Raw genomic sequence first — 57,671 nt, 5'->3', positions numbered from 1 at the left:
TTTTCTAAGGTGTTTCCCACGCTTTTCCTGTTCCAGATGAGCTTGGTGAAATGCATCGTCATCAATAATTTGTGGGTAAATTTCTGTACCTAAGTAAATTTCATTCATCAAAATGTGTTTCATTACTGAGTGTTGTTTGTTGATACCAGATTGTTTTCCTGCTTCTTTCAGCCCCAGACCATCAAGATACAATCTAAAGAAATCTTGTACTTGATTTGACCGTAACTCATCTGCAATTATTGCCCCATTCTTTATGGTATAGCCGTATGGCATCGTATTATTCATTCTGGTAACCTCTCTTTCAAAATCAACCCGCATTTTAACTTAAAGCCTACTTCTTGTCGGTTGTAAACAATGACTTGATCTGCAAACCTTGAGAACAATGATTCTTCCCATTCCGTCAGCATATTACTTCGTTTCGTAAATCGATAGAGTTCTTCTAATTCAATTCTCTGTGTAGACTTTCCATTAGCTGAATTGATTATCTTTTGTTGCTCCTCTTGAAGATTTTTCAATTCCAATTGAAGTTTATTTTGCTCTTCAAATGACGTTTTTGTTGATACAATTCCAGATGCATTTAGACTTGCCAACACTTCCAACTTTTCATCAATTTCTGATGCTTTGTTAGACATCTCATCCAATGCTCGTTCTAATTCGGCAGCGTTAGACTGTTGTTTAAGCAATGGCTCTAACACTACTTTATGGGCAAATATCAACTTATTTAACATCGTGAGATAGGCAATTTTTAACTTTTCATCCGTAATGGGAAGGGCATCGCAAGAGTTTTTATCTTTCAAATGCCCCTTACAGCCCCATTGAACTTTCCTAGTGTTCCCTTTCCAATATGTTTGAATTCGTTTGTAAGTATTCCCACACTTGTCGCAAAGCACCTTCTTTGAAAAGGCATAACGATTCGTGTTTTTACCATCTTTCGTATTTCCTTTTGAAGTTGCCCTGATTCGAATAATTTCTTGTACTCGTTCAGATTCTTCCATCGATACAATAGCAGGATGATTGTTATCAATACGATACATTGGAAGCTCACCATTATTTTTTCGTTTCTTAAACTGCTCATCGTTAAAGTAACGTTGAAAAATCATCGTTCCTGTATAAACAATATTATGTAAAATAATGCTCACTCCCGATGCCTGCCACTTAACTCCTCTTTTAGTTGTAATATTTGCCACATTCATTTTCGATGCAATTTGATGCATTGAAAGCCCATTGAGTGTCCATTGAAAGATTTGCTCTACCACTTTTGCTTCATCAGGGACTAAGTGAAAATCAATCCCTTTTCGACAATAGCCATATGGTGGAACACCTTTATAGTTTCCTTTTGCCATACGTTTGCGATTTGCCCACTTCATGTTCTCTGAATGTGAGTAAGATTCGCTTTCAGCTAAACTCGATAGAATTGAAAGTAATAATTCGCTTTCCATATCACTGGTATTGATGTTTTCTTTCTCAAAAATCATAGTGACACCGATTTCAGTTAATTTACGAACCAAATTCAAGCAATCAACCGTATTTCGTGAAAACCTAGAAATAGATTTCGTAAGTATCAAATCTATTTTTCCATGTTCCGCATCATTGATTAGACGATGCAAACCATCGCGTTTATCCGTTTTTGTTCCGGATATCCCCTCATCGTAATAGACACCAACGTACTCCCATTGATCGTTTTTCTGAATGTAGTTCTCGTAATGAGTAATCTGAGTTTTTAAGCTCGATAATTGTTCATCACTCGCTGTTGATACACGAGCATAGGCTGCCACCTTTAATTTAGGAGTCTCTGGCAACTTTGGTCGTTCTAATTTGTGTATCGTTTTCATCAACTCACCGCCTTTCTATTAGGTGACATATTAGCTCTAAAGTGCCGTTATATCAACGATTCACGCCATTATCCGAGATAAAAATGGTTTGAAAGTTTCCCTGTTTTTCTGTTCAATTTTTGTATATTCTTCCTCGGTGATTTTGCCTTCTACAAGCAAGCTCAGAAGGATTTGTTGAGAAATGTAGTATGCTGCCTCATTGGAATAATTGATGCTAAGTTGTTCTTTTGTTTTATCTTCCATCGCTTTTCGCCTCCTAAATCTAAGGCAAAGGATTTTTAAGAAAGTACACCCCTTCGCCTAATACATGACGAAAAAGTCAACTCCTTGAAAATCCATTTATCCTTTATGAGTTACAGGCGAACCAAAATCCTGAAAGTAAACCCTAAGCATCAAAAAAAAGCCTACAAGAATGAAACTAATCACTCTCGTAGGCTTAAAATTTGTTTCTATGAAATTAATATATAATCATCTGGTTCGGTCTTACCAGTATTCTTTCCAACAGCACAATAACCAATCGGGCAACGTGCCCAGACCCAACCATCAGCTATAGTTTGTTTTTCTGTTTTAGGGAGAGTCCATGTTGCTCCTTTATTGTACGATCCAACAACTGTGCCACTAAGGCTTGGTTTATTACGAACATTCAATCCATTTACTTGAACCACTAAAGTTTTCACGTTTGATGTTGATGAACTCGTTGGATACACTTGATTGCCGTTCGGATCATAGACTTTATAACCAGAATGACTATCTGCTGTTCGCTTAGCATTGTTCAAATCTTTATACGCACCAACTTGTGATTTGGCATCAGCCCATGATTTGCGAACACGATATAAGTCACTTGTTGGTGTACTTGGTGTTGATGAACCTCCGCCATTATTTATTGCATTTGCTTTGTCTGCAATGTACTGTAAACTCCCAAGCAGAACACCGGGACAAGAGGTGCTCGAGAAATAGCTGTGTGGGAACAGATTCTTATTCACCACAAGTTTCCCAAGACCATGACGTTTAGCAATATCAGCCACCAACTTCGCACAAGAATCAATGGTTGCTTGGTTGACGTTCCAAGAAGGTGAACCCGTGGAGTTGCAGTTTTCAATCCCGATACTTGAGATATTGGCGTTCCAGTTACCAGCGTGCCATGCCGTATTGTTCTCATCCACGTAAGCACGAATTTCACCGTTCTTGCCTATTCCGTAGTGCGCTGATGCCTCACGAGTCTGCCAAATGCTTGGCACGATGTCGTAGTTCGTTCCCGCCATGTGATGAATGACGATTTTGTTGACCTTAGCCCCACTGCGTCCTGATGAGTAGTGAGGGAAAGATTGAAAACCATATTTGGTGGCTAAGCTACTAATTCCCATTTGATTCGTCCTCCTTCTTACCGTGTAATTGTTTGAGTGCTTCCTTGATTTTCTCTGGTACAGGTAAGCCAATGCTTACGGCATTTTCAAGAAGTGAGATGCCCTCGTTTGAGATGTAAAAGAAAATCACCGCATCACGCAGCACATTTCCCGTCCCCAACTGCACATCAAGCATATGACCGACACCAACCAATAAGAAAATCAAAATCTTCTTTGTGATACCCTTTGCACCGATACGGCTTGAGACCTTCTTCTCGTTAACGGCACGCAAGACTCCCGTGATGTAGTCCACCACCACAAAGGCAAGCAAGGTATAAAGTGATGGATCGACACCGCCCAAATACCAACCGACCAATCCACCAGTTGCCACAAAGGCAGCTTGAATCAGATTCCATGTTTGTTTCATCATGTCATTCCTCCATTTCTGTATTGAAAAAGGCATCTAGGATTTCTCCTAAACGCCTTTAACTTCTGTTTCCAATAATTCCAAGACCAGCTCCAACGTCTCAGCTTTTTTACCTGATATCGTAACCTCACTATCTTCCAACCCACCAATCAATAAAGGCAGTTTGCTATGAAGTTCCGCCACATCAATGACGGAATCCTCATTCAACAAATCTGCCTTTTCTTTATGGTACTCGGCTGCGGTTTCAGGCAAAAGCGAGAAGTTTCCATTGTCTTGGATGAGGTTACCCTCCTCGTCTTTCTTTCCGAACCGTTGTAACAACTCCACCTCGTCCTTGTAGAGTTCATCAATCTTCTCACGGATTAGCTTGACGAGTTTGGTTCGCACTCGGCTGACTTTTGGTTGAAGCTCAAATTCTTCAAGAAAGGTGATCACGTCAACCAATTCTTCGTTTTTAATCTTTAGCATCTTTCATCTTCTCCTTTAATTCGCCTACCTGAACGCAGAGGTCGTCCACCACCATTACAAGCAGGTCCACCATATCGACATCTACTTGTGTTGGCTGTTCGCATTCTTCCGAATCAGGCTCAATCGTGTTGTTAGGTTTCTCTAGAATCCAATCGTCCAAATCATCCACCTCCTTAAGCTGTCCACGTACTAATCGTTGGCATCGCAATCGCATTATAGTAACCCGTTATTTTCCCCGTGCTATCAATCCCACTTGGAAAGGCGATGGTCTTACCTGCCAGTTTTAAGCAAATCTCAAGCATGGCTTTCACATCAAACCATTTCCCACCTGAACACAAATGAAGCATGGAGCCACCAAAATAAATGCCTGCTGTTCCACCACTTCTCACCAGATATGGTGTAACCCCACTACCAAGGTTAATGGTTGAAATCTTGAGATAGTAGCCTGTTCCATCGCTGTAGGAAACGCCAAATGGATTACCATTGAAATTAATCGTATCCGAGAAATGAAATCCCTTCTCTTTTCCGTTCTCAAGCTTTCTCGCATACCAGATGAGCTTGGTGGTATAACTTGATGCACTGGAACTATCCTTATGTGCCCACGTCATATACTCCGTGCCGTATTCAAGGTCAAAGACCAAGCCTCGCCAATCGGTATGCCCGCTGATGTTGTTCGCACCTATCGTACCAACCGTTGTCCCACCACGCCTTATCGTCATCCCTTGGGAGTTAATTTCCGTTACAAGGGTACTTCCTGAATAGTAGCCGATAGTTGTTCCTGTGATTCGAATGGAGCTACTTGCCGTGATTGCAGTAAGAATATTGGCTGCGAGTTTGTCTGCCGTAATGGAACTTGCGGCTATGCGACTAGCCGAAAGTGTACCCGTGGTAATCTTCCCCGCATCAAGGCTTGCGATTTTGGCACTCGTGATGGCTGCATCCGCAATCTTTGCTGTGGTAATCGCTGCACTACCAATCATCGCTGAAGTAATCACCCCACTATCAATGGTTGTTTGACCTGTGATATGGACTTTGTTCCCTGCAATCAAAATGCTTTCAGGTGAAATATTGATTTGGTTAATCACATCGCCTTTACCCACTCGGAGGTTGATGATGTCCTTTTGCATCATAATGGCCGAATATACGGTGTTGGCTTTTGTGTAGTCCTCCCTAACAGTAGCCGAGAAAACATTTCCATCATACTCATCAGGTTTTATAGTCGTGTTCACTCGTACCCTGAGTTTCATCGCATTACTCGGCACAGTTACCACACCAGATGAACTCTGATAGGAAATCTGGGTATAAGTGGATTCGTCCATTGGGTTCATGGTGAATGGACTCGTAGTCGCATTGTAAATTCCCGCATACGAGCCGTTTTTGATTGAGAAGAAAGCAATATAAACGTAGTCGCCAAGCATTCCTGAGATTTGTTCAGGTGTGATGTTCCACGTATGAATGGCATTGCTTGAGTTCGTGACCGTGTCGATTTGTTGCCACGTCCCACCCGCATAAAGCAAGACGATGTTATCAGACGTATCTTTTCGACCATTCCAAGTGATGGTGTTTGGTAGTGCTCTTCCACCCATTGGTAGCTTGTAAATCACCAGATAGTCTTCTGCTGAGGCATAAGGATTAGAGGTGACTGAACCTGTGATGGATAAGGTTTCAACTGCCTTTGAGTTGAGATAATCAACGATAGTCGTATTGTCATAAGTCCCAACCACCAACTTCTCGACATATTGTTTCGCAGCTGGCACATAGTCTACATAAGGCAAAGTGAAACCATAGTAATGGTAGTAAACCGTTAAGGACGACCCGTCACGTCTTTGACCGATGAGCTTGTCCCCTTCTGCTACATCAATATACTCAGAACGAAGGTAGTTGGTTGCAGAAATCTCCGAACCATCAGACGTGCTGAGAGAGCCTTGTTCCCAGTTCTTGACTTTGAAGGGAACACCAATTTCTTCTTGGAGTTCAGATACTTTCAAAAGCATGGTGTTTGATGTTTGTTGAATGAGTGTTTCGGCTGACGTCACTCGACCTGTTAGGCTATCTACTGAACTTTGACTGGCCTTAGAAGCAATTTGTCCTGCTTGAACCGTCAGACTCGATTCGGCACTCGAGATTCTGCCAGTTAGCGAATCTACCGAAGTTTGACTCGCTTTGGCAGCTATCTGACCTGCCTGAACGGTAAGTGTCGACTCAGCAGTTGTCATCCGTCCTTGGAGATTCGTGATGTTGGTCGCAGCCAGTTCAATTTTTGTGGCATGTTGACTTACGGTAGTGGTCAATGTTTCGGTTGCAGATTTTGCTTCAAGGGCTGTTACCAATGATTGGTTCAACCCTTGGTCGAGAACTGCCGTTGAAGTTGTGGTTGTGCTATCCGAATAAGTCGTCACCACTCTTGTCCAGTAATATTTACCGTTCGCCCAAGTCGGAATGGTGTTTGACCATGAACCACCTGTTTGACTGGTACTTGAAGTCGAGAGGTAAAACTGCTCACGAACTGAGGTAATGGTTGGCGCATTTTGCCCCGGAGCACCATTCGTTCCTGGACTACCTGTTGCCCCAGTCGCCCCCGTGTCGCCTGTATCTCCCTTATCCCCTTTGGCTCCTTTCTTAGAAACCGAATAGGAAGTGGTTGTGGAGTTGTCTTGCAGTGTAAAGACTGTTCTCGTCCAGAGATACTGGGTTGCTGAAACAGACGGCACGGTGCTTTGCCAACCTGACGTTGGTGCTGTCGTACCACTGGTGCCAGCCGAATAGGTTACGACTGATGATTTCACCGATTTATTGAAAGCAGAGTCAGCGGCTTGACTGGCAGAATTTGCGGTTGAGTTCGCTTGGTTAGCATTTTCCAAGGCGGTCATTGCTTCATCAAAGGCGGTGTTTGCCTTCTCCAAAGCATCAGCAGATTCCTCTTGAGCCTGAGCTACTGCTTGTTTCACTTCTTCAGCTGTCAGGTCATTTGCCAAAGCGTACCACTGTGTCACGCCATCACGAATTTCATAAACCCACATTTCTAGCTTGTCACCGTTCTCTTTGTACCAAACATCTCCAAGTTTCGGATTAACAGGTGTGTCCGGACCATAAAAGTTGGTGTTCTTGCCATTAGCTGCCGTTAGTGCATAGTTGGCATCGTCTTTGGCTTGTTCCACCTTGGTATCAACCTTCTTGATGTCCTTCGCCACATCCGTGAATTTCGGCATGATGTTTCCAAGCGTGATGGAAATGAAAGCCTTCAAGAGTGGATCATACTTGTACTCAACCATTCGAGCCGTCACATTAAATCCGTCTTCTGCGTGAATGACGGAAACCGTGTCCCCAAGATAGATGGTCTCAAGACTTGAGAAGGCTTTGTATTCCTCGGTTCGTTCCAGTGGGGCAAATTCCACATCATAGGTCGCAGTCGGCAAGTCAATGTGACCTACAGTAAATTCCAGTGCTGCAAGTCGTCTGAGCTCTTCATAGGCTAGTTCCTTAGTCGCAAACTCGCCTTCTTTATCGCCCACCTTGACGTTGTCGTATTTGATGACCTTGATTTTTGGACTAACGTAGTTATTGATGAGTGGACTATCGACATATTTCTCAGGCAAGAACAGTCCATCATAGCCCTCAGGCATAATGCGAGTGACGATAGACGAATAGTCCAAATCAGCGTTATAACCTGTGAGGTTCTTCTTGTCTCGTATCTGGACACCATTATCACTGCCACGATGGGCAAGCATGGCAATCGAAAAGTTATCTCGAACAATATCGCCACCGTATCGAGCTCGATAGCCATTATCCAGGTCACTATCAAGCAAGACCTCAACTGGATTCAAACGCACCAAGCGGACGTTGTTTACGGTCGTGATATTGGACGTTCCAGTGAACGAGTGACTGACTGCTGTTGCACCTAGTAGCTGTGTCAGTGCTCCAGAACCATTCTTATTGACGATATAGGTATCTTCAATCAGATTCTTTGCCAAGTCATAGAAAATGTGATGGGCTACGATATGGACGAAATCACCAAGCGAATCATCACGTTCAACGATTCGGAAAAGTTGGTCTTGAAGTTCAGGTGCAGGGCATTTCACTATCATCTCAGGTCGAAGTTTGTCGCTTGCCTTGGCGTGAATTGGATAATCGAACTCCAAAGAAAAAAGCCCATTGAGTTGTTCGGAAACAACTGGGCTTACGACATAATCATCAAGGACAACGAGACCATTATTATTGAAGTTTGATTCAGTTTTCTCATATAGCACAATCATAAAAATCTCCACCTCGGTTCTATCTCTACTTTGGTAATTCCCGTCCCAAGCGTGACTGTATTAGCCCCTACTCGGAATTCAGGAAACTCACCTGTCATTAGGTTGTTTGCAGCCACGTCACCATAAAAGCATTCCTTCAATTCGCTATCTATAATCAGATACTCTGACTGCAAGTTAAGGACGATTGGCCTGCCATTAATGGTCAATGTCCTCGTGCCACTACCGAAAATCTTAATTCGTGGCAAGGAGTAAACGTTACCGCTATTCGTCACCGTTCCCGATGAGGTTCGGTTGATGAGTGGAACGTCCATCTTATAGAGAAAAGGCGAGCACGTTATTTCAATTTCAAACTCCCACAAAGTGGAGAGGACTTGGGTTAACCCACTTGCTAGGACGGTTTTCACTTTATAATAGACTGACGGATCATTGGAAAAGCTGATAGTCTTGGCATTCAAGATTTGTGGGGAGATGGTTCGCCAAACGGTCCACGCATCTTGTGCCCAGATGACGGCTTTCAAATTAAATGTCATATCCTTCCAACCTTTGAACAAGGTCAAATCTCCCTCTCGACCATCCACCTCGATATTCTCAATCACACGTTCTGTTGATGGAATGACTGGAACTTGCGTGATGCGAAGTCCAAGATCAGTCCGTGAGTTGATTGTTCCATCTAGAATAAACGCATTCAAGCTACCACCTCCTTTTTAGTATGAAAAAAGGATTGGAATCAAACCAATCCTGATAAGTACAAATTATAATTTGGGAAGTTTAATGTCGGTTTTTCCTCCCAGAACTGCTGCTGTACCACCAACCAGCACAACTGCGGCAAGTGCAGCCTGACCGAGAACAGCCCAATTATACTTCTTATTTTCCGAGTCTTTCTTATCAGCCATTTGCGCGACTTCAACCATTTTATTGATGTAAAATTGTTTTTCCTCGAAAGGAACATCTTCCTTTTCAGCTGCGATTCTTAATGTAGAAATGATTTGATCATATGCATCGTAAACTCGATTGCTACTGTCTTTATCTTTTTCAAGAGTCTTATTTAAAGTTTCCTTATAGTCAGTCATAGCTTGCAGAGAAACTTTTGCAAATTCTGGAAATTGTTCCAATGCTTTTTTTGCTACTTCGGGATCCATATCTTGAAGCATGGATGCAAAACTCATGACCTTGTCCTTGGATAGATGCCTAAAATCTGGGATACCTAGTTTTCTTAATACTTCTACTTCTGTTAATTGATTCGCCATCTCGAAACCTCCGTCTCAATCAAATTGTTTACCTATTATTTATTATACAACGGATGTTGACAAGCCATCAAATTCCATTCTTAATAAGCATAATTTCTACGTTTCAAAACAGCTAAGCTCTTATCAATTTCAGGAGCTAGGCGACCAACCAACGTCCCGTCGTCAAGAGTAATCTTGATGTCCATTGCTTTAAGTAGTGCCGGGAACATTTCAGTCGTAATGTTGGTAAGTGTATCCACCTTCGCACCCAAATCAAGCATAGAAAAGGTGCTGTCGATTGCTGTATGGACGCCTGTATCAATATCAAAGTTTGGCATATCCAGTTTGGTTGGAATGGCATCTTGCATGGTTTTCGCCACACCTGTCATTTCCTTATCGAAACCAACGCCAATCCCCAGAGCCATGTTCTTCCCGATTTCATCTCGGAACAAAGTTGAAGGTGAGTGGATACCAAAGAAGTCCTTGATACTGTCTACCACGCCACCAAAGAAACCTGAGATTTTACTTCTCAACCAACCTGCGGCATCAGCGATACCATTCCACAAACCTGTAATCAGATTCAGTCCAATATTCGCCATGGTCGAAACATACTCTCCAAAGGCATTCACAAGTCCTGTGATGATTTGAGGGACGGCTTTGACAACTGCTGAAATAATGGCGGGCAAGTTTTGCACCAAAGCTACGAGTAGTTTCACACCTGCTAGAATAATCTTGTCGATATTTCCAACCAATGTGCCAGTGATTGCATTGATAATCTGAGGCAGAGCATTCGCAATTGTTGTGATGATTTGTGGCAAAGCACCAATTAAGGCGACTAGAAGTTGAATACCTGCATCAATCAGTTGAGGAATTGCCCCAATCACCGCATTGATGATGTTCTGAATAATCACAGGAATGGCTGCCACAATAGCGTTGATAATGTCAGGTAAAGCCGATACCAACGAGGTCAAGAGCTGAATCCCCGTCTGAATAATGACTGGAATGGAGCTGATGATGAAGTTCACGATACCTGTAATAATCTGTGGCAAGGCTCCAATCAATATCGGTAGTGCCGTAATCAAACCTTGAGCCAGTCCCATAATCAACTGCAATGCAGCATCTAGGAGCAATGGTAAGTTCTGAATCAGCCCGTTCACAATTGTGATAATCGCCTGAATGGTAATTGGAATCAGCTCAGGCAAAGCCTCACCGATACCTTGAATCAAGGTTGTCACTAACTGAAAGGCAGCATTGATGAGGAGTGGCAGATTTTCAATCAAGGTCTGCACAATCGTGAGGACTGCTTGAACCACCACTGGAATAAGCGTTGGTAGCAATCCCAATACCGTCTGCAAGACTTGCGAGAATAGTGATGTCACTGATTCTAGTAAGGTTGGCAACAACTGCCCAATCGCTCCAATGACCGCATCAATTACTGCAGGCAAGGCGGAGACTATATTTTCAATAACTGGAATGATGTTCTTGAGGACATTTTGGAAGGACTCAACCACATTCCCAATCAGTGACCCAATATCTGCATTGGCATTTCCTAATCCCGCCATAAGGTTGGAGATTGCTGACTGCATTCCATCAATTGAACCACTGATGGTTTCAGTTGCTTCCTTGGCGGTCGTTCCTGTAATGCCCATTTCGGTTTGAATAGCATGGATAGCTTCTGTCACATCTGCAAAGTTTGACAGGTCATACTTCTTGCCTGTGATTTTCTCCGCATCAGAAAGCAAACGTTCCATCTCGCCTTTCGTCCCGCCGTAACCTAGTTTGAGGTTGTCCAACATCGTGTAATTCTGCTTAGCAAACCCTTGATAGGCATTTTGGATGTCGGACATGTTGGAGCCCATCTTATTGGCATTATCACTCATATCGGTGATAGCTTGGTCGGCTACTCCAGCAGCCTTTGCCGTATCTCCGTTGAGTGATTGAATCAAGCTTGCAGAGAAACCTGTGACAGTTTCCATGTATTCATTGGCGGACATCCCTGCTGTTTTGAAGGCATTATCTGCCGACTTTTGAACTGTCTTTGAGGCATCACCAAAAAGGGTATCAACCCCGCCGACCAATTGTTCATAGTCGGCATAAGCTGATACCACTTGTTTGCCTAATTCAATTGCGGCTGCACCCGCAGCAAGAGCAACAGCTCCCATTGCAGCACCAATGCCTTTAAGGACGCCACCAAACTTCTCGAACTTGCCACCAGACTTTTCAGCCTCATCACCCGTATCCTTGAGTTCATTGCCAAGGTTATCCGTTTCTTTGGTGACATCCACTTCTTCTTGCCTCATTGAGTCGAGTGCCTTCTCGTTGGTCACAAGATCTCGCTCCATACCGTTGAGTTGAGCCTTGGCATTATTGAGTTGAATCGCCCAGTTCTGAGTTCGTTTATCATTTTCACCAAAGCTATCTGATGCATTTTGAAGGGCACTTTCAAGCGTGGTGATTTTCTCTTTCTGAGCATCAATCGACTTGTTGAGGACAGCATTTCTTGCCGAAACCGCCTGAATGCTTTTGTCGTTTTTATCGAACTCAGACGATACCAACTTCATTTCTGAACCCAGTACCTTAAAGGATTGGTTGATGTCACGAAGGGAGTTCTTAAACTCCTTCTCGCCTTCAACACCAATCTTTAAACCAAAGTTATCTGCCACTAAACCTCACCTCCTCTCTGATTTCGGGCATCAAAAAAGACCGCCTTAGCAGTCTTTCACAAATTATTATACGATTCGCTGGATGTTGAAAGCTTTCAAATATTGATCCAAGTTATTTTTTAAACTTACAGCTGACTGATTCGTGTAGATGAAGTCGCCATTATCTATTTGAGTGTAAAGTTTAGCATTGCTTCCTGCTGAATATGCTTGCACTTCCGAAATATAGTGTCGTCCTTTTTTACTCATAAAATTCAACTTCAAATCTTGATAAACATTAGGATACGTCTTCGCCAGATGTTCTATAACCCTAAGGAAATAGTCCTTGTTACTTGTACCTTGATATTTGAAGCCATCGCTTAATTCCACAAAAAAGCTAACGGCAGGCTGAACAACCGATCCAGCGGTTGCCACAGGCGTGACATTGGAAACAATTGGTTTTGCTTGCTTTGAACGTTTTCTACGTCTCTTAACTTCCTGTTTAAAGACAGTGATACCGATTAACTCTAGCAGCAAGAGGGCATTCTCAATAAAATTATCAAATCGAACCCGATCGAAATCATTTACATTGGTCTTGTTTCCATTTTGTTTATTTTCGATATGGAGCTTTTCAACTTTCTTTGCTCTATCAATAAGATTAGCTTCTATATAATCGATAGCACTTCGATTTAATGAGTCATCTTTGGTAGTTATCAAAACACACTTTGACCAAAAGTCCTTCGATTTATCATGCTGCTTTAGACGCGTTTGGAGTTCAGAAGCCTGCCCTATATAAACCCCTTCATCAGAAAGCAATAGATAAATACCCCAAAATGAAGTTTCTTTCTTTTGGAAAAGTTGATTAATATTGTCACGTGGAGAAACAAACATCGTACCGTTCCAACTGCTATCCTGAACAGTTAATAATCCATCTAAAGTTCCATCTTCTAATAATAGTTCAATTATCTTTGCTGTAGCCATTGCTGCAACCTCCCTGACCCGATTCGTTGTCTATAATTATATCATCAAATATGTGATAAAAATATGAACAACTAAATCCCAGCAGGAATAATATCATCGATGAACATCTCAACCTTGGGCTTACTGATACCACTGAATTGCTTATGACATTCCCACAAATCCAAAAACAGTCCAAGCGAACAGAACCAAAAATCATCTGGTGTCATGCCCATTTGAACTGTTCCGTAATAGTAAAGGCGAGTAAATGTTTCGACATCACTTACTCGCCTGCTTTGTTTTTTGTTTCAATCTCGCTTTCGATGTTACGAGCTGTGCCTTTAAACATTGCCTCCGTGATGGCTGATTTATATTCAGCAAGTTCAAGAGGAGAGGTTAAAAGTTCCACATACTCAGTCGTGAGTTCTTCTTTCTTGTCGATCTTGTTCTTCAAGTTGTGAATCTTGATAGACTGATTGGCTAAAAGCGTAATCAGCCAGATGATTTCATCAAGGGCAAGTTCAAAGTTCTCTGACTTGAGGAGTTTATCACCCAAATTTTCCAATCCACCATAGTGACTGGCTATTTCTTTGGTCGCCTTAGTTGTCAAAATGAGTTCATATTCATCTCCGCCAAGGGTTATCTTGGCACTTCGTTCTTCTGTCATGATTTCCTCCTAGGCTTCAGTAAATTCTGGTTCATAAACACTTGCGTACCACCCGCTGATGGTTGCTGCATCCACTCCAGTATCGTTTTCATCCACTTCCGCTTTCCACGGGTGTTTGCCTTGTCCATCAAGTTTGTTTCTTCGCATTACCGTTCCCTCAATCGTTGGAGTTGAGAAGGTAATGTCGTCACCCTTGGTCGCAAGACTGGTGCTTGGTACGGCAAACTTCACTCGGTAAAGCCACAGGTATTTGTATTTCCCGTTTGATTTACGAGCACGGAAACCAATCGCAACGAGTGTACCTCCATCCTCGGTGGTTGAAATTAAGACTCCGTTATCATCAACAGTTGCTCCCACAAGCACGGCTGCCACACTTCGCCCAATATCATCCACGCCTAGCGTGAGTTTCCCGTTCTTAAATTCCTTTACTATCTCTGATGCACCATCGTCCGCAAACAAAGTCGCCTCGGCAAGTTCAACTGACAATTCAGCGGAGATTGCTTTGGCAAGTTTTACTGGTGTGCCATAGGTTTCTTCACCCGTGGTTGCTGCTTCCGTAATCGGTGCATAGAATAATTGATCCAATCCAATCGTAGCCATCTTATCCCTCCATTTCATAATGCTTGGCGACATCTATCGCCACATGAAAATATTTCGCTTCTTTTTCAAATCCCACAAACAAGCGATCCGTAATCGTGAAATCGGCTTGAAGCAAGACTTGAGTAATCTGTCGTTTTGTTTCTAGGTAGTTGCCCTTGGTAAACAATGAAATCCGAACCTCGTTTACATCAATCTGAGGGAAATTGTCTCCGTAGACCTCAAATCGGTCAGTTAGTGGTGTGAGCACCACATAAGTCTCAGGCGCAGCATCACTGAACTCCCCAGTTTCAACTGGAATGCTGAGATTCGTAAGCAAACCATTTAATTCCTCTAGGATATTCAAATGCCCTCCACCTCGCTTTCCAGTTTTGCCTTCATGGCATCAATGCAAGATTTTCTCGATTGCGACTTGGCAGGTTTCAAGAAGGGTTTCGGTGCTTGCCCATGACGACCGTACTCAAGGATATTAGCAATCTTGGCATTAGAGTCACCATCAGAACGAGGTTCATCAAATCCTACCTTGATATTCCAGTTCCCGTCCTTATCTTGACGAGCCTGCGATATACCAAGCGCTCGTTCAAGCTCACCCGTTGACCTGCTGTCAACCTTGGTATTCGCACCAACAATGGCTGAAAGGTTGGTTCGCACTTTAGCTTCGACCACCTCAGCCCCACTTTCTAACACTCGTGGCAAGATTTCATCCGTCTTGCTTTCTAGTTTTGAAACATTTATCAAGAAGTCCTCTGGCATCTTCATTATTGCTTTAGCCATCTGCACTCACCTCAACTTTCGTAGTCAGAACCTCAAGATACATCCCTCTATTCCGGACATTTTCAACGGAAATGATTTGATACCTATCATTTTCAGATAGGATAACCATCTCAGTCGTGACTTTGAGGTTCGGGATAACTCGCAAACGAAATAGGCAAGTCGCTGAGCTGAAAGTCGCAAGGTTTACCCACTTCTCTGTGGCGTTCTTTTCTTCCTTGTAAGTTCGTACATTTGCCAGAACTTCATCTTGTTTGGTCACAAAACCTGCACTATCTTTTCGGTTGACCGTTTTTATGATTTGAATACGCTGATCCATTTTTCCAAAACTCATACTTGCCACCGCCTATCTAGTCGGAGTAACAGATTGACTGTATTCCAGACTTGACTACTGGCATTGACATTATCAGAAAAGAAACCTGCTGTTGAGCCGTCACGACTTTCATAAAAATGACTGGCAAGCATGATAATTGCTTGTTCAGTCGTGGCGGGGATTTCATTTTCCGAATAATAGCCTTCTGTAAGGTGTTGGTAGCTTTCGGCATAGGAAAGAGCCGTCAGAATCAATCGTTCCAACAGCTCATCATCTTCACTATGCTCGAGTATGAGATTCGCTTTTACCTTCTCAAGTAAATCGCTCATAGGCTCACTCCTACGATGCCGCAGCGGATGCTTTCATCTTCAAGATTTGAACCGCTTCTGGCAAGACGAGTTTGCCGTCTACACGTTCTTTGGCAAGGAATCCAACCATACCGTTACCTGCGAAGAGCTCACGGAGTTGGTCGAAGGAGCGTACGCCACGGTCGCCAATGTTGTAGTAGCTGAAATCTCCAAACGCAATGACTGGTTTACCTGCTGCTACGGTGGGAACATAGGCAGACGTATAAACTGGGTAGCCAAATAATCGGTCAGGTTCTCCTGCTTGAAGGGATGATTGCCACAAGTAAGCTCCGTTGTTATCTTTGAGCTTACGGATGAGGGCAATCGTCTGGTCATTCATGATGAATTTCGCATTCTTACGATACGGACGTTTTAGCGAATGAACTAAGTTAATGATTTCATCCGCCGTGATTGAACTCTGAGTATTAGTCGTAATGGCTACTTGCCCACCACCGTTTTCAGCGAAGATACCGAGTGGCTTGCCTACTCCGTCTCCATTCAAGAAGGCATTTTCTTCTGCGTTAGCCAGTGCTTTCGAGAATTGCGTGAGGATGTAGCTTTCAAGGTTGAAGGCATTATCGTAAAGTAACTCATCCGTCACCTTAATAGCCACATGAAGTTTGTGGGCATCGAGGATGATTTGGTCAAAGCTTGCATCCTCAAATACGAGTGTGCCACCTTCTTCAATCCACGATGCGGCTGGTTTAGCCCCAGCGATATTGATTTTGTGCTCACCACTAGTCGTGATAGTCGTTCCCAAGGTACGCATAATGTTTTCTTCAGTGAGACCATCAATCAAGCGCTTGTCGTATTCTTCGGGTACGAGATACCCGCCTGCCGTATCCACACCTTCTTGGAGGACGTTTGACACTTGGCGGAAGTTAGAGCGTAGGGCTTGAAGTACGCCTTCTTTGTACTCGTTAGAAGCACGACCAGTTTTCTTAGGTTTCGCGTTGTTCTCAGTCTGCATTGGCTGAGAAGTGAGTGGCTCAGACATTGGTTTTGCCATTTCACGTTCCATCGCTTCCATGGACTGCATGCGCTCGATTTCTTTAGTGAAGCTTGAAACCTTCTTTTCCATGTCTGCATAGGTCTTGGCATCTTCATCAGACATCAAGCCGTCTTTGTCTTTCTTTGCTTCAACGAAGTCTTTCGCACCTTCCCATGCTTGCTTACGTTTGTCCATCAATTCTTGAATCTTGTTCATAGGTTAATCCCTCCATGTTTTCATTAAAAATAGCCGTTCTTCAAGAGAATCGGCTTTGACAGTGTTTGTTGGTTTTGGTTCTTCTTTGGGTTCAGGTGGTTGAATACGACAACGCTTGGCTATCTTATCCATCAAAGAATTCATGACCGTTGCCTCAGAAAACACCAGATTCCCTGCTTGTGGGATGTCCTCATCCACTTTCCCGATGATTTCATCCGTAAAGCCTAAGTCCAGTGCAGAATGAGCATCCATCCATGTTTCGGCATCCATCATATGAGCGAGCTTTGTTCGGCTCATACCTGTTTTGATTTCATAGGCATTAATGATTGACTCTTTCACCTCGTCAAGCATAGCAATGGCTTTCTGCATATCCACTTTCTCCCCGAAAGCTACCGTGGAGGGGTTGTGGATCATCATCATGGCAACGGGGCTCATCACCACCTTATCCCCTGCCATCGCAATAACACTCGCAGCCGATGCCGCCAATCCATCAATCTTGACTACCACATCCCCCGAGTATTCCTTCAACATGTTATAAATCTGAGCAGCAGCTACACAATCGCCACCGGGACTGTTTATCCAAACCGTGATATTACCTTCGCCACTCATCAGTTCATCCTTAAATAGCTGTGGGGTGACATCATCATCAAACCAACTGACCTCAGCGATTTGTCCGTTGAGATAAAGGGTTCGGTCGGAGATTTGGCTTTGCTCTTGGTGCTCCTGTGCTTCGGGTGTCATCAGATTTTTCGGTGTCTGATTCACCCATTTCCAAAACTTCTTCATCTTGGTTTTCTTCCTCCTGTCCTTTGGTATTTTTCGCAAATGCCCCAGCACTTTTGAGTGGGAGCATATTGCCATTCACGAGATACAAATCGCCACCTTCATCCTCTGGAATGCGATCAAGGTTTTCGAGTTCTCGAATATCGTTAGCTGACATCCAACCGTTCTGACGACCTGTCGCATAGCCATTCATTCGAGATTGGTAATCACCTCGAAGAAGTCCGTCCACATTGAACTTGATGAAGTAGTCCTTCTTCTCGTCAATGCTTAGGAGTGCTTTCGTCATCGCTTGTTCCCACCGCATCACCCAAGGGTCGAGGGTGTACTTCACGAATTCTAGTGACTGTTGCTCGATATTTGAAAAGCTCGACTTCTCAAGGTCTCCAACCATGTGGGGTGGCACTCTGAAAATTCGAGCTATCTCGTTAATTTGAAATTTTCTTGTTTCCAAGAACTGTGCCTGTTCAGGCGATATGGAAATCGGGCTGTACTTCATTCCTTCTTCAAGGACAGCAACCTTACTAGCGTTGGATGAACCTCCGAAGGTCGCATTCCAACTTTCTCGGATGCGGACTGGGTCTTTCAACGTCCCCGGATGTTCAAGCACTCCCCCTGGATTTGCCCCATTCGCAAAGAACTTAGCTCCATATTCCTCACAAGCTATCGCCATACCAATCGCATTTTTTGCCATTGCGATAGGTGAATACCCCACCAAACCATCAAAACCTAAGCCCGGAATATGCAAAACTTCTGACTTAGAAATCCTCACTTGTAGTCCAGAATCAACTGTGTAAAGGTAGTAAATCTCCTTGTTTTCATCACGATTGACGCCCATCCTGTCAGGCATAAGTGGGTAAAGACCTACCACTTCGCCCTTACCATTTCTGATGATTTGAGCATAAGCATTTCCCCACAAGAGCAAATGAGTCATCAACGTTTCTCGAAATACAAATGAGGTCATTTCGCTATTGGGTTCATCATGGAGCAGAAAGTAAAGCGGATGGTCGACTGCCTTTTCTTTGCCCCCACCTTCACGATATTTGTAAAAGTGTAGAGGCAGTCCTGCGACCGCTTCAGCTAGGATACGGACACAGGAATAAACGGCAGTCATCTGCATAGAGCTTTGTTCTGTCACTGTTTTGCCTGCCGTGGTCTGGCCAAACATGAATCGGTATGGTGAGCCAATCGTCTGATTCATTGGCTTGTCTCTCGACTTAAAGAGCCGATTAAATAATCCCATAGGTTACTTCCTTCCTTTATTTTGGGTATCAAAAAAGCACCTTCGTTTTGAAGATGCCTATTTGTTCAAGTTCAATACTTCTGATTTAGCAACGTTTAGTGCGTTCAATCGATTCGATTGGAGTGTGAACTGAGAGGTTCCATCTGAGAATTTTGCTTTTGATTTATCAGTTCGGTTAATCATATCGTCAAAAGCCTCTAGCACAGACAATAACTCATCATGAGTCAACTCGACCATTTCTCCATTCATTAACTTAAGAGCAACTGTTAACGCTTTGATGTTATTCTCAAGCATCCTATGTTGCCATTTACCAGCCTGAATCTTTTGTATTGCTTTTGATGACTTAGAAAGTAGAGAATTTAATGGATCTAAGACTGCTTTATCGTACATTTCATCCCTCTTCGTGACTAAAATTATATCACAGGATTAACAACCCTCTATCATCGTAGACACTTGCTGAATTATTATTCCCACAACGGATAGCACGGTCGAGTGCCATGATGGTCGCAATTGCTCCATCAATCTTCTCCGTTGATTTTTCTTTGTCTGCTTTGATGTTTCCAGCGGGGTCAGTTCGAATGAAAATGTTATCCATATTCCATCGAAGAACAGGATGACCACCGTGAGCGATTTTCTGCTCAAGCGTGAGTTTCATCAACTCCTTAGTCGGTGGGCTCATATCCTTGAATCCTTGTCCGAATGGCACAACCGTAAAGCCCATCCCCTCAAGGTTCTGCACCATCTGCACTGCTCCCCAACGGTCGAAGGCGATTTCTCGGATGTTGTACTTTTCACCGAGTTCTTCGATAAAGGTTTCAATGAAGCCATAATGGACGACATTCCCTTCTGTGGTTTTGAGCCAACCTTTCTTCTCCCACAAGTCATACGGGACATGGTCACGTTTCACTCGAAGGTCAAGCGTGTCCTCTGGTATCCAGAAATAGGGCAAGACGACAAACTTATCATCTTCGTCCTCTGGTGGAAATACCAACACAAAAGACGTGATGTCGGTTGTACTTGAAAGGTCAAGACCACCATAACAAACCCGTCCTTCGAGCGACTTTTCATTTACCTTGAACCCACAAGCATCCCACTTATCCATTGGCATCCATCGAATGGCTTGTTTCACCCACTGGTTGAGCCTTAACTGCCGGAATGAGTTTTCCTCGGCAGGGTTTTGCTTGGCGGACTCACAAGCTGCTTTCACCTTATCAATCCCAACCGTGATACCAAGTGACGGATTTGCCTTCTTCCAAACTTTCGGATCTGTCCAATCGTCAGATTCATCTGCCCCATAAATCACTGGATAGAATGTTGGGTCGTGTTTTCGACCGTCAATAATATCCAATGCCTTCTGATGTGTTTCGTAACAGATAGAATTAGTATCAGTACCCGCAGTCGTTATGAGAAAGTACAATGGTTGAGTTCTGGCATCCCCTGACCCTTTCGTCATGACATCAAACAGTTTACGATTGGGCTGAGTATGCAATTCATCAAAGACGACCCCGTGAATATTAAAGCCGTGCTTGGAGTACGCTTCTGCCGACAAGACTTGATAAAAACTATTCGTTGGCTTGAAAACAATCCGCTTTTGCGAGGCAAGGATTTTCACTCGCTTGTTGAGTGCCGGACACATCCGGACCATATCGGCAGCTACCTCAAATACGATAGAGGCTTGTTGCCTATCCGCTGCACAGCCATATACCTCGGCACGTTCTTCTCCGTCACCACAAGTGAGCAAAAGAGCGACTGCAGCCGCCAGTTCCGACTTGCCCATTTTCTTGGGAATTTCAATGTAAGCTGTGTTGAACTGACGATAGCCGTTCGGTTTGACCGTGCCAAACAAGTCACGAATAATTTGTTCTTGCCAATCAAGGAGTTCAAACGGTTTTCCTGCCCACGTTCCTTTGGTATGGCTCAGGCACTCGATAAAGCTCACGGCATAATCAGCAAGGTCTTTATCGTACTTTGATGATTTTGTCTTAAACTTGGTCGGCTTATATTTCTTCAAAGGCAACCATACCACTCCTTTCCATAAGAAAAACAGCCCGAAAGCTGTTCTTCAAAATTTTAGTTATAGGTCGCAAGCACATACTGGAGTGCTTTCTCAACCGCATCATCAGTCGGTTCAATATCCCATCCACGGTCGTAGTTGGCGACAATCTTCCCTTTCACTCTTAGCTCCAATTTTGAAATGCGACCTTCATCAATCCCAAATTCACTAGGCTCCTCAAAATGCTTCACGCAGAAGGTCACGCTGGTCTTATCAATCTTAATCACGCCATTAGTCCACATCTGTCTCATCTCCTGTCATGATGAAATGCACGTAGTCCTTCTTGTGGTCCTCAATGAAAATTACGAGGTCAAAGAAGTTACGTTCGTGGGCTAGTCGTTGCACGTAGTTGGTATCGAGCATGTTGGTCAGCCCAGACTCTTGAATGACAATGATTTGTTTCTTAATTCTTGGATTCATTTTGCCCATCCTTTCTGCCTTGCTTGTAGGCGGCGATCAACGCCTCCTCAAGGCTCCACACAGCAATGTCGAGGAAATCTTCACGGTCACTGTTGTGTGCCTTCAAGTCGCCTCGTTCAGGCAAGCCGTAGATGTGTTTCTTAGCAATGTTGTAGATTTTACGCTTGTTCACTGTCATGGCTAGAACCCCTTCCTGATGCGAATCATCTCATAGACCTTGTCGCTTGGATAAAAGTCCACCCAGACCAAGTCGTCATTCATCACCAATCCTGTAATGAACTGCCAGGCATCATTGTAGGTTTCAAATTCGTCTACGTTGCCGTTTTGGTAAACCAGTTTGAAGGTTGGCTTGGGTTTGACGATTCGCACCGTGTCTTCTCCATACAGAACGTTCAGGCTTGAACCGTTGTCCCAGCGAACGAGTAGTGAACCAATGTCGTCCACCCCCGTCACCGTTCCCTGTGTGCCCTTTGGTGGGGCGTACGTGTCGCTCATGGCTACGAGTTCCACCCGAGTACCTTCAGGGTATGTTTCTTTCAAGCGTTCGATTGTTTCACGATTTGGCATCATCTTGATGTCCTCCTTTTGCTTCTTTGTTCATTACATATATCACTCCAAAAGCCTTTTATATCAAGTGATACAAGCACTTTGAGTGGTTTTAATTGATACAAATTTCGATTACGTAATGTAAGCAAATTCACCATAATGAAGTCTAGCGAGTCTTTGGTACTCGTCTACAGTCTCATCAATAGATTCAAATGTTCCACCGTGGACGGTTTTCCCATCAATTCGAACATGAATGTAGTATTTCCCTGTTCGCTTATTAAGATAAACCCCCTTGTGTTTCTTCCTCGAACGCTGGTAAAGTGTGTTTTGCTGCTAAGTACAGATTCTCAAGTTGGACTTTCGATTATCCATAGGATCGAAATTAATATGGTCAACTACGGTATCAGAGGGCGCACCCATCACAAGCCTGTGAAGAAATATCTTTCCCTCTTTTCCTTTTGACGCGATATACCCATTGCCATTGTCAAACCATGAATACCTAGACAAAAGCGGTACATCTTCAGAGTCAACGAGGACTGATGAACCGCTTTTCAGCATTAGTATTGAATTTTCACCTTGAGAAAGATACTTGTTACTATTTGGTCGTACCATTTTCTACCTCCCATAAAATACCTGAAAGAACAAACACCACGCAAGGAAGAGCAACACCATTTCCCCACATCTTATAAGCTGCTGAATCAGAATATGGTTCTCTGAGCCATTTTTCGATTTGCTTATCGGTTTTTGGTTTCACATTTGGTTTGACAGCCAAGCGGTAAGTTTCAAAAACATCTCGGAAGAATACTAAATCCGCCTCAGTAGGTTCAGCCGTTTCCAACTCGCTGCACCACCAAGAGGGGAAACCTTGAAGTCTTGCACACTCGGTTGGCGTTAACCTGCGAACGACATATTGTTTGTCATTGACGAGTGGTGGATCTTTATAGTCGGTCGCAACCAACGTCCCGGCAAGTTCCTTAGTCGCCTTCGTGAAGTGCGAGTTCTTACTTGCCGAATAGGTCGGATAAGCAACACCATGTCTGTCGACCGTGTTCAAGGTAAAACTCACATCTTCATTCGTCCCACTTCCTTGGGGTCCATTCTCATCGGCTCGTCCAATCATTGAACCTCGAACCGACACGACTGCGATACCGCCTTGGTTGCTGTCAGGGGCATTACCAGATGTGTCAATGGTTCGTGACGTTTCTGATTCGTACACGTTTGCTCGTGAATTAATCGTTCCCTCTGAGGTGAAGCGGACATCATAAGTCTTGACATCTTCAACCACAAAAGGCTGATTATTTCCGCCTGTTCCGTAAGTCGCAAGAACCGTTTGAGCAGTTTCAAGTGGACCTTTGAATCTCGTATCTTGGCTATGATTTTCAAAGACGAGTGGTGGATGGTTGGAAGTTGCTCTCAAGGTTGCGGTCATCCCTTCCGTTACATCCATCCGCTCACCGCCTTGATCGTTTAGGCAATAGATGCTTGATAGCGAAGTGCCATCTCTAGCACCTTCGGCAGACTCTTGCCACGCACGGAAGCTCTCCGCAGAATACCAAGACAGGCCTTCTGACTCAAATAGTATTTTTGAGGCACTCCGACCTCCAAAATCTGCGACAAGGTAGATGCGTTTTCGTCTTTGGGGTACTCCCCAAAACTGAGCATCAAGAACTCGCCACGCAAGTGAGAACTCTTCTCCCATGACTTCTCCAGCGTTTTCCCATTTGCTAGGTTTAGCGATAGAAAGTGTTTCATCTGCGATTTTTCCGATTTCTTCGAGGACGCTTCGGAAATCTTCTCCTTTGTTGGAGGAGAAAGCGCCACAGACATTTTCCCAGACGATAAATCTTGGTTTTTCTCCATTGGTTTGACACCTCATTTCTTTCACGATTCGGATAGCCTCGTAAAACAGCGAGGACTTACTACCTTCAAGCCCGGCACGTTTTCCTGCAATCGACAGGTCGGTACAGGGACTTCCAAAGGTAATAATGTCAACAGGTTCGATTTCTGCACCATTGATTTTTGATATGTCGCCTAGATGCTTGACTTGAGGCAACCGTTTAGTCGTCACCCGTATCGGAAATGGCTCAATCTCCGAAGCAAACACAGGTGTGATACCTGAAAGCAAGCCACCAAGAGGAAAGCCTCCCGAACCATCAAAAAGACTGCCTAAAGTTAAATTACTCATCGGCAGTCACCTCGCTGTATTTATATGTTTTGCCGTCACGGATTAATGTGACTTTTTCCGATGTTCCCACTTGTTCGATGTAGCGGTTCACGATGACGTCTACGAATTTCTCATCCAGTTCAATCGTATGGCAAATGCGGTTTGTCTGCTCACAAGCAATCAAAGTTGAACCACTACCACCAAAAGGATCAAGTACAATACAGTTACTCATGCTTGAATTGGTGATGGGGTAGGCAAGCAACGGGATAGGTTTCATGGTTGGGTGGTCGCCATTCTTCTTTGGTTTATCAAACTCCCAAATGGTCGACTCTTTGCGACCTGTATACCACTGGTGTTTCCCTTTTTTCTTCCAGCCATAGAGGACTGGCTCATGTTGCCATTGATAAGGAGAGCGACCAAGGACGAGACTTTGTTTCTTCCAAATACAAGTACCCGAAAGATAAAATCCTGCATCCACAAAAGCCTTACGAAAATTCAAACCTTCCGTGTCTGCATGGAAAACATAAATGCTGGCATCATCAGCCATCGCCTTTTCCATACAAGAAAAAGCGTCATACAGGAATGTGTAAAACGCCTCGTTTGCCATATTGTCATTTTTGATTTTGCCCGCACTACCTTCGTAGTTCACGTTGTAAGGAGGATCCGTCACGGTGAGATTGGCAAGTTTTCCATCCATCAGGATATCATAGGTTTCTTGCTTGGTGCTATCCCCACAAACAAGACGGTGATTGCCAAGCAACCACAAGTCCCCGGTTTTCGAGAAGGTTGGTTTCTCAAGTTCGGCATCCACATCAAACTTATCTTCTTGTGCTTCCGCATCGCCATTCAGTAACTGGTCAATCTCAGCAGCATCAAATCCGAGCAAGTCCAAATCGAAGTCCGCACCTTGAAGGTCAGACAATTCAATCGAGAGCATCTCATCATCCCAACCGGCATTCATGGCAAGTTTGTTATCGGCAATGATGTAGGCTCGTTTTTGTGCCTCTGTCAGGTGCTCGATAAAGATACAAGGTACTTCTTTAATGCCTTCTTCTTTTGCCGCCATGATTCTCCCATGCCCTGCGATGACATTGAAATCCTTGTCAATCAGGCAAGGATTCAGAAAGCCAAACTCTCTGAGTGAGGCTCGCAGTTGGAGTACTTGTTCCTTAGAGTGAGTTCGTGAATTCCTTGCATAAGGGACGAGCTTTTCAATATCTACTTTTTCAAAATGGTCGATTGTTTTTATCACTAGAACAACCCCCATTCCGCTATTTTCTCAAATCCGCCAAGCTGATTCACGAAGTCACGCGCCTCCTCTACAATTTCCGAGTATGGCAAGCCATCAACTTCCTCATCACCAATGGCACAGACTAGTTCAACCGTCTCCCCAGTTTGTTGGGCCTTGAGAAACGAATGGATGTTAATTGATACATCTGCCTTAGATAGGTCTTTGCCGTGTAGCCCACCGCCCGTTACTGAATCAGCCATGTCTGAACCAAGTTTGCGGTTGGTCGCTCCTGTATCAACATCAGTGCCACCAGTCCAATCGCCCAAGGGATTGATTTGAGCAAATGGATACAAGTCTTTAAGTTCATCAGTTTTCGCATGACTTTGGCAGATAATCAAACGCTCACCCTCCAGAATGAACTTCCCGTCTGTTGGATATTTTTCATAAAGCCCACGGACGATTTTCGATAGTTTTAGTTGTTCATCAGTGAGCGGTAATCCTTTGAAGATGCCGTTATCACCACAGCGAATTCCCTCTGCTTGATTTCCTGCAAGTTCTTCATCTTGAGGAACGACCACAATATCTTGTTTCACGTCACCTGCGATACGCTTGATTGCCTTTCGCACTTCTTCAAAAGAAAGAGCAGCCGAGGTTTCAATAATCACATGACAGATTCCATGCCCAATTAAGACCTCAACTGCTATCTTTGGATTATTTTCTTCTTGGTAAGCCAAATCCACGATTGCCCCAGCAATGCGGTCGGCAATTTTATCAGGATGGCTCGGATTTACTTTTTCTATCATTGGTTTAATTTCCTTTCCTTGAACGGAGCAGGCGCTCCATTGCATCATCGTTTGGACTGCCTTCAAAATCTGTCGTGCAGTTTTGTTTCACAATATCGAAAATCTCATACCAGAGGAGATTGGCTTGTTTCTGAAAACTTTGGCTCATCGTTACAAATGGGCTCGTCACGACACCACCTGTTGTTGGGTGTTTGCCTAGCAGACCATACTGGCTAACAGCCTGTTCGCACTGAATATAACGAGCAAAGGCTTGAGCATAACTTTCCAGCACCCGAGGACTGACGAGTTTCTCGCAACCTCGTTCTTTGAGCCACAACCATGTCTCACGGAATAATTCATCCGCTCTCAAGGTTGAACCATCTTTCTGTTTAGCAGAAAGATACTCGCTCGGGTCTGGCATGTCCATCCCCTCAAGGTCAGCCCCTTCACCGATATCACCGCCAACCAATAGTGTCTCTGGCTCAAATTCATGGATTTCGATTCGTTTACCGGACTTACCGGTTGCTAATTTATCTGCTAGAGGTGTTGGTTTAGAACCTGCCTTCGCACGTCTACCGCCTCTGTTTGTGCCGTCTCTTGCGATTGTTCTCGCCTCCTTTTTCTCTTAAGGGTTAATAGGGCGTTTGAATTGAACTTTTTGCGCGTGAGAGCCTAGCGCGCTGTACAGTTTAGAAGGGTTTAGGGATAATTACCGCCCCTCCCCCCTTGTTATTTTTTACATGATTGTTTTATCTTTTGTGTTTCGTCGAGTCATGTGAATTTTCGAGTGACATGATTTGCAGACACTCATCAAATTATTTTCATCATGCGTACCACCATCACTTAATTCTTTGATGTGATGCACAATCTCAACCGAAGTAAAGCGTCCTTCCTTCAGACACATCTCACATAGGGGATGCGCTGCCACGTACCTTGCCCGTATTTTCTTCCACGCTCTGCCGTAACGTTTGTTGATTGCCGGATCACGCTCGTATTTCTCGTAACGTTTCCTCGCAAGTGTTTTATGTTCATCACAGTAAGTATCATGCGTACGGTTCGGACAACCTGGGAACTTACAGGGTTTAGCTGGTTTCATTGGCAAGTGGGGTCACATCCTTTCGGGCAAAAGAAAAGCCCTTGAAGGATTTTTCCCACAAAGGCTTCGAGTATTTGTTCGATACTTCTATTGCTGGTATTGCTTGAGTATCGTTTGTCTTTTTTGACATCTTAATGATATCACTAAAGGCTACTGACATTCACTGACACATTTCAAATGACTATGGGTTCATCTGGTAGCTTCAAGTTCTCAAGAGCTTTGCTATGCCAACGAAAGACTGTCCGCACGTCAGCGTGAAGATCTTCAGCAATCTTGTCCCAGCTCTCTTCCAACAGGTATCGATTGATTAACACAATCTTTTCGTCCACGTTTGTGAGTTCATCAATCACGCCACGCATTTGTCGTTTGAGGTCTACAAACTTATCAATCTCTGCATCAATTTCAGCTTCCAATTGGTAACACTTCTCAAGGTTACGAACAAATGGTGCCTCAGTATTCCGTGTGCCACTTGAAATCTTTTCTTCGAATGTTGTGGAAGAAACTGTCACCGCCAGTTGATAGAGCTCCGCCTTCTCTTTAATCCGGTCGTCAATTCGTTTATTCAAACGGTATGCTTGTTTCAAGTATTCTTTTGGTGTCACTTGCTTCCCTCCAATCTAGCTTTCACTGCATCAATCAAACATGATTGTGTTTTATCTTTTCGTTTCAAAGCCAACATCACATCTTCATCAATCGTATCTTTCGCAATAATGTGATGAATGACCACAGTATCACTTTGCCCTTGTCGCCACAGCCTTGCATTGGTTTGTTGGTAAAGTTCCAAACTCCACGTAAGACCAAACCATACAAGTGTTGAACCACCAGCTTGTAAATTCAAACCATGTCCTGCACTAGCCCGATGAATGACAGCGATGGGGATGCTACCTTCGTTCCAATCAATAATGTCCTGAGACGTTTTGATCTGTCGAACGTTGAATCGTTCCTTGATACGCTCCAGATCATGCTGGAACCAATAGGCAATCAGAATCGGTTTGCCATTTGTACCTTCAATCAAATCTTCCAAAGCATCTAACTTCTGGTCATGGATGTGATGGCTCACATTAAACTCATCATAGATTGCTCCATTCGCCATTTGTAGCAGTTTATTCGAAAGCACCGCTGCATTGGCTGCATCAATGGCGGCTTCTTTCAATTGTAGCACCAAGTCTGCCTTAAATTCATCGTACTTTTGCTTTTCTTTGAGTCCCATATCAACTGGCACTTCATTCATCACAAGCTCTGGCATATCCAAGAAATCGACTGACTTCATTGAAATCGTGATATCTGAAATCTTGTTGTAGATTTCTTGTTCTGCATCTTCCCTTGGTTTCCAAGAATAAATCTGCATGCCATTTCGCTTGTCAGGTAGAAAGTACTTATCTCGATAACGTGAAATATAATAGCCCAATCTCTCGCCCATATCCAGAACCTTGAACTCCGCAAACAAATCCATCAAACCATTACTTGAAGGTGTTCCGGTCAATCCAACAATTCGGTCAACCTTGTGTCTGACTTTCATAAAGCTCGTGAACCGTTTAGCTTTGAAGTTTTTGAAGGACGACAGTTCGTCAATCACCACCATATCAAAATCAAACGTAAAACCAGATTTGTTAATCAGCCAGTCCAAGTTCTCACGATTGATCAGATAGATGTTGGCATTATTTTGTAATGCTGCCATTCGCTGACTTGGTGTTCCAAGAACCACGGAATACGATAAATCTTTCAAATGATCCCACTTTTGAATTTCAGTTGGCCATGTTGATTGCGTCACGCGCAACGGTGCAATAATTAAGACACGTTGTATTGTGAAGTCATCATGCATCAAGTCTTTAATAGCTGTCAGCGTTGTCACCGTTTTACCCAAGCCCATGTCCAATAGAAGGGCGGCAGTTTTATGATCTTTGATAAAATCAATCGCATATTTCTGATAGTTATGTGGTACGAACTTCATCAGACATCACCTCCTATTCTTTCTAGTAACTCAGGTATCTGATCAATCTCATCAAGCACGAAACACTGAAACCCTAAATCTGTCAGTTGTTTCATACGAAAAAGCTGTAAAGACCGTGGCTTCTTCCCTGGCGCCTTCACTTCGACAAATCCAAGTTTCCCATTTGGCATAAGTACCAATCGGTCAGGTACACCAGCAAACCCCGGTGATGTAAACTTCGGGCAAATACCACCTACCCTTTTGACGGCTTTTACTAGTGCCTGTTCCACCTGCTTTTCTCTCATAGCCACACCGTCAAATACTCGAAATAAGCATCACGCAAGATTTCCAAGTATTCCTTTTCGCAACCGTGAATCATCAGATGTGCGACTTGCTTATCGAATGATTTCTTCCAAGGATAGGTAACATCCGCCATTGCAAACTCGTAAAACTCATCAAATCGTAAATCACGTTTACCGATTCCAATTTGTAACCATTGTTTAAATTTCATTTAGATATTCTCCAATCTGCAAGTATGGTGTAACCCGTGAATACCCAATACATAACTTTATATAGGTGATATTTTTTATCCCTTAAGAAAAGTTCTATATAAGACCTACACAGGTTACACTTTCCTTTAAAATCAACTATTCCAAGAACTCGGATTTGAGTTGCAAACCAACAATCTTGTTACCTTTATTGGTTCGCCGGCGCTTAAATCCACCTGCTTCCAGAGCCGTGTAAAAATCGGCTGAACTACGAATATACTCACCAGTTCGCGTACAGAACGCACGATACTCCGCATACAATTCACCGGATTTTTCTTCAAAATCAACAGCAGTCTCGCAGCACTCGTCTAAGAAATGACCCAGCCAATCATTGGCTGTCTTATATTCAGAAATCGCATTCGCGACAACCTGTGGAACCGGTAAATGAAAATCTGCTGCAATGACTTTTTTCGCTCCATCAAGAATCCACTGCAAAATGGCTTCACACGCATTTTCAAAAAGGTAGTCCGCATAGTTCTTGATATCCTTATTGGCGTCAATCGTGGCAAGAAACGGAATGACAATCAGTCGTCGCCAAGTACCCTTATCAATCGCACCAACTTTTGGGAGGTGATTGGTATAAAGCACCAAAGTGTGAGTCGGCACATACTTGAATGGATCTTTGTACTTCTTTTCGGCCGCAATTTCATCAGTTGAGCAGAGTTGCTTGATGTTGGACGTGTTAAGTCGCATCCCTTCTTCAAGCTCCGCAGCAATGAGTAGACGCTTCCCTTTTGCCTCCGCAAGTTCTGGTTTTACATTACGTCTGATTTGGCTAGTCAGAATATCAGCTGAAATGCTGCCAGAGTAATTACCAAGTACACGACTGATAACATTCCAGAACGTAGACTTCCCGTTGCGTCCTTCTCCATACGAGATGATAAGCGCTTCAACGTAAACTTTACCAATAGCTGCAAGTCCTACAATCATCTGGACATAATCAATCAACTCTTGGTCACCTACGAAAATGGTGTTCAGAGCGTCCAACCAAATCTGCTGATTGGCGTCACTCGGGGCACATTCCGTTTGCTTCGTGATGTAATCTTCTGAGTTGTGGTCTTGTGATTTGCCTGTTCGCAAATCAAAGGTTGCTGTTGATGTGTTCAGCAAGAACTCGTTCACATCTAGTAACCGTTGCTCGATTTCAAGCATGGGCTTTGCCTCGGTTAATGCTGACGAGAGATACTTGCTGTCGCGGCGTTTGACAGCAAACTTCTTATACTCTTGTGCGTGTTGGTACAAATCAAAACTATGACATTGCGCTGTGTTGAACATGGTGACTGCCTTTTTCGGACCAACACTAGCAAGTACACCGAACGCGCCATTACTAACCATTTCCTTGGTACGCTTCTCAATTTCGATTTCAGATTCTTCCAGTTGACGTTCTGTCAATGCGTGGATCACACCTTGCGCTTTTGGTTTCGACTCTTCCCAATAGCTGCCGTTGTAGACAAGGTAACCAGTTGACGGTGAGTAACGAAGCTTACACTCATACTCGCGAGCTAAGACCGTTGCTTGACCTAAGTCCGAGTAGTCGGTTGGCTCAAGTGATAAATCAGAGTTGTACTGCTCTGGAGGAATGTAGCCTTCTTGTTGTTTCACTTTCTTCCCAAAGTTGACCGCGCTATTCCAGATAGCTTTAAGCTCCTCCTCCGGCAGTGGCGGATTACATTTTTTGGATTGTTCGAGATACTTGTGATACGTATCTTCCGTTGCACCGTAGCGTTTGATGAGCTTTCCTGCGATGTGACTCATGCTTGAATTACGGCTGCCTTCGCTAATCTCTGACTGCGCATTATCCCAATCAGCAAACAGATCATCTTCGAGAAAATCAGTGATCAACTTACTACCTTCATAGATTTCAACTTCAGAGTTTGGTGTTCCGAAAAGCAAACGTGCCGCATCCATCGCATTGTTGTCAAAGTACGGGAACTCACTTTGAATCTGCTTCTTGAGTTCCACATATTCATCTTTATCAGTTGTGGCAGGAATCGGGAAATATACGTGAAAACGTGGACGTGCTGATTTGCCACCTTTGTCTTTCATGTTGTTACGTGAATAGCTGACCGCAAACGTCACATCAGGAAACTGCATCGCCACTTCGAAAGGGGTTACCCAATCATCTGGATTGTCTGAGTGGTCATTGTCGCAATCAAGTGGAATCACATCAGACTGGATGAAGTTGTCACCTTTGCGATAGTTGCCTTTGTACTCAGCCATCACATGATCCAGCTTGACCGCGGCAACAAGTGTTTCTTTATCTGTCACCACTTGCTTGGTTGGGAACAATCCATTCTTGGAATTACCCACCTGATTGGATGTGAATAACGTCATCTTAAGCATTTGAGACCTCCTTCATCTCATCATCGAAGTACCTGATATGTTTCTTCCAATACTCCGCTTGTTCAATTTCAACTGCCATGCCTTGGGAGATGGTGTCACCCACCACCCAGACTTCCTCACATTTGCCCATGAGAACAAGTGACATGTGCATTGCCACATCACGCTCCGTTGCGTCGTCCATGAATTGTGGATACATCAGATGTGCTGCAACTGGCATGTAGCCACGGTCAAGAGCAATACGGCAGTAACGCTTAGTGTTTTTATGGTTGACGACAACATTTCCTGAGAACGGCGAGCAGACATAGACTGATGTTCTGTAATCTTTACGTCTAGGCATTATTATCACCTCGCTCAATCACTGGTAAGATGTTCTTCTTCGATTTCAGCAAGTCGTACAAGAACAAACGACCTTTCTGCGTCCAGTAGGTATGCATCACGCTGCGCTCTGCATCTATCGCATGAGTTTTTGATTGTGTGTAGCCTTGATTGGCATACTTCTGATAAAGCAACCACATCTTGCCTTGCTTGTACTGAATTCCCAGTTCATGAAGCAACTTGTTCATTGCCTGTGGTGACATACCGTAGTCCTTCGAGATTTTAGAAATCGACATCACAGAATTGTTTTGAAGAATCAAATCGTAGTAGCTAACTTTTGGTTTCATCTCCAAAATCATTTGTTGTTGCATCGCCACCATTTCTTTTTTCTCTTGTAGCTGCTGCAACACTGAAATGGCCCATGCTGGATCTTCGATTGACTTTGTGATGAAATCTTCTGTCGCGTACACACCGTGTTGCCGGATAGACGGCAAGACCTCATTTGTCACCCAACGCTTGAATTTCTTCGCGTTCGGCATCTTGCTAGAAATGATGAGTGAGTACAATCCACTTTCGTTGATAAGGATAGCCATTGTCCCATTAACGCTGAACGATTCGTTCACCGTCTTATCTTCCTCATCAACATGATCTCGTAATGCTTTTTGTGGATTTGTGTAGCCAAGAATTGATGCCACATCTTTACCAACAAAGTGAGGGACATCGCCAATCATCACCGTGCGTACAGAGCCAAACTCCGCATTTTCAAAAACTTTCAATTCGTTCATCTTGTGAACCTCCTGTAATAAAATTTTCAGGAGAGGCATTTTGCCCCTTCTAACTTACAGGCGAAGAAAATGGTCGAAAGTAAACTCTGGCTCGAATTTATTTTTGATTTTTTTGCCTTCGTCTATAAGCGAAGAAAGAACCCAATTCGAACCTTATTTTTGATAAAAAAATTTGAAAAAAATATGGAGCCATTTCTGACTCCACATTGACTAATCCTTTTGATAGAATTCACACTCGTATCCATCAGCGTTCAGTAGCAAGCCTTCAGCCCACTTAGGCGTTTGACTCATCAACTGACAGATGTCTTCAACCTTCGATTCCATTGGCACTTCGATAATCACTTCGTCGTGGACGTGCCCGACAATGCGATACTTACGAAGATTCTCCATTGCGAAACAGAGAATGTCTCTAGCTATTGCCTGCACGATGTTTTCGACAAACTTGGGACCATAGCTTTCAAGACGTTCCCATTTCTTGGTAGCACCGACACCTTCATAGGTAACAGCTTCACCGCCGAATTTGTTCTCACCAATCTTTGGTTTTACATAAACTAATTTACGTCCTGACAAGAGTTGGATGAACAGAAAACCCGACTTGTATTCAAACTTGATGCCATGCGTCGATGTGCTCCGTCGTTCTTTCACACAAGTCTTTACTGCCTTATCAACAGCCCACCAAAGCTCCGTTATGTTAATGTTTGAGTCTCGCCAAGAATTAACAAGCGGCTGTAATTCATCCTCAGTTAGTCCCATTTCAAGAGCATCCATTGCTTTCAATGCACCCACCGATCCTCCGTACCCTAGAGCAAGCTCAGCAATTTTCCCTTTTTGACGTAGGTGCCCATTCACGCCATGCTTTTCAACTGGCACACCGAACATCTGACTGGCAGACGCACAGTAAATATCGCCACCATTTTTGAATACTTCTTGACGCCACTTCTCACCCGACAGCCAAGCAATCACACGTGCTTCAATCGCTGAGAAGTCAGATACGATAAATTTCATCCCTTCACGTGGTACAAACGCTGTCCGGATGAGTTCTGATAGTACGTTCGGGACATTGCCGTAGAGAATGTTAAGCATTTCAAAATTGCTTTGTTTTACTAAACTACGCGCTTCAGATAAATCTGACATATGGTTCTGAGGCAAGTTTTGAAGCTGGATGCCACGTCCTGCAAAGCGTCCGGTACGGTTGGCTCCATAGAATTGGAATAAGCCACGAGAACGATTATCAGAACACGCAAAGTTTTGCATGGCTTGATACTTTTTCACGGATGACTTGGCGAGTTGCTGACGTAAGACCAGGACTTGCTTTAAATTTTCATCAATAGGTTGTTCGAGTAGTTCGGCCACTGCCTTTTTACCGAGTGACTCGGTTTCAAGTCCGTGGTCTAGTAACCATCCCCGCATTTGAAGCACGCTGTTTGGATTTTCTAGTCCAGTTAATTCTTGCAATTGTTGATTCAAGTCAGCTTTTGATAATTCATCCAACTGAACGGCAGCTTCCACAAAGTCCTTATCAATCTCAATTCCTCGGTCGTTGATTTCCTGATCCAGCCAGTATTCTTTCCAAACAGAATCAAGCACTGGAAAATTGGAAAGTTTTCCTTGGATAGCTATTTCAACTTCCACATCACGACCATTGTATGTCTTAAATACTGACCATTTAGTTGGCGCATGGTGTGGTAAGTTCCTCGTGCGTCCACCATTAACTTTGGTCGGATTGCATGGCACGCAAAAGTATCGGATGAGGTCTTTTCCTTCTGTGAGCTTTTGTTTATCCAAACCAAGAACAGCACCAACTCCTGCAAGTGACAACGGCAAACCTAATGTCGCACCCCATACCATCGTACAGTGCCAACCAAAAGGATTTAGAAATCCGTCCATTCCAAGAAAGCGTGATAAGCACACACGTTCAAATGCCGCATTGAAGGCGTATTTGATCACTGTTTCGTCCGTTAGAGCAGCTAAGATTTCAGCTGGGATAGTTTCACCACGTTTCAAATCAACCACTTCAACTGGACTTCCATCCACGCTATATGCAAAAAGTAAAATCTCAAAATCAGTTGACTCCGAGTATTTGTAGACGCCACACTTCGATAAATCGACACTACTATACGTTTCCAAGTCCAAAGAAAGATGTTTCATTTTGTTCCTCCAATCAAACAGGCGACAGCATGTCTGCCATCGCCATTTTTATTGTCAATACTTAAGCCAAGAAGTCATCATCGTCTAATGTTTCAAACTCATCACTTGCGGATACTTGTGAGCCAAGTGGTTCACCGTCACGCACAAACTGAATGTTTCCAAGCCCTGCTGCTACACCACGATTGCCATTTGCGTTAAAGGCATAGAAGTTAATCGACACACGTGCGTAGCAACCGCTATAAACTTGAGAACGGTCAAGGATTGGTTGCACATGTTGGTCCACGATTTGTGGTGCAGTCGTTGAGTTGGCATTGATGAAATAATGCCCTTGATAAGCTTCATCATCACGTTCAATGTCGCCGTCACGCAATGGCAACTTGATCGCTGCTTTGTTTGGTTTCTTACCACCGAATTTAGCAAGTCCTTCTTCGATTGCAGCATCAATGGCTTTCTCGATGGCATTGATCGTTTTGGTGTCTGATTTTGGAATCAAGACTGCTGTTGAATATTTCTCTGCGCCCCCGTTGATGGATGCTGGTTCCCAACCGTGGAAGTATGAGAGACGTGTGTTTGTACCAGTGATTACTTTGCTTGTTTTAGACATATTATTGTTCCTCCGTTAATGGTTTAAATTCTTCGTTTAAGTTGTTTACTGTGACCGCTTGTCGTTTATCTGAACTATCGACTAGCGTCAGCTTGCCTTTAGGTTTGACGATGTACTCACCTAAGATTTCATTGAACTTTTGTTTACCCAGTGCTTTTGTCATAGCGGTGACCCCGAGTAACTTTTTATCATATGGATCAAATCCTGCCTTGATGACCGCCGCAGCGACATCATTGTCATTGGAGTACTTGCGAGTTGACCGGCCTTCGACTAATTTGTGGTGTGTCCATTGTTTGCCACTGAGTGCAAGTTTCAATGCATAGTCCTTGATGTCGTTACTCCAAGAAACCAGGTCATCGACTTTACCAATGATTTCTTCGATTTCATCATCACTTAGAAGTTCCGGTGGCTTGAACTCATACTGAGCTAGTTTCAGGTTATGGTCAGCTCGTGCACGACAGCTGTTCTTAGCCGGACACCATTGACACCATTTCCCGCATTGGTACTCACCTTCACCTTTGAAAGCTAAATCTGCGACAGGTGACAATACATCGTTTGCCCACTGAAGTAATTCTTCTTTCAGCAGTGTGTACGTACTCACATTCTCACGCCTTGGCTGGAAAATGGTCATCTTGACTTCTTGAATGTCATAAATACCATCGAAAAGCTCCAACGCTCCCAAGGCATAACACATCATCTGTGGGTTCTGATATGCATCTACCAAAATTCCTAGACCGTATTTCATGTCAATAACAGATAGGGTTCCATCCGCAATGACGAGACAGTCGCCGGTCCCAAAGCCGTCTGGGACGTACCTCGAGAAGTCAAGCCGCTGTTCTACTATTACAATAGGGTCAACTGTTGTCTGTTTCGCCTTAGCGACTTCTTCCATGACGAAGGTCGCATAACTTTCAGCACACTGCTCCATCTCCTCGTCGTAGAATTCAAGCGTAGATGTTGGGTCTGTGACGTCATTACCAATGAACTTATTCAGTTTGTACTCACATAAGGTATGAGCATCAGTGCCTTGTTGGGCATACGGGCTCGACTTGTTTTCAAAGTGCTCTGACAAGCGAACACTTGGCGGACAGTGAATCCACCGATTACTTGAAGATGCGGATAGGACTGCGTGTTGTGTTGGCATCTACAATCCCTCCGCATCTGCAACCAAAGCTGCGTAGTTTTCTGTCGGAACATCACTCAAGCGACTGGCACCATATTTCTCAATCAGCGCCTTCACTTCAGTTGACTTACCTTCTTGAGATTTACGTGCTAACAAACCACGGACTTCTTCAAGAGTTGGTTGTTTGACTTCTGATTTTGTTTCCATTGGCGGTTCTGGTGTTTCAGCTTGCGGTTCAGGTTCGTTTGTTTGCATCGCCACAACCAACTCCTCTAAGCTGTCAGCCAGCGCTTGAACGTCCTCTACAACCCGAAGAAATAGTTTCATTTTACTCACGTCATTACGCTCCCTTCTTATTGACTTCATGAATTTCGACTGATTCGATTGTTTCCCCTGGTGTGAGCACGAGAATTTTGTTCGTGTTGCCCTTACCGAATAACCAACGCGCAAACCAGCGTGGTAAATGACGCACGCCACCTTGCAGGACTTCTTGCTTGTTGCCGACCTCATCTGTCACGTTGATACGAACTTTGTGTTTTAGGTTCATGATGGCTCCTCCTTCATTTTTATTTGTTTAGGATTCACTCCCTTACACCATACAGGCGAAGTAGAACAGGGAAAGTAAACTCTCCCTGTAAATTTTTCTAAAATAATTCTTTGATCTTGTCTTTGATGATTCCGAAGGTGCGATTGATGGACTGTTTTTGTTTCCCAAGTTTGGCTGCCACTTCAGTCTGAGACATCTCATCAGTGACGAGCATGTGATAGATTTCTTGATGGTACGGTGATAATTGCGCCACGACTTCGCGCAATCGATCGACACGAGGATCTTCTTCATTAGTCTGAAAGGCATCGTAAACCAATGATTGAATTGGGTTGTCACCTTCATCGCATACATCATCAAATTCGTTCAGAGACAAATTGTAGTTACGTTTGAAGTAATCGTTTGCTTCACCATCCACATATTCGTCCAGTGGATAATAGCCGTGCTCGTTGTTGAAGTCTTCACGGAACTTTTCTTTCCAAGTCTTGATTTTCTCTTTTTCTGCTTCAGTACGTTCGGGCCGTGCATTTTTATAAAAGTTGTAAATCTCACGGTCGTCAGCGCGGTGCAACTCCTGGATGTTAAGTTCAGTGACGCCTTCTTCTCCCAGACGAATTTCAACTACTTCTTTTCGGATGCGTCCATTGGCATCAGTACGCTCAAACACGTACTTATAAGTGTTGCGGTCGTTTTGGTGTGTTTTCTTAAATCTACTCATTAGATTCCTCTCTCTTGCCTGAAAGAGTTTTTGAGCAAGGAAAACAAACAAGGACCGTGCCAATATGTACACCGTCCCCCATCACGAAAAAAGAGCGCAATAAAGTAAGGTATACAATATCTGAAAAATTTTCTGGGTAACCAGTTCTTTTCAGTATTTGTAACCTTGCCCTATTGCAACTCAGGCATTGTTATATTTAATTAGTAGGTCTATTCGCTTTTAAGATAAATTCGTTCACTTTCTTGAAACATAATGTAGTGTTTATGAACCATAAATGATAAAATTAAATAGTTGAACTACTATGTTTTAATTATAAAAAAAGGCCTCCCTTGTTTTCGTCAGTCATCGGCGGCAAACGGCGGTCAACGGCGGACGTAACAAAGGAGGTTGTGTTTTGGAAATAAGTGAAATTGCTCAAACGCTTTATCCGTTCATGGGAAGCGAATATAAAAAGCCACAAAAATTTCTAATTGAGTTGCTGGATAGCGTTTCAAACGATGATGAAGCCACAATTTTTGGATTTTCAGATGATAACTTACGAAGAATCTACAACGGGAAGCGCAAATTAACACATGAATATGCTGTCCCTGTGTCAGGAAAATTCAACATTGATAAATGCACGACTTTTATTTATGAACGTCTTATAGATGATGCTCCAACCGTCCTTAAGCAACAATTGATTGCTAAAGGTGTGGTAATACCAGAAGATACAGACGTTGCTGAAATTATGGCACGACTTTTAATTGATGAAATTACCTCGATTGCTTCCCAAACCAAAGTTAAAACAAAAAAGGCCAAGCCGAAGCTTAGCGAAATAGAAATTGCAAGTTTAAGAATCAACACGAATGGTGATTTCTCCTTTAATGATGACGTGAAGAGATTCTTTGACGATTTGCCTGTTCCCCTTGATATCAGGCCTGAGGAGATGACGTATGTCATAGCTCTTTTTTCAGCATACGCGGATGCTGATGGATGCGAAGTATACGAGCATACAAACGACCTGCCAAATTCGCGGCTAAAGGATTTCAAGAGACAGCGAAGAAATTACTATAAAGCTGAAAGCATCCGTCGTGGGGTCCGTGATAACTTTACGCAAGAGGAAGGAACTGAGCACTTTGAAGCTTTGAAAGAAGATATGTACGACGGCATCGAGGAAGTATACGAGGAAGATTACGATTATGGCGTTGAGAGACTTAAAGCCGTTCTACAGCAGTCGTCTGTCATAACATTAAATGGTTCAATCTTATCGTTTATACCGGGATTGCTGCAAAATTCTGCTAAAAAAGGCATTTGTCATATGCTGGTTAATGACGGAAAGATCAAATGGGTGACTGAAGATGAATAGTTTATTTAATACTCCATTTGAAATTTCGGTTCGAGTCATGTTACTGCTCTCTGAATTTAAAGAGCCTGTCAGCGCTGATAGAATTTTAATTACAGACTTCATCACCACGTATGGTCGCGACTTTGAAATTTCTGATTACAACTTAAATGGTGATAATAGCTATAGATTCAGTGAATTTATTGTGCGACGTGAATTGGTAAAAGATGCAGTCAAAAATCTTGTGCTGCAACATATTATCCAACCATCGCAAAGCAAAGAAGGTTTTAAGTATGCTTTATCAGAAGACGGCCTAAAGTTGATACCACAATTCGTATCGGTATATGCAGAAAAATACTTACAAATAGCTGACGAATCTGTTAAATACATTCAAGATAAAAGTGATGTTGAGCTTCTGCGACAAATAAACCAACGCGCAAAGGAATTTAAAGGAGAGCAATGATAATGCAAAATTATTATATTGAACGTGTTACCATAAAAGGCAAAGATCGTGAAGATGCAACTGTCAAGTTCACCAATGGACTAAACATAATCTCTGGCCCTTCAAATACCGGAAAAACTAGCATTGTAACGGCAATCGATTTTCTCTATGGCGCGAAAAAAGACGCCGCTCCCTTTTCAACTGATGCAACAGGATACAGTGAAGTTGAACTGATAATTCAATCGACTAATGATAAATATGCCTTAACACGTGAATTTGACAGCAACTCCATTATAGTATCCAAAATAACGAGTTCAGGTGATTATGTAGATCCTGAAAAATATAATGCACGAGCTGGAAAAAATCCAATTAGCCATTTCTGGTTACAACTTTTAGGAATCAATGATGATTATCAAATTATCAAGAATGAGGATTTCAAACGTCAAAAATTAACTTGGCGGACATTAGCGCCTAGCACTTTAATTCCACAAGATAGAGTCAATACCAGTTCCTCTGTTCTTTTTCCTGGGGAAACAACACAACGTACAGCTTTTTTATCATCGTTGTTACTTCTGCTATACGGTTCAGATTTTTCAAACTCAGAAGAAAACGAAACAAAAGAGCATAAAAAAATTAGACGGAACTCGGTGATTAACTACATCAATTCAAGCCTTTCTGAATTATATGAAAACTACGAAGTGGCTAAATCAGAATTACCTGAGGCGCCCTCTGATGATTTTCAACAAATTGTCGATGGAATGTTCGCTGAACTTGAAACAATTGAAAAGCAAATCAATGATGCGCTAGCCAGCAGCAAAAGCTTAATAAAAGAGATTTATCAAAAGGAACAGTATCTTCATGAAACTCAACTACTTTTGAATAGGTACAAACAGTTACATTATCAATATCAATCTGATATTGAACGACTTGCACTAATCGTAGATGGTGAGCGATTATTAAATGATCATAATGAACACGACGCTTCACATAGCTGTCCTTTCTGTAATGGCGAGTTAAGTAAGCCTGTTCAAACAACCTACATTGATACTGCACGTTCAGAATTACATTCATTGCTCTCACAATTATCAGATTTGACGGAAGAATCTCATGATACCGAAGTTGAACTGCAAGAGCTAATGGAACAGCTTAATGATCTCAAACCAAGAAAGAGATCACTTGATGCTTCAATCAACGATGAACTGAAGCCGAAAGCTGAGACGTTAAAGGATCGAATCAATAAAATCGAAACTTACAGAGATATTAAACAACAGCTCATCTCGATGGAAAAAATGCAAAAGAAACTTAAAAGTGATCTTGAAAAAATTGAGAACGAGCCTGAAGACGAACGTATCCTTTATAAACCTAAAGAAAAATTTGATGCAGAGTTTTACAAAGAGATGACTGAATTACTGGACTCGATGTTACGTAATATGCATTATAAGCCTAATGAATTTCGTAACGCGTTTTTCGCCAAGGATATTTTCGACATCAAAATCAATGGAAATCTAAAATGGACCGAAAATGGACATGGATATACAGCGTTTATCAATTCAGTAGTGGTAATGGCATATCGACATCTCTTGTATAATCACGCTAAGTACACACCTTCTGTGTTCATTATCGATTCCCCCCTTCTGGGATTGGACGAACGAAAAAAACAAGATGGCGATGACAGTATGAAAGAAGGACTCTTCAAATACTTTATGGATCATCAAAACGAAGGGCAACTTATCATCGTTGAGAACACAACGAACTTGCCTGCGCTAAACTATGATGATAAACAAGTAAATCAGATTGTTTTCACTGAAGATAAAAACAATGGACGCTATGGATATCTATACGATATTTATAACTAGAACAGGAATGATTACATGAAGTTTAGCTACAATCCGCTTTGGAAGCTCCTAATCGACAGAGGACTGAAAAAAGCACAACTCAGAAAAATGACTGATATTAGTTCAGCCACACTATCAAAACTAAATAAAGGCGAAAATGTAACAACAGATATCTTACTTCGCATCTGTGAAGCACTTGATTGTGATTTATCGGATATCGTAGAAATCGTTCGCGATTAAATATCAAAAAGGCACTGTACTCATAATCGAATACAGTGCCTTTTACTTCACCATTTTTGTAATCCAGCGATTACTTCATTGATTTTTGATTCAATATCATTCAATGGAACCATGTACCATTCAGTCGCTTTTTTGAAATTTCCATCCTGAAAGACAACTTGTTTGTCCTGGAATGCATGATGTAGGGTGCGCTCAAGAAGCTGAGCATTCACATTTTGCACCTCAGCAGAAAGCATAACTCTCACTGGTGCATTTAAATAGGTCACGTCATTTTCTGCATTAGCAATTCTGCTTTCCACATCATTTCGAGTGAATCCAATTTTATACAGATTGTTCCATTTACTAATATCTGGATTAGTACTTAATGATTTCAGCACATAGATATAACCTGTCGTAAATTCTTCTCCAAAACTTTCAGCCAACGTTTCTTCATCTACCGGTTCTGTCACCATCCGTCCATGACGTTCAGTAGAATAAAGCGATGAAGCTAATGATTGCAGCAACAAATTCTTGTTCTCTGTTCCGTTCTCATAAACAACATGCATTCTGGCATTTGTTTTCCCATTATCAGCTATAAATGTATCCTTTGAAATGGAAACAATATACATCATTACACCATTTTGGATGTAGAATCTATTTTCATGAATATCATACTGTTCAAACGGGATAATTTTTCGTCTACCAGATGCGATATCTGCATGAACTTGATCGAATAAGTTCTTATATTTCTCAAAGTGACTTGCATGTTTTCTCCGACCAATTTTATCTGCAGCATTCACAGTTCTACGATAGCGGGAAACATCCAACAAGTCTGAAAAATCATCAATCATATCATCTGAGCCTAAGATATCATCTAAATTCAACTCGTCATCTATTTCAACTGAGTCAGCAAGAAATTCTCCATCTGGCTCGAATTCTTTTTCCAATAAACCTAAAGTGTCATACTTCTTAACCTTCTCAGCTCTTTCAGTTTTACCTCGAAATCCGCTAAGACGGGCCCACAATGCACGTTCACTAGACCATTCAGGTGTTTTTTCCGGCTCTCGTCCATTTTCATTCACAAAGTCTATAATCTCCTGAAATTTAACAACTTCGGGATCTTGTTTTACAACTTTCTTTTTTTCAACTTGCTTGGTTAAATCATCAAAAGCGTCATCTTCAAAGATGCTATCTAAACTATTCGCCATCTTCTTTCGCTGCCTCTCTTTCACGTTTTATCTCAGCAAGTCGTAGCAAAGCAAAGGCCAAGTATTTTTCACCATCATCTTTACTATTTCGATCAGGATTTCGACCATTTTCTGCACGGAACTTCTTAGCAGCTTGATAAGCCGCAACCAATTGTTCGTCAGTAAAATCATACTTATTTGATGAAAGGTAATCTTGGATAAAACGAAGAGTCGGCGCGTCAATATCACGACTAATCACTTCATACGCACGTTGGAACGGATTCACTTGATCAATTAAATCAATATTCAATTCATCGATATTAATGAACCGGTCGGCCATCTTGATAATTTCACGACTACCGTCTTCAGAGGTTGTTGTTCGCCCAGCAGCAATATTGATATCAGCAACCGTATGTTGGCGAACAGTTTCTAACTCTTCATTCGTCAAATCAGGATAACGTTCAATGATGACCCGTGGAATCAACGTCTTATTAATCATCTTCGCATCAGCACCTGAAACAATGGCGTTTTGAATATCCTGGCTTTGTAAAATACTCGATTTCAAGTCTTCCATATCATTTTCGATGATTTTTTTCGTGCGTTCCGTAGTATCAGCAGGTTTCAATCCTCTAATTGAAAGATCCCCTGGTTTCTCTGGCTTATCATCTTTTGGTTTAAACTTGTAAACTGGTGCAAGCACCTGTTCCATAAGCAATGAAGCAGAAATTGCCTTCATGATGCTATTAACCGCAAAGAGCACTTCATCATCCTGTGCATCTGGCTGCGCAATAAGGTTTGTAAACTGTGCATGAGTCTTATTGGGGCTATCACGCGTAACGCGACCAATGATTTGAATCACCTCAGTTAACGAGTTACGATAGCCAATTGTCAATGCATATTCCGCAAACGGCCAATCGAAGCCTTCTTTTGCCATTCCCAAAGCAACGATGATATCTAACTTATCAAGATCCTGGATATCATCCGTAATACTTGCTAGATATGCTGAGACTTTTTCACGTCCTTCTTCATTCACAAGGTCGGCCACTAATAGTTTTTTACCATCTGGACGTTCGATTTCATAAATACCATCCTCGTTCTGTGTGATATTACCACCGTCCGTCAATAAATCAAGTATTTCATCAACTTCCGCGTATTTATCTTTAGTAGACTCACCAGAATTAACATTAGGAATATGGATAATTGATTTTTTGTTGACATCAATTACTTTATCCAAAGCATCTGTATATTTTCCACGATAGAAACTATACCCCATTGCAAAGGATTTCAAATATTTATATCCTTCCAGTTGCTCATAATAAGTGTAAGTGACCTTATCAAATTTATCTTCGTCGGCTGGTTCCAGAATCTGAACAGAGTCGCCACGGAAATATGAACCAGTCATTGCTAAGATATGCGCATTAGAGTTTGACATGATGCTACGTAAGGCATTACCTAACACAGATTTATCATCACGGCTCACATGATGGAACTCATCAATCGCTAATAGCGTATTGTCAAATAATGAATCGTCCAACTCTTCAAAAGCAAATCGCAACGTAGCATGTGTGGCAATCAGGATATTATCACTTGGGTCAGTCGAGTTCATGAATTTAACAAAGTGTTGAACCTTTGATTTTTCACCGCCCCCAATAGTTAAGTTGTTACTTGGCTTTACTTCCCAATCCCAATAAAAACCAAACTTCGATAATTCAGTATCTTTAAATGATTTACCAATTGAGCGTTCAGGAACTGCAATAACCACTTTTTTAATTCCTTGATTATGGAGTTTATCCAAGCCAACAAACATCAATGCACGTGATTTTCCTGAAGCTGGTGGTGATTTTACCAACAAATACTGTGACGCACGCTTTTCATAAACACGTTCTTGCATTTCACGCATACCGAGGTCATTTGTTGTTTTTGATTGATTTTTATCAAAATTAATTTCAAATAAATTACTAGTCATTGATTGTCATCTCCTGATAGAGTTTTAGTAATGTTCCAAGTCGATCTTCGTCAGATTCAAACGGGCGTTGTTGATATGCTCTATCAACAATTCCATCCAGTTCTTCATGTTTCTTAAGTAATGATTCTGGCATGCTGTCTTTATTATACAAATCTGCTAATGTACCGCCCTCGTATTCTCGTAAATCAAGAATTTCTGTCATCACGCGAGTCATTTCATTTTTACGCTGGGCGGATAAATCCTGAATCGGAAAAGTATTATAGACTAACCCGGCTGAATAACGGTACCGAGTTTCTAATTTCCCACCGACAGAGCGCAGCCACACCATATGCATTCGGGATTCTAACAGACCAAGCAGCCACATTGGAGCGTTGTAGACTGCTGTAGCTGAATCAGAAACTACTGTATCTTCACCCACAATGCCCATCGGTACAACGCTTCTATTTTCAGAGGAAACACGTGGAATAATAATTGTTTTCATTTCTTTTTTCGAATGCTTACGATTGTTACTTATCGCTTGTTCTCTTTGATTCTTTGTAAAAAACTCATATGAGCGATCAACTGCACCCTGAGCAGACTGGCCTCCGTTTTTTCTGAAATGTTTTACTTTTTCGACGCGCTCTGAGATTACCGGGTTATCTTTATGTTCAATGTATTCCTCTTCATTCATCCACAAGACATATCGATACTCTTGCTTTATTAATTCAGATGAACCTATATATTTTTTTACCAGATTTGATAGGGCCGGATATTTTTGAATGAAGTCATTTCTATCCGTTTCATCAAATATGAAGTTTCCACCATCTAACGGTAAACTTCCTAAATAAGCATTGGGAAAACCAGCAATGCTGGAATTTGCGGTAGCCACGATAATTTCATCTCCCTCTGCTAAATAAGGGCCAATACTAGAAACTTTTTTCTTGATATCTTCACTAAACAAGAACTTATCTTTATGCTCAGTCTTAGAGGTAAGACCAATTATCGCTACAGTTACTCCTGCGTTATTTTTAGCGCTATTTGACCACTTAAATGAACCATAGGCAAAAAATATTTGTGCGAATTTAAAAATATCAGGCCAAATCATTGCTACTTGTTCCCCTTGAGAAATTGAGTTCGTAGTTACAAAAGCTAAGCTCGCATTATACTTTGCTATAAATTTAGCCCCTTTATAGAACCAGCCCGCTATATAATCAATTTTTTTGTATTTTTTATTTCCATCAAGCGCTGACTCTAACTCTTCTTTTTGTAATGGTGTTTGTTTCTTGGCACCTATATATGGGGGATTCCCCATAATATAAATTTCATCTTCTTTTGAAAAATGAGTCACTTGGTCCCAATCTACACGAAGCGAGTTAGCACACACTATATTCCCAGCATCTTTTAACGGTAACAACTCAGCAATGGTACCTGGTATTGCTTCTTCAAGCTCTTTATTCATTTGATGTTCAGCAATCCATAATGAAAGTCTTGCTACTTCATGTGCAAAATCATCCAATTCAATCCCATTAAAATTACCAAGATGAATCACTGATAGTGGCATGGAATCATTATTTTGTAAGTCGCCCAACAATTGCAAAATCTTAATTTCAAGTCTACGGATTTCCTTATAAGCAATGATCAGAAAATTACCAGAACCACTGGCGGGATCCAAAAACTTAATATTAGAAATTCGCGTCAACAAAGCACTTAGATCATTGATGATTGTTCTCTTATTATCGTTTCTTGTTTTTTCAGTAATGTCCTTCAGCTCGTTTTCTTCACTGCGAAGCTTTAAAGTTTCAAATGACTCTGTCAAATCATCTAAGAATAACGGCTTGATGACTTTCATGATATTCGGCACGCTTGTATAATGCATACCGGCAACGTGACGGTCTTCTGCTGAAGCAACTGATTGAATCATTGCGCCAAGGATATCAGGATTGATTTCATTCCAATTCAATAATTCCCCTGCTTCAATAAGCAGCTCTCTTGAAACTTTTGAAAAGGTCAAATCCACATGTGGCTCACCAAACAGTTTTCCATTAACATATGGAAATTCAAGTAGCCACTCATCCTTGCCATTGCGAGCTAACTCATTAATATCCAAGATTGCAAAGAGTTCTTTGATTACTTCGTTAAAATTCGAACCATCTTCAGCCGTTCTTGTTTTTAGAACATTTGTAAAGGAACCCTTATTCATAATTCCTGTATCTTCTGCAAACAACAAGAACAGCACTCGAATCAAGAACAAGTTAAATGCATGCTCGTTGGCATCAGGATTATCTTTAGCCACCACATCATACAATTTTGCAAAACGTTCAGCAGCTTTTCGGTCAGCTGGATTTTCAGCTTGATAATCAGCCTTCTCAATGCCATTCCACGCTAAGAAAAAGTCAGCATTAGCCGGTAGCTCTTCAATTGGAATATTCAAAGTTTCATGAGTTTTCGTATCAATTGCAGCAATATCTAAATAATCGTTTACCAAGATATATCGTGGTTTAGATTTTTGCTCTTTGATTGATTGAGCAATCGCATCAATCGCAATGACAACGTCGCCTTCAATTTCTTCATAATGAAGTTTGTTCTTAATCACAAATGGTTCACCATTATCGAATTTTGATTTTGCACGTGTAATCGACGTTTTGGGGATATCTGATGTTAGGATGATTTCATGGACACGATTTGGTAGAATCTAACTACTAAGAAAAGGACGTGTCCACGATGGCAAAAGCCAAGAAAAAATTTGATGAAGACTTTAAGAAGATGATCTTAGATTTAAACCAGTCTGGCCAATCGGTCGAGGAACTGGCAGCGCAATATGGTATCGCTACACAAACGATTTATCGTTGGAAGAAGCTTTATACAAAGAATGAAGCAACCGGCATGACTAAGGCAGAAATCCTAGCAATGAAAAAGGAAATGGCCCGCATGCAGGAGGAAAACACTATCCTAAAAAAGGCTTTAACCATATTCGCTCAAAAGTAAAAATGAGTGATGTCTTCGAATTTATTCAATCAAATGTTCATGATCATGACGTAAAACAAATGTGTACCGTTTTGGAAGCACCGAAATCCAGCTACTATGACTGGAAGAAAAAGAAGCCTTCCAAGCGCCAATCAGAAAACAAACGCTTAAACCGCTTGATTTCAGGAATCTACTTTGAAAACAAGGGTATCTATGGTGCGCCCAAAATTCATAAGATTCTTGTTGGCCGTGGCGAGACCTTGTCCCTAAAGAAAGTACAAATACTGATGAGAAAATTAGGCTTGCGTTCAATCACCCTCAAGAAGTACAAGCCTGGCAAACAAGCAAAAGTTAAAAGTGAAGGACGTAAAAACCTGTTAAACCAAGATTTTACCACTACGTCGATCAATCAAAAATGGGTGACAGACATTACCTATATTCATACCCTAAAAGATGGCTGGACCTATCTTTCCACCATCCAAGATCTTCACACAAAGAAAATCATCGGTTGGAAGTTTGGCAAGCAGATGACGAAAGAACTGGTTATCGAAACCCTTGACCATGCGCTCTTAAACCACACGCCCTCCGAGAACTTGATCATCCACTCAGACTTGGGTTCTCAGTACACTAGCGAAGCCTATGAGGCAAAGTTGAAAGAATTGAACATTCGGCACTCCTTTAGTCGTAAAGGCTGTCCGTATGACAATGCCGGTATCGAATCGTTTCACGCCTCACTCAAAAAAGAAGAAGTCTATCCATCAAAAGCGTATGAAAACTTTGAAGCTGCTCATTTAGCGTTATTTCAATACATTGAAGGATTTTACAATCGCAAGCGAATCCATAGTAGTATTAATTATTTAACACCAAATCAGATGGAAGAGTTGGCATTGCAAGCTTAGTTCCTAGCTACCACCTACATTTTTTTTGCGAGATTTCCACAGGGCTTCAACTTCATCGCTTCGATCAGCGGTCAAACGGTTTTGGTTTGACGGCTGGTCGAAACGATGAGATACTAACCCGCTGGAATCTCGAAAAAATTCTCACAAATCGTGTCCGAGGTATTGACTCAAATCCAATCGTACAAGGACAAAAATTGAGTGATGAAATCATCGCCCCTATTTGAAAGTATTTTTTTTACACCATCTTCAATTTCAGTGATGTTTAAAACTTTATTTTTTGCCATTTATTTAACATCCTCCGCATCTATAACATCTGAACTAATTATTTCACTAACATCAACATTTAAGGCAGCAGCAATTTTCAATAATGACTCCATTGCAACCAACTCATTTTTACCGAGTTTTGCTATTACATTGGGACTGACGCCAGATATTTCACGAAGTTGAGTTTTGTTCATATTCAAATCAATCAATAACTTCCACAATTTATTATAAGAAATTGACATACTACACCTCTATTCTACTGGTATCTTCAATTATATCATCTATGATCTATCATTATTATACGAAACATGAAATATTTTCGCGAACGCAAACTATTTTTCTAAAATAAAAGCCTTCAGCATAGATTTACTAAAGGCGAGATAACAAATATTAATTCCACTTTATTTTAACCGGAATCCCCAATTGACGAGCTAGTTTATCAATTTTGATTCTGACATTCTTTTTGTTGAAATTTGCATAAACCCATACTCCATCAGCTACCCTGGCTGAATTTGGTCTTCCGTTATACATGGATGTTTTACGTCCTAAAATCATAGCGAACGACGGCGTCTCATCGACAATTAATTCTTGCAGTTGATTGTTGTAGTTTCCATCCGCAAATAGCTGAGAAACAAAATCAACCAATAAACCTCTAGCAGATTTCGAAGATATCTTTTTCCCATCATACTCAATTTCATATTGTCCAGATGAACTAAATTCATAAATTTGGGTTTCACTGTCTTCGGAAGTACCAAACAAATCGATATTTGCAATTTCATCTATAATTTCAAACACTGTGTCATATAGCTGATCCGATTTTGCTTTTTGAAGTTTATCAATATACGAAGTATTACCAGCAGTTGAATTCATCATTTCATAGTCAGATTTTTCTTGGAAATCTTGGATAAGTCGTTTTTCAAGATAATCTGTATCTGCTTTTGACATTTTCCCATCTGCTCTTGTAAAGAATAAAACTGATTCAACCCAAGCTTTATCTTCCTTGAGAAAGTGTTGAGATAAACGAAGTGAAATTGATTGCCCTGCTGCCTGACCCACGTAACGCTTATTACCACCAATCAAAACATAAACAGCTGGATAATTTGAAAAATCCTGTTCCTTCAAATACGGCAAATCACTACGACTCATTGAAACCAAGATTGCTGGCTCGCGTTCAAAATAAGAAATATTATCTTTCTGTGTATCTGAAAATATAAAAATTTGCTTCATAAGTTTGTCTCCCTTGAAAACTCGATAATATATTATATCACGTAACCGTTATCAAAATCATCTAACCTATCAAGTCTACGGTGTAACTCCTATCAACTCAAAGCTCCATAGCATTTCCATCAACTCTACGCTCACCCAAAAATCGTCATTTCAACACGAAAAAAGAGCAATCCGGAAACCATCCCGAATCGCTCTAATCCTTGTCATATCAATGTTCCACACGTGTAAGCAGTCCTACACACTCGATGTGATAGGTCTGCGGGAACAAGTCCACAGGCTGGATTTTTTCCGTTTTGTAACCTAATTCAGCAAACAACTTCGCATCCCGAGCCAAGGTCGCTGGATTACACGAAATGTAGACGATGCGCTCTGGCGCAGTTTCTGCGGCTGCTTCGATAAAGCGCGCATCCAAGCCTTTCCGTGGGGGATCCACAAAGATCACGTTTGGTTTCAAGCCTTCTCTAGACCACTGTGTCATGAGTTTTTCCGCTTTGCCGACTAAATACGTCGTGTTTTCGATGCCGTTAATTTGCACATTCTTTTTCGCATCTTCCACGGCTTCGGGAATTGATTCCACCCCGTAAACGTGTTCCACTTTATCTGCCAATGAAAGCCCAATCGTCCCAATTCCGGAATAAGCATCGATAACCACATCAGTCGGAGCCAATTGTGCAAAGTCAAATGCTGTTTGATATAGCAATTCTGCTTGTTGCGTGTTCACTTGGTAGAAAGAAGGCGCAGAAATTTGGAAGGTCTTCCCTAGCAATTGGTCTTCGATGTAGCCTTTGCCGTAAAGGACCACTTCTTGTTTCCCAAGAATCACATTGGTGCGTTCTTCATTGATGTTTTGGATCACCGATACTACCTCTGGCAATTCTTCGTGAATCACATTGGCAATTTCCTTGCTCTTGAAGAATTTCGCTTTTCGCGTCACCAATACCACCATCATTTCATGGCTGTAATGCCCCCGACGAATGATAATGTGCCGCAAGAAGCCTTCATGGGCGGTTTCGTTATACGCTTTGACGCCAAAGCGTTCCAAAATATCACGGATTATCGGAATCGCTGCATCAATTGCCGCATCTTGAATGTAAAAATCATCAATGGGAATCAAGTCATGACTATTTTTACGGAAAAAGCCGGTTTCCAACTTGCCCGCGATTTTCCGTACTGGAATCTGGGCTTTGTTACGGTAGTGTGTCGGATTCGCCATGCCCAATGTGGGCAAGACCGGTACTTCTGGTAGCTTGGCGATTTTTTTCATCACATTGCTGACTTGGTTTTGTTTAAACAACAACTGACTTTCGTAACTCATGTGAGCCAAAGGAGCAATCCCTGTGATTAGCAGATTTTTATCCGCCACGTCTTGCCGGTCATCACTTGTGGTAAGATACTCCATGACTTTTGCAAAGCCAAATTTTGGTCCGACTTTCAAAACTTTCGCCCGGACAGTTTCTCCCGGTAAAGCATTGTCAATAAATAATAAATAATGATCCACCTTTGCGATGCCCATGCCTTCATGGGAGAGATCGATAATCTCGGTGGTGATTTCTTCGTTTTTCGTTACTGGATATTCTTTCATACTAATCCCTCGACTTTCTTCGTTCATTCTACGGGAAATGCGCCGGTTATACAACCAGAATTCCTCACTAAAAAAGACCTTTTGCACAAGGTTAACACTCCCCTAGTGCAAAAGGTCTTTTTTAGTCTATTTCTTGGCGATTTTGCCGTCGCCATCGATATCTTCATCGGAAAGGCGTTCCACTTCATTGATGATTTCTTGCCCTACTGCTTCATAGCGGGCATCTTCCACTCCAATCACCGCATCATCGGGAATGGCATCCAGGTTGGCATACATTTCAATATGCTGATGCAAATTGGTAAAGGTCATCGGTGCATCGCCACCATACTCCCCGTCCAAATTGATCATTAAACGATCATTGGTTCCCGGATTGACCTCCAGTTTTGATGTCTTCGTGTAAATGATTCGCTTATCTTTTACGTGCTTGCCCCCATTGAGCAACAAAGCCACCAAGTGCACGATTTCAAAGACGTTGGCAGTTTTTACGATAATCAAGGAAAACTTCCCATCATCTAATTTGGCATCTGGAGCGATTTGCTCGAAGCCGCCGACAGAATTCGTCAAGCCTAAGAAAAACATCGAAGCATTGCCGTCATAGACCCCATCATCATAAACCAGTCGCATGGGAATTGGCTTCACCCGAGGCAAGAGTTCCGCCCCCTTGGCCAAATACGCCAAGTAGCCAAAGACACTTTTCAATTCGGATGGCACATCATAGGTCAATTCCGTTAAATGGCCCCCGGCAGCGATATTGATAAAGTAGTCGTGGTCGGTTTTGCCGATATCCATTTTCACGGTTTGATTTTTTAAGATAACTTCCGCTGCCGCTTTCACATCATTTCTGGGGACCTTCAACGCTCTGGCATAGTCATTGGTAGTACCAGCAGGAATAATCGCCATTTTTGGACGAACTTCCAAAGGAGCAATCCCATTGACTACTTCATTAATGGTGCCGTCTCCTCCAGCCGCAACCACTAGATCAAAACCGGCTTTACCAGCTCGTTCGGCTTCAATCTGGGCAGATTTTGGCTCTGGAGTAGTGGCATAAGCACTGGCTTCATAGCCAGCCTGCTCCAATACCGTCAAAATATCCGCCAAATTGGCTTTCATAATTTCTTTTCCCGAGGTGGGATTGTAGATAACGCGGGCTTTCTTTACCATAGCCGCTCCTTTCAAGACACATGGAAACTGCACCAAACAAATCCGGAAGTGCGCCCGGGGTTTTGCTTGGTACAGTTCTCAAATTGCTGTTAGCGTTTTGCTAATTCTTCTTGCAAGAGTTTATTGACAACACCTGGGTTTGCTTTCCCACGAGTTGCTTTCATGATTTGGCCTACTAAGAAGCCCACAGCCCGATCTTTCCCATTCTTGAAGTCTTCAATGGATTGTGGGTTGTTATCCAGTACTTCATTGATCATTGGCAACAATTGCGCCGGATCAGAAAGTTGTACTAAACCTTTCTTCTCTACCACTTCTTTCGCGTCGCCACCATTTTCAATCAGTTCTTTAAAGACTGTTTTGGCAATCTTAGAACTAATCGTACCGTCATTGATCAGTTTGATCATGCCGGCCAAGTTTTCCGGTGTCAATGCGGTTTCCCCAAGTTCCAATTTTTCACTGTTTAAGTAGGCAGAAACTTCCCCCATTAACCAGTTTGAAGCTTGTTTGGCATCTGCCCCATTAGCTAGAGTTTCTTCAAAGAAATCGGACATAACCTTAGTCATGGTCAATACTTTCGCATCGTATTCCGGTAACCCTAATTCACCGATGTAACGCCGACGACGAGAAGCCGGCAATTCGGGCAAGCTTTCACGCACCCGGTTGATCCATTCATCATCGATTACAAAACGAGGAATATCTGGTTCTGGGAAATAACGATAGTCACTAGAACCTTCTTTGACCCGCATTAAAAGAGTTTTGTTGGTCGTTTCGTCAAAACGACGGGTTTCTTGTTGGATTTCACCGCCGGAAAGCAAAACTTTGGCTTGACGTTTTTCTTCAAAAGCCAGACCTTTTCGTACAAAGCTCAAGGAGTTCAAGTTCTTCAACTCGGTTTTAGTACCAAATTCTTCTTGGCCATAAGGACGCAAAGAGATATTGGCATCACAACGCATGGAACCTTCTTCCATCTTCACATCGGAAACTTCCGTGAACTGGATAATGGAGCGAATGGCTTCCAAGTAAGCATAGGCTTCTTCTGGTGAGCGCATATCGGCTTCGGACACGATTTCAATCAATGGTGTGCCTTGACGGTTTAAGTCCACATAGGAGTAACCGCCGATGCCGTGCATATTCTTCCCAGCATCTTCTTCCAAATGCACACGTTCAATGCGGATTTTCTTTGTTTTCCCGTCTACTTCGATTTCAATCCAGCCATCATGACCGATGGGTTGATCAAATTGGGAAATTTGGTACGCTTTCGGATTGTCCGGATAGAAATAGTTCTTCCGGTCAAAATGAGTATCTTTGGAGATTTCACAGTTTAGCGCCAAAGCGGCTTTCATACCAAATTCGATGGCACTCTTGTTCATTACCGGCAAAACCCCAGGATAGCCCCAGTCGATGACATTGGTATTGCTATTAGGTTCCGCACCAAAATGCGCCGGTGCCGGTGAAAAGATTTTAGAGTTGGTTTTTAGTTCTACGTGGACTTCCAGCCCGATGACTGTTTCAAAGTTCATTAATCCTTACCCCCTAAAATCACTGGTTTTTTCGTATGGAAATCAGTGGCTTGCTCAAAAGCATAGGCCGCTTTGTACATGGTTTGTTCATCGAAGGCTTTCCCGATGATTTGCAAACCAACCGGCAAACCTTCCGAGAAGCCGGCAGGAATGGACATCCCAGGTAGTCCTGCTAAGTTGACCGGAATCGTCAAAATATCACTCATGTACATGGTGATTGGATCATTGATATTTTCCCCTAGACCAAATGCTACGGTTGGTGAAGATGGCCCGATAATTAAATCATAGTTTTCAAAGACTTTCGCAAAATCTTCCCGGATTAAAGTCCGGACTTGTCCGGCTTTTTTGAAATAAGCATCGTAATAGCCGGCAGACAAGGAGAAGGTCCCCAACATAATCCGACGTTTAACTTCATCCCCGAAGCCTTCGCTACGAGAGTTCACATAGACGTCTTCCAAGTCTTTGACGTTTTCAGAACGATAGCCGTAACGGATACCGTCAAAGCGTTGCAAGTTGGAGCTGGCTTCTGAAGAGGCGATGATGTAGTAAACCGCCACACCGTATTTGGAGTGTGGCAAGCTAACTTCTTCCACGGTGGCCCCTAGAGCACGATACGTATCCGCTGCTTTCAAGATGGCTTCTTTGACTCCCGGTTGTACCCCTTCGCCTAAGTATTCTTTTGGCAAAGCAATCTTCATACCTTTGATGTCACCAGTCAAACCTTCCGCAAAATCTGGTACAGAAATGCCGGAAGAAGTGCCGTCTTTTTCATCGTAGCCACTAATGGCATTCAAAGCCAAAGCGTTGTCTTTAACCGTCCGAGTCAATGGTCCAATTTGGTCCAATGAAGAGGCAAAAGCAATCAAGCCAAAACGAGAAACGCGGCCGTATGTCGGTTTCATCCCGACAATCCCGTTAAAGGAAGCCGGTTGACGAATGGAACCACCGGTATCGGAACCTAAAGAAACAGGAATTTGCCCCGCTGCAACAGACGCCGCAGAACCACCAGAGGAACCACCGGGAACTTTAGTCCCATCCCATGCATTTTTTGTTTTCTTGAAATAAGAAGTTTCTGTGGATCCTCCCATGGCAAACTCGTCCATGTTCAATTTCCCTACAGGAATCAAGTCTGCTTGGTAAACCTTATCCATGACAGTGGCGTCGTAGATTGGTTCAAAGTTGTATAAAATCTTAGAAGCCGCAGTGGTCAAAATATCTTTCGTGACGATATTGTCTTTAATCCCAATTGGAATTCCTGCTAAGGCATTGTTTTCACTGATACCTTTTAAATCCAAAGCTTTGGCCACGTTTAACGCTTGTTCTTCACTTAATGTGATGAACGCATCCACTTGGTCTTCGGTTTCTTTAATCCGGTCAAAAGTAGCTTTGGTTAAATCGGTGGCGTTGATTTCTTTTGAAACCAGTAAGCTGTGCAATTCTTCAATTGATTTATCGTATAATTTCGTCATTATGCCCCAGCCTCCCCGTTATCAATAATGGCTGGTACTTTAATGAAGCCATCTTCTTTTTCCGGTACATTTTTCATCAATTCATCCCGAGACATCCCCGGTTGCGCCCGATCTTGGCGCATGACATTGACTGTTTCCACAACATTCGATGTAAAGGGCACTCCAGTGGTATCGACTTCTTCCAGTAATTCAACCATATCAATAATCTTTCCTAATTGATCGGTGAACGCATGCCGCTCTTCATCGTTAAATGATAGCTTGGCCAATTTCGCAACGTGTTTGACTTGTTCTTCACTAATTGCCATGTTGTCCCCTCTTTCTGACTGTCTTTCAACAAAAATCATTTCCGAAAAAACGATTTATTCTTTTCTATAATGAAATAATTTTCTTTATTTTTCAAGTAGTTAATTGAAAATATAGGAAATTATGTCCTCTTGTTCGGCTTTTCGCGCCACAAAAGCTTGCGGTTCGTTCACCGACAATATCTGTACTTCGATTTGCCCGGGGACATCTTTAAAGACTGACTCCACTTGTTTGCCGATGTATTGGGTGAAGCTAGTGATTTCGGTTTTAGCATAGTATTTTGAATCCACACTAATGGACAAGGTTTGCAACTGCCCATCCACATAAACCGCCGTGCCCGTTACCCCGGTAAGATTCGGGAAGAAGTTCTGAACGGAGGTACGGAAGCTGCTGAATTTGGTCGCTAAACCGTCATCTGTGGCGGCATTGGTGGCATTGTTTAATACGGGAAGTGAGACAACTTCTTCGTCGACCTTGTCAAACTTGTCGATGGTAGTGCCTCCATCTTTACTAACCGCTTTGTAGATGTAAGTGCCCCCGGCGATGTTTTCTTTACTTGCTTGTTCAAACAAGCCTACAACAATCGGCACGTTCTCCAAGCCTTCCATCTTGCGCATGCGCGTCAAAACAGCATTAACGGACTTACGAGCGTTGGCCATGATTTCCTCACGGCTCACATTCACCGCCGTGTCGCCATTGTAATAAACGGAATTAAACGCAAAACCAAGACTAATGCCTCCTAAAGTTTTCCCATCTTCTTTGACAAAATCATGTTCCAAGATTTGTTGCAGGATAATGGGTTGACTCTCATCCCCGGGATTTAGGCCTTGATTGTTGTCATCGGTATTGCGGCCTAACCAGCTCTTTAGAGTATCATAATCGAGTTTTTGGCCTTCTTGGAAGAAGTATTTAT

Annotated in this window: 61 protein-coding genes (2 of these 61 cut by a window edge); 5 read left to right on the top strand and 56 right to left on the bottom strand. The window is 42.5% G+C overall.

The features are described from left to right. The 45 genes from I579_RS09550 to I579_RS09330 all read right to left on the bottom strand — a co-directional run. On the bottom strand, positions 1 to 285 hold the 5' portion of the coding sequence (locus tag I579_RS09550) for a hypothetical protein (protein WP_034810431.1). Its footprint begins 132 nt before the window's first position; 285 of the gene's 417 nt are visible here — the first part of the coding sequence; it begins with the start codon at positions 283 to 285; the stop codon falls past the left edge of the window. After that, on the bottom strand, positions 282 to 1,832 hold the full coding sequence (locus I579_RS09545) for a recombinase family protein (protein ID WP_010753808.1): 1,551 nt from the start codon (positions 1,830 to 1,832) through the stop codon (positions 282 to 284). Before I579_RS09545 ends, I579_RS09550 begins: the two co-directional genes overlap by 4 nt. Positions 1,833 to 1,892: 60 nt before the next feature. Continuing rightward, positions 1,893 to 2,075, bottom strand: a complete 183-nt coding sequence (locus I579_RS09540; RefSeq protein ID WP_010753809.1) for an SHOCT domain-containing protein — start codon at positions 2,073 to 2,075, stop codon at positions 1,893 to 1,895. 206 nt (positions 2,076 to 2,281) lie between these two features. Continuing rightward, positions 2,282 to 3,196, bottom strand: coding sequence for a peptidoglycan recognition protein family protein (locus I579_RS09535; RefSeq protein WP_010753810.1), 915 nt, complete (start codon positions 3,194 to 3,196; stop codon positions 2,282 to 2,284). Then, a complete protein-coding gene (locus tag I579_RS09530) occupies positions 3,186 to 3,605 on the bottom strand; it encodes a phage holin family protein (protein WP_010753811.1) in 420 nt (139 codons plus the stop codon). The genes I579_RS09535 and I579_RS09530 overlap by 11 nt, the downstream gene beginning before the upstream one ends. Before the next feature lie 45 nt (positions 3,606 to 3,650). Continuing rightward, on the bottom strand, positions 3,651 to 4,070 hold the full coding sequence (locus I579_RS09525; protein WP_010753812.1) for a DUF1617 family protein: 420 nt from the start codon (positions 4,068 to 4,070) through the stop codon (positions 3,651 to 3,653). Next, positions 4,057 to 4,239: a hypothetical protein gene (locus I579_RS12850; protein ID WP_419185396.1), complete on the bottom strand. Its 183-nt coding sequence runs from the start codon at positions 4,237 to 4,239 to the stop codon at positions 4,057 to 4,059. Before I579_RS12850 ends, I579_RS09525 begins: the two co-directional genes overlap by 14 nt. Positions 4,240 to 4,243: 4 nt before the next feature. Next, a complete protein-coding gene (locus tag I579_RS09520) occupies positions 4,244 to 8,323 on the bottom strand; it encodes a phage tail spike protein (RefSeq protein WP_010753814.1) in 4,080 nt (1,359 codons plus the stop codon). Then, on the bottom strand, positions 8,320 to 9,012 hold the full coding sequence (locus I579_RS09515; protein WP_010753815.1) for a hypothetical protein: 693 nt from the start codon (positions 9,010 to 9,012) through the stop codon (positions 8,320 to 8,322). Before I579_RS09515 ends, I579_RS09520 begins: the two co-directional genes overlap by 4 nt. 63 nt (positions 9,013 to 9,075) lie before the next feature. Beyond that, entirely contained in the window at positions 9,076 to 9,570 is a 495-nt protein-coding gene (locus I579_RS09510) for a hypothetical protein (protein ID WP_010753816.1), read from the bottom strand. A gap of 80 nt (positions 9,571 to 9,650) precedes the next feature. Further along, positions 9,651 to 12,212, bottom strand: a complete 2,562-nt coding sequence (locus I579_RS09505; RefSeq protein ID WP_010753817.1) for a phage tail protein — start codon at positions 12,210 to 12,212, stop codon at positions 9,651 to 9,653. A 66-nt stretch (positions 12,213 to 12,278) separates the two neighbouring features. Continuing rightward, on the bottom strand, positions 12,279 to 13,169 hold the full coding sequence (locus tag I579_RS12575) for a GIY-YIG nuclease family protein (RefSeq protein ID WP_010753818.1): 891 nt from the start codon (positions 13,167 to 13,169) through the stop codon (positions 12,279 to 12,281). A 259-nt stretch (positions 13,170 to 13,428) separates the two neighbouring features. Then, positions 13,429 to 13,812: a hypothetical protein gene (locus I579_RS09495; protein ID WP_010753819.1), complete on the bottom strand. Its 384-nt coding sequence runs from the start codon at positions 13,810 to 13,812 to the stop codon at positions 13,429 to 13,431. A 9-nt stretch (positions 13,813 to 13,821) separates the two neighbouring features. Further along, the gene (locus I579_RS09490; RefSeq protein ID WP_010753820.1) at positions 13,822 to 14,412 is read right to left on the bottom strand and encodes a major tail protein; all 591 of its coding nucleotides are present in this window, start codon (positions 14,410 to 14,412) and stop codon (positions 13,822 to 13,824) included. A 1-nt stretch (position 14,413) separates the two neighbouring features. Then, positions 14,414 to 14,755 carry a hypothetical protein gene (locus I579_RS09485; protein WP_010753821.1) on the bottom strand — a complete coding sequence of 114 codons (342 nt, stop codon included), beginning with the start codon at positions 14,753 to 14,755 and terminating at the stop codon, positions 14,414 to 14,416. After that, positions 14,752 to 15,183, bottom strand: coding sequence for an HK97 gp10 family phage protein (locus tag I579_RS09480; protein ID WP_010753822.1), 432 nt, complete (start codon positions 15,181 to 15,183; stop codon positions 14,752 to 14,754). The genes I579_RS09485 and I579_RS09480 overlap by 4 nt, the downstream gene beginning before the upstream one ends. After that, entirely contained in the window at positions 15,176 to 15,514 is a 339-nt protein-coding gene (locus tag I579_RS09475) for a head-tail adaptor protein (protein ID WP_010753823.1), read from the bottom strand. The genes I579_RS09480 and I579_RS09475 overlap by 8 nt, the downstream gene beginning before the upstream one ends. After that, a complete protein-coding gene (locus I579_RS09470; protein WP_010753824.1) occupies positions 15,511 to 15,822 on the bottom strand; it encodes a head-tail connector protein in 312 nt (103 codons plus the stop codon). The genes I579_RS09475 and I579_RS09470 overlap by 4 nt, the downstream gene beginning before the upstream one ends. A 10-nt stretch (positions 15,823 to 15,832) precedes the next feature. Beyond that, entirely contained in the window at positions 15,833 to 17,047 is a 1,215-nt protein-coding gene (locus I579_RS09465; RefSeq protein ID WP_010753825.1) for a phage major capsid protein, read from the bottom strand. 3 nt (positions 17,048 to 17,050) lie between these two features. Then, positions 17,051 to 17,788, bottom strand: a complete 738-nt coding sequence (locus I579_RS09460) for a head maturation protease, ClpP-related (RefSeq protein WP_051091761.1) — start codon at positions 17,786 to 17,788, stop codon at positions 17,051 to 17,053. After that, positions 17,709 to 19,070 carry a phage portal protein gene (locus I579_RS09455; RefSeq protein ID WP_010753827.1) on the bottom strand — a complete coding sequence of 454 codons (1,362 nt, stop codon included), beginning with the start codon at positions 19,068 to 19,070 and terminating at the stop codon, positions 17,709 to 17,711. The genes I579_RS09460 and I579_RS09455 overlap by 80 nt, the downstream gene beginning before the upstream one ends. Positions 19,071 to 19,127: 57 nt before the next feature. Continuing rightward, on the bottom strand, positions 19,128 to 19,460 hold the full coding sequence (locus I579_RS09450) for a hypothetical protein (RefSeq protein WP_010753828.1): 333 nt from the start codon (positions 19,458 to 19,460) through the stop codon (positions 19,128 to 19,130). A 28-nt stretch (positions 19,461 to 19,488) separates the two neighbouring features. Beyond that, a complete protein-coding gene (locus I579_RS09445; RefSeq protein ID WP_010753829.1) occupies positions 19,489 to 21,087 on the bottom strand; it encodes a terminase large subunit in 1,599 nt (532 codons plus the stop codon). A gap of 53 nt (positions 21,088 to 21,140) precedes the next feature. Further along, positions 21,141 to 21,365 (bottom strand): DUF7678 domain-containing protein, encoded by a 225-nt coding sequence (locus tag I579_RS09440; protein WP_010753830.1) that lies wholly within the window; start codon positions 21,363 to 21,365, stop codon positions 21,141 to 21,143. After that, positions 21,355 to 21,543 carry a DUF5049 domain-containing protein gene (locus tag I579_RS09435; RefSeq protein WP_010753831.1) on the bottom strand — a complete coding sequence of 63 codons (189 nt, stop codon included), beginning with the start codon at positions 21,541 to 21,543 and terminating at the stop codon, positions 21,355 to 21,357. The genes I579_RS09440 and I579_RS09435 overlap by 11 nt, the downstream gene beginning before the upstream one ends. Next, positions 21,527 to 21,721 (bottom strand): DUF6900 domain-containing protein, encoded by a 195-nt coding sequence (locus I579_RS09430; RefSeq protein WP_010753832.1) that lies wholly within the window; start codon positions 21,719 to 21,721, stop codon positions 21,527 to 21,529. The genes I579_RS09435 and I579_RS09430 overlap by 17 nt, the downstream gene beginning before the upstream one ends. A 2-nt stretch (positions 21,722 to 21,723) precedes the next feature. Beyond that, positions 21,724 to 22,113 carry a DUF4314 domain-containing protein gene (locus I579_RS09425; RefSeq protein WP_010753833.1) on the bottom strand — a complete coding sequence of 130 codons (390 nt, stop codon included), beginning with the start codon at positions 22,111 to 22,113 and terminating at the stop codon, positions 21,724 to 21,726. A gap of 571 nt (positions 22,114 to 22,684) precedes the next feature. Continuing rightward, the gene (locus I579_RS09415; protein ID WP_010753835.1) at positions 22,685 to 24,274 is read right to left on the bottom strand and encodes a DNA cytosine methyltransferase; all 1,590 of its coding nucleotides are present in this window, start codon (positions 24,272 to 24,274) and stop codon (positions 22,685 to 22,687) included. Continuing rightward, positions 24,267 to 25,520, bottom strand: coding sequence for a site-specific DNA-methyltransferase (locus tag I579_RS09410; RefSeq protein ID WP_010753836.1), 1,254 nt, complete (start codon positions 25,518 to 25,520; stop codon positions 24,267 to 24,269). The genes I579_RS09415 and I579_RS09410 overlap by 8 nt, the downstream gene beginning before the upstream one ends. After that, positions 25,505 to 26,287 carry an S-adenosylmethionine synthetase N-terminal domain-containing protein gene (locus I579_RS09405; RefSeq protein ID WP_010753837.1) on the bottom strand — a complete coding sequence of 261 codons (783 nt, stop codon included), beginning with the start codon at positions 26,285 to 26,287 and terminating at the stop codon, positions 25,505 to 25,507. The genes I579_RS09410 and I579_RS09405 overlap by 16 nt, the downstream gene beginning before the upstream one ends. A 4-nt stretch (positions 26,288 to 26,291) precedes the next feature. Then, positions 26,292 to 26,735 (bottom strand): P27 family phage terminase small subunit, encoded by a 444-nt coding sequence (locus I579_RS09400; protein WP_220378635.1) that lies wholly within the window; start codon positions 26,733 to 26,735, stop codon positions 26,292 to 26,294. A gap of 267 nt (positions 26,736 to 27,002) precedes the next feature. Next, a complete protein-coding gene (locus I579_RS09395) occupies positions 27,003 to 27,362 on the bottom strand; it encodes an HNH endonuclease (RefSeq protein WP_174270008.1) in 360 nt (119 codons plus the stop codon). Between the two features lie 173 nt (positions 27,363 to 27,535). Then, entirely contained in the window at positions 27,536 to 27,964 is a 429-nt protein-coding gene (locus I579_RS09390) for a DUF1492 domain-containing protein (RefSeq protein WP_003731117.1), read from the bottom strand. Further along, the gene (locus I579_RS09385; protein ID WP_010753839.1) at positions 27,961 to 29,313 is read right to left on the bottom strand and encodes an SNF2-related protein; all 1,353 of its coding nucleotides are present in this window, start codon (positions 29,311 to 29,313) and stop codon (positions 27,961 to 27,963) included. The genes I579_RS09390 and I579_RS09385 overlap by 4 nt, the downstream gene beginning before the upstream one ends. Beyond that, on the bottom strand, positions 29,313 to 29,597 hold the full coding sequence (locus I579_RS09380) for a VRR-NUC domain-containing protein (RefSeq protein WP_010753840.1): 285 nt from the start codon (positions 29,595 to 29,597) through the stop codon (positions 29,313 to 29,315). The genes I579_RS09385 and I579_RS09380 overlap by 1 nt, the downstream gene beginning before the upstream one ends. Further along, positions 29,594 to 29,803: a hypothetical protein gene (locus I579_RS09375; protein ID WP_010753841.1), complete on the bottom strand. Its 210-nt coding sequence runs from the start codon at positions 29,801 to 29,803 to the stop codon at positions 29,594 to 29,596. The genes I579_RS09380 and I579_RS09375 overlap by 4 nt, the downstream gene beginning before the upstream one ends. 136 nt (positions 29,804 to 29,939) lie before the next feature. Continuing rightward, on the bottom strand, positions 29,940 to 32,183 hold the full coding sequence (locus I579_RS09370; protein WP_010753842.1) for a phage/plasmid primase, P4 family: 2,244 nt from the start codon (positions 32,181 to 32,183) through the stop codon (positions 29,940 to 29,942). Next, positions 32,176 to 32,520 carry a DUF7768 domain-containing protein gene (locus I579_RS09365; protein ID WP_010753843.1) on the bottom strand — a complete coding sequence of 115 codons (345 nt, stop codon included), beginning with the start codon at positions 32,518 to 32,520 and terminating at the stop codon, positions 32,176 to 32,178. The genes I579_RS09370 and I579_RS09365 overlap by 8 nt, the downstream gene beginning before the upstream one ends. After that, positions 32,513 to 33,283 carry a phage antirepressor gene (locus I579_RS09360; protein ID WP_010753844.1) on the bottom strand — a complete coding sequence of 257 codons (771 nt, stop codon included), beginning with the start codon at positions 33,281 to 33,283 and terminating at the stop codon, positions 32,513 to 32,515. The genes I579_RS09365 and I579_RS09360 overlap by 8 nt, the downstream gene beginning before the upstream one ends. Positions 33,284 to 33,493: 210 nt before the next feature. Then, on the bottom strand, positions 33,494 to 35,431 hold the full coding sequence (locus I579_RS09355; protein ID WP_010753845.1) for a DNA polymerase: 1,938 nt from the start codon (positions 35,429 to 35,431) through the stop codon (positions 33,494 to 33,496). Between the two features lie 61 nt (positions 35,432 to 35,492). Further along, positions 35,493 to 36,035: a DUF2815 family protein gene (locus tag I579_RS09350; protein WP_010753846.1), complete on the bottom strand. Its 543-nt coding sequence runs from the start codon at positions 36,033 to 36,035 to the stop codon at positions 35,493 to 35,495. Position 36,036: 1 nt separating this feature from the next. Beyond that, positions 36,037 to 37,179 (bottom strand): DUF2800 domain-containing protein, encoded by a 1,143-nt coding sequence (locus I579_RS09345; protein WP_010753847.1) that lies wholly within the window; start codon positions 37,177 to 37,179, stop codon positions 36,037 to 36,039. After that, entirely contained in the window at positions 37,180 to 37,485 is a 306-nt protein-coding gene (locus I579_RS09340) for an rRNA biogenesis protein rrp5 (protein ID WP_229104016.1), read from the bottom strand. A 13-nt stretch (positions 37,486 to 37,498) separates the two neighbouring features. Beyond that, positions 37,499 to 37,705 carry a hypothetical protein gene (locus I579_RS09335; RefSeq protein WP_010753849.1) on the bottom strand — a complete coding sequence of 69 codons (207 nt, stop codon included), beginning with the start codon at positions 37,703 to 37,705 and terminating at the stop codon, positions 37,499 to 37,501. Positions 37,706 to 37,802: 97 nt separating this feature from the next. Further along, on the bottom strand, positions 37,803 to 38,420 hold the full coding sequence (locus I579_RS09330) for a hypothetical protein (RefSeq protein ID WP_010753850.1): 618 nt from the start codon (positions 38,418 to 38,420) through the stop codon (positions 37,803 to 37,805). A 394-nt stretch (positions 38,421 to 38,814) separates the two neighbouring features. Between I579_RS09330 and I579_RS09325 the strand changes: the two genes are divergently transcribed. Genes I579_RS09325 through I579_RS09310 form a run of 4 tightly spaced genes read left to right on the top strand, consistent with a single transcriptional unit; the run spans position 38,815 to position 42,258 of the window. After that, positions 38,815 to 39,765, top strand: coding sequence for an ABC-three component system protein (locus I579_RS09325; protein ID WP_010753851.1), 951 nt, complete (start codon positions 38,815 to 38,817; stop codon positions 39,763 to 39,765). Further along, positions 39,758 to 40,204 carry an ABC-three component system middle component 2 gene (locus tag I579_RS09320; RefSeq protein WP_010753852.1) on the top strand — a complete coding sequence of 149 codons (447 nt, stop codon included), beginning with the start codon at positions 39,758 to 39,760 and terminating at the stop codon, positions 40,202 to 40,204. The genes I579_RS09325 and I579_RS09320 overlap by 8 nt, the downstream gene beginning before the upstream one ends. A 2-nt stretch (positions 40,205 to 40,206) precedes the next feature. Beyond that, positions 40,207 to 42,039 (top strand): AAA family ATPase, encoded by a 1,833-nt coding sequence (locus I579_RS09315; RefSeq protein WP_010753853.1) that lies wholly within the window; start codon positions 40,207 to 40,209, stop codon positions 42,037 to 42,039. A gap of 15 nt (positions 42,040 to 42,054) precedes the next feature. Continuing rightward, a complete protein-coding gene (locus tag I579_RS09310; RefSeq protein ID WP_010753854.1) occupies positions 42,055 to 42,258 on the top strand; it encodes a helix-turn-helix domain-containing protein in 204 nt (67 codons plus the stop codon). Between the two features lie 47 nt (positions 42,259 to 42,305). Here the strand turns inward: I579_RS09310 and I579_RS09305 are convergent, their stop codons facing one another. Genes I579_RS09305 through I579_RS09295 form a run of 3 tightly spaced genes read right to left on the bottom strand, consistent with a single transcriptional unit; the run spans position 42,306 to position 48,061 of the window. Beyond that, the gene (locus I579_RS09305; protein WP_010753855.1) at positions 42,306 to 43,445 is read right to left on the bottom strand and encodes a GIY-YIG nuclease family protein; all 1,140 of its coding nucleotides are present in this window, start codon (positions 43,443 to 43,445) and stop codon (positions 42,306 to 42,308) included. Beyond that, the gene (locus I579_RS09300; protein ID WP_010753856.1) at positions 43,435 to 45,390 is read right to left on the bottom strand and encodes a DEAD/DEAH box helicase; all 1,956 of its coding nucleotides are present in this window, start codon (positions 45,388 to 45,390) and stop codon (positions 43,435 to 43,437) included. Before I579_RS09300 ends, I579_RS09305 begins: the two co-directional genes overlap by 11 nt. Next, a complete protein-coding gene (locus I579_RS09295) occupies positions 45,383 to 48,061 on the bottom strand; it encodes a class I SAM-dependent DNA methyltransferase (protein WP_371168764.1) in 2,679 nt (892 codons plus the stop codon). Before I579_RS09295 ends, I579_RS09300 begins: the two co-directional genes overlap by 8 nt. A 29-nt stretch (positions 48,062 to 48,090) precedes the next feature. Here I579_RS09295 and I579_RS09285 point away from each other — a divergent pair. Beyond that, positions 48,091 to 49,232 (top strand): IS3 family transposase gene (locus I579_RS09285; protein ID WP_129316744.1). Its coding sequence is split into 2 segments (ribosomal slippage): positions 48,091 to 48,319 and positions 48,319 to 49,232, totalling 1,143 coding nucleotides; the frame shifts between segments, so codons are not numbered across the junction. Positions 49,233 to 49,516: 284 nt separating this feature from the next. On the opposite strand, the gene I579_RS09280 is transcribed toward I579_RS09285, so the two are convergent. The 8 genes from I579_RS09280 to I579_RS09245 all read right to left on the bottom strand — a co-directional run. Beyond that, positions 49,517 to 49,738, bottom strand: a complete 222-nt coding sequence (locus I579_RS09280) for a helix-turn-helix domain-containing protein (RefSeq protein WP_010753860.1) — start codon at positions 49,736 to 49,738, stop codon at positions 49,517 to 49,519. Between the two features lie 148 nt (positions 49,739 to 49,886). Beyond that, the gene (locus I579_RS09275) at positions 49,887 to 50,723 is read right to left on the bottom strand and encodes a GIY-YIG nuclease family protein (RefSeq protein WP_010753861.1); all 837 of its coding nucleotides are present in this window, start codon (positions 50,721 to 50,723) and stop codon (positions 49,887 to 49,889) included. Between the two features lie 208 nt (positions 50,724 to 50,931). Next, entirely contained in the window at positions 50,932 to 52,305 is a 1,374-nt protein-coding gene (gene rlmD, locus I579_RS09270; protein ID WP_034810549.1) for a 23S rRNA (uracil(1939)-C(5))-methyltransferase RlmD, read from the bottom strand. A gap of 126 nt (positions 52,306 to 52,431) precedes the next feature. Then, positions 52,432 to 53,466 (bottom strand): diacylglycerol kinase, encoded by a 1,035-nt coding sequence (locus tag I579_RS09265; RefSeq protein ID WP_010753863.1) that lies wholly within the window; start codon positions 53,464 to 53,466, stop codon positions 52,432 to 52,434. A gap of 89 nt (positions 53,467 to 53,555) precedes the next feature. Next, the gene (gene gatB, locus I579_RS09260; RefSeq protein ID WP_010753864.1) at positions 53,556 to 54,986 is read right to left on the bottom strand and encodes an Asp-tRNA(Asn)/Glu-tRNA(Gln) amidotransferase subunit GatB; all 1,431 of its coding nucleotides are present in this window, start codon (positions 54,984 to 54,986) and stop codon (positions 53,556 to 53,558) included. Continuing rightward, positions 54,986 to 56,455 carry an Asp-tRNA(Asn)/Glu-tRNA(Gln) amidotransferase subunit GatA gene (gatA, locus tag I579_RS09255; RefSeq protein WP_010753865.1) on the bottom strand — a complete coding sequence of 490 codons (1,470 nt, stop codon included), beginning with the start codon at positions 56,453 to 56,455 and terminating at the stop codon, positions 54,986 to 54,988. The genes gatB and gatA overlap by 1 nt, the downstream gene beginning before the upstream one ends. Further along, entirely contained in the window at positions 56,455 to 56,760 is a 306-nt protein-coding gene (gene gatC / locus I579_RS09250; protein ID WP_010753866.1) for an Asp-tRNA(Asn)/Glu-tRNA(Gln) amidotransferase subunit GatC, read from the bottom strand. Before gatC ends, gatA begins: the two co-directional genes overlap by 1 nt. A 99-nt stretch (positions 56,761 to 56,859) precedes the next feature. Beyond that, positions 56,860 to 57,671 carry the 3' portion of a CamS family sex pheromone protein gene (locus I579_RS09245; protein ID WP_010753867.1) on the bottom strand. It continues 283 nt past the right edge of the window, so only the last 812 of its 1,095 coding nucleotides appear in the window; its start codon lies beyond the right edge, outside the window; the stop codon is at positions 56,860 to 56,862.

It is taken from the genome of Enterococcus asini ATCC 700915, from assembly GCF_000407365.1.
In the GTDB taxonomy this organism is placed as follows: Bacteria; Bacillota; Bacilli; order Lactobacillales; family Enterococcaceae; genus Enterococcus_C; species Enterococcus_C asini.
This window is presented reverse-complemented; position numbering and strand designations above follow the sequence as displayed.

Bases quoted from the DNA above. Each gene is read 5' to 3' on its own strand.
- I579_RS09545 (WP_010753808.1), bottom strand. From the start codon at position 1,832: ATGAAAACGATACACAAATTAGAACGACCAAAGTTGCCAGAGACTCCT.
- I579_RS09540 (WP_010753809.1), bottom strand. From the start codon at position 2,075: ATGGAAGATAAAACAAAAGAACAACTTAGCATCAATTATTCCAATGAG.
- I579_RS09535 (WP_010753810.1), bottom strand. From the start codon at position 3,196: ATGGGAATTAGTAGCTTAGCCACCAAATATGGTTTTCAATCTTTCCCT.
- I579_RS09530 (WP_010753811.1), bottom strand. From the start codon at position 3,605: ATGATGAAACAAACATGGAATCTGATTCAAGCTGCCTTTGTGGCAACT.
- I579_RS09525 (WP_010753812.1), bottom strand. From the start codon at position 4,070: ATGCTAAAGATTAAAAACGAAGAATTGGTTGACGTGATCACCTTTCTT.
- I579_RS09520 (WP_010753814.1), bottom strand. From the start codon at position 8,323: ATGATTGTGCTATATGAGAAAACTGAATCAAACTTCAATAATAATGGT.
- I579_RS09510 (WP_010753816.1), bottom strand. From the start codon at position 9,570: ATGGCGAATCAATTAACAGAAGTAGAAGTATTAAGAAAACTAGGTATC.
- I579_RS12575 (WP_010753818.1), bottom strand. From the start codon at position 13,169: ATGGCTACAGCAAAGATAATTGAACTATTATTAGAAGATGGAACTTTA.
- I579_RS09495 (WP_010753819.1), bottom strand. From the start codon at position 13,812: ATGACAGAAGAACGAAGTGCCAAGATAACCCTTGGCGGAGATGAATAT.
- I579_RS09490 (WP_010753820.1), bottom strand. From the start codon at position 14,412: ATGGCTACGATTGGATTGGATCAATTATTCTATGCACCGATTACGGAA.
- I579_RS09480 (WP_010753822.1), bottom strand. From the start codon at position 15,183: ATGGCTAAAGCAATAATGAAGATGCCAGAGGACTTCTTGATAAATGTT.
- I579_RS09475 (WP_010753823.1), bottom strand. From the start codon at position 15,514: ATGAGTTTTGGAAAAATGGATCAGCGTATTCAAATCATAAAAACGGTC.
- I579_RS09470 (WP_010753824.1), bottom strand. From the start codon at position 15,822: ATGAGCGATTTACTTGAGAAGGTAAAAGCGAATCTCATACTCGAGCAT.
- I579_RS09465 (WP_010753825.1), bottom strand. From the start codon at position 17,047: ATGAACAAGATTCAAGAATTGATGGACAAACGTAAGCAAGCATGGGAA.
- I579_RS09460 (WP_051091761.1), bottom strand. From the start codon at position 17,788: ATGACACCCGAAGCACAGGAGCACCAAGAGCAAAGCCAAATCTCCGAC.
- I579_RS09455 (WP_010753827.1), bottom strand. From the start codon at position 19,070: ATGGGATTATTTAATCGGCTCTTTAAGTCGAGAGACAAGCCAATGAAT.
- I579_RS09450 (WP_010753828.1), bottom strand. From the start codon at position 19,460: ATGTACGATAAAGCAGTCTTAGATCCATTAAATTCTCTACTTTCTAAG.
- I579_RS09440 (WP_010753830.1), bottom strand. From the start codon at position 21,365: ATGTGGACTAATGGCGTGATTAAGATTGATAAGACCAGCGTGACCTTC.
- I579_RS09435 (WP_010753831.1), bottom strand. From the start codon at position 21,543: ATGAATCCAAGAATTAAGAAACAAATCATTGTCATTCAAGAGTCTGGG.
- I579_RS09430 (WP_010753832.1), bottom strand. From the start codon at position 21,721: ATGACAGTGAACAAGCGTAAAATCTACAACATTGCTAAGAAACACATC.
- I579_RS09425 (WP_010753833.1), bottom strand. From the start codon at position 22,113: ATGATGCCAAATCGTGAAACAATCGAACGCTTGAAAGAAACATACCCT.
- I579_RS09415 (WP_010753835.1), bottom strand. From the start codon at position 24,274: ATGAGTAATTTAACTTTAGGCAGTCTTTTTGATGGTTCGGGAGGCTTT.
- I579_RS09410 (WP_010753836.1), bottom strand. From the start codon at position 25,520: ATGGGGGTTGTTCTAGTGATAAAAACAATCGACCATTTTGAAAAAGTA.
- I579_RS09405 (WP_010753837.1), bottom strand. From the start codon at position 26,287: ATGATAGAAAAAGTAAATCCGAGCCATCCTGATAAAATTGCCGACCGC.
- I579_RS09395 (WP_174270008.1), bottom strand. From the start codon at position 27,362: ATGAAACCAGCTAAACCCTGTAAGTTCCCAGGTTGTCCGAACCGTACG.
- I579_RS09385 (WP_010753839.1), bottom strand. From the start codon at position 29,313: ATGAAGTTCGTACCACATAACTATCAGAAATATGCGATTGATTTTATC.
- I579_RS09380 (WP_010753840.1), bottom strand. From the start codon at position 29,597: ATGAGAGAAAAGCAGGTGGAACAGGCACTAGTAAAAGCCGTCAAAAGG.
- I579_RS09375 (WP_010753841.1), bottom strand. From the start codon at position 29,803: ATGAAATTTAAACAATGGTTACAAATTGGAATCGGTAAACGTGATTTA.
- I579_RS09370 (WP_010753842.1), bottom strand. From the start codon at position 32,183: ATGCTTAAGATGACGTTATTCACATCCAATCAGGTGGGTAATTCCAAG.
- I579_RS09365 (WP_010753843.1), bottom strand. From the start codon at position 32,520: ATGCCTAGACGTAAAGATTACAGAACATCAGTCTATGTCTGCTCGCCG.
- I579_RS09360 (WP_010753844.1), bottom strand. From the start codon at position 33,283: ATGAACGAATTGAAAGTTTTTGAAAATGCGGAGTTTGGCTCTGTACGC.
- I579_RS09355 (WP_010753845.1), bottom strand. From the start codon at position 35,431: ATGAAACATCTTTCTTTGGACTTGGAAACGTATAGTAGTGTCGATTTA.
- I579_RS09350 (WP_010753846.1), bottom strand. From the start codon at position 36,035: ATGTCTAAAACAAGCAAAGTAATCACTGGTACAAACACACGTCTCTCA.
- I579_RS09345 (WP_010753847.1), bottom strand. From the start codon at position 37,179: ATGCCAACACAACACGCAGTCCTATCCGCATCTTCAAGTAATCGGTGG.
- I579_RS09340 (WP_229104016.1), bottom strand. From the start codon at position 37,485: ATGAAACTATTTCTTCGGGTTGTAGAGGACGTTCAAGCGCTGGCTGAC.
- I579_RS09335 (WP_010753849.1), bottom strand. From the start codon at position 37,705: ATGAACCTAAAACACAAAGTTCGTATCAACGTGACAGATGAGGTCGGC.
- I579_RS09330 (WP_010753850.1), bottom strand. From the start codon at position 38,420: ATGAGTAGATTTAAGAAAACACACCAAAACGACCGCAACACTTATAAG.
- I579_RS09320 (WP_010753852.1), top strand. From the start codon at position 39,758: ATGAATAGTTTATTTAATACTCCATTTGAAATTTCGGTTCGAGTCATG.
- I579_RS09315 (WP_010753853.1), top strand. From the start codon at position 40,207: ATGCAAAATTATTATATTGAACGTGTTACCATAAAAGGCAAAGATCGT.
- I579_RS09310 (WP_010753854.1), top strand. From the start codon at position 42,055: ATGAAGTTTAGCTACAATCCGCTTTGGAAGCTCCTAATCGACAGAGGA.
- I579_RS09305 (WP_010753855.1), bottom strand. From the start codon at position 43,445: ATGGCGAATAGTTTAGATAGCATCTTTGAAGATGACGCTTTTGATGAT.
- I579_RS09300 (WP_010753856.1), bottom strand. From the start codon at position 45,390: ATGACTAGTAATTTATTTGAAATTAATTTTGATAAAAATCAATCAAAA.
- I579_RS09280 (WP_010753860.1), bottom strand. From the start codon at position 49,738: ATGTCAATTTCTTATAATAAATTGTGGAAGTTATTGATTGATTTGAAT.
- I579_RS09275 (WP_010753861.1), bottom strand. From the start codon at position 50,723: ATGAAGCAAATTTTTATATTTTCAGATACACAGAAAGATAATATTTCT.
- rlmD (WP_034810549.1), bottom strand. From the start codon at position 52,305: ATGAAAGAATATCCAGTAACGAAAAACGAAGAAATCACCACCGAGATT.
- I579_RS09265 (WP_010753863.1), bottom strand. From the start codon at position 53,466: ATGGTAAAGAAAGCCCGCGTTATCTACAATCCCACCTCGGGAAAAGAA.
- gatB (WP_010753864.1), bottom strand. From the start codon at position 54,986: ATGAACTTTGAAACAGTCATCGGGCTGGAAGTCCACGTAGAACTAAAA.
- gatA (WP_010753865.1), bottom strand. From the start codon at position 56,455: ATGACGAAATTATACGATAAATCAATTGAAGAATTGCACAGCTTACTG.
- gatC (WP_010753866.1), bottom strand. From the start codon at position 56,760: ATGGCAATTAGTGAAGAACAAGTCAAACACGTTGCGAAATTGGCCAAG.